This window comes from Buchnera aphidicola (Tetraneura ulmi) (assembly GCF_964058925.1).
GTDB classification, from domain to species: domain Bacteria; phylum Pseudomonadota; class Gammaproteobacteria; order Enterobacterales; family Enterobacteriaceae; genus Buchnera_D; species Buchnera_D aphidicola_B.
This window is the reverse complement of the sequence record NZ_OZ060366.1, coordinates 100,308-157,978: the sequence shown is the minus strand read 5'-3', so window position 1 is coordinate 157,978 and position 57,671 is coordinate 100,308. Positions and strand designations below refer to the sequence as shown.

The window sequence follows — 57,671 nt, the reverse complement described above, 5'->3', positions numbered from 1 at the left end:
AAAATAATCCACGGAGATAAAGATATAGTTTGAAAACGACCAGGTACAACAATTGAATCAATCATTTCTTTAACTAAAGAATTTACTATTTTAAAACCAGAAAACTGTAAACTAACTAATGCCAAAGCAAAATTTTCTACTGGAAAAGAAACGTATTTTAATTTTTTTATTTTAATTTTTCTACTTAAAAAATTCCAATAACGTTCTTTTTTTTCTATTTTCCAATCTTTTCCAAATCGTTTTAAATAAACATTTTTTCTCAAAGATTCTTTATAAACACTAATAGGAAGATCTAAATCTCCAAAAATTGCAATTTTATTTTTTCGAAATATCCCAGATTTTTCAAATCCTATAGAATCTTTATTTGAACCTAAACAATCCTTATGATCTAATCCAATATTAGTAATAATTGATATATCAGAATCAATTATATTAGTTGCATCTAATCTACCTCCTATTCCTACTTCTAAAATTATTACATCTAATTTTTCTTGTTTAAATAATAAAAGAGAGGATAAAGTAATGATTTCAAAATAAGTTAATAAAATATTTTCTTTAGCTAATAAAACTTTTGATAAAGAAAAAAAATGTTTTTGTTCATTTAAACATTTTCCATTTATTCTAACTCTTTCTTTGTATTCAATTAAATGTGGAGAAGTGTACAAACCAACTCTTAAACCTAACATTAATAAATACTTTTCTAATGTAAAACAAGTTGAACCTTTTCCGTTAGTTCCAGTAACAGTAAAAATAAAAGAAGAAAAATTCAATAAATTTAATTTTTTAGCTACTTTTCTTATATTAAATAAATTATTAACTACTACATACTTAGAAAGTAATTCTATTTTTGATAGCAATTTAGATAATTTTCGATTATCTAAACTATTTTTTTTTTTTAAATAAATTTCATTCATATATTTTTTATAAAAAATAACCTTTTTAAAATTAAAAAACAATTTTAATACATAAAATTAATATTTTTTAAAAATAAATATTTTAAAATAAATTATCTTTTCTTAATTGATATACAAAATTACTACTAAAAAATAATATTAATTATATTATTGAACTACTGAATCAGTTTTTATATTAAATAAAACCAAAACTTTTTTAAAAATTTTTTAAAAAAAATCTTCAAATATTATAAAAAAACTATTACATCATTTAATAAAACAATTAAATTAGAAGGAAAAAAACCAAAAAAAACTAAAAATAAATCTAATAAAAAAATAATAAATCCTGGAATAGTTTTAATATGAGTAAAAAAACTAACTTTTTCACATTCTGAAGAAAAATAATATAAATTCACAATAATTTTAAAGTAATAATAAAAAGATAATAAAGTAGAAAAAAATACAACAAAACTTAAAAAAAACAAATGAGAACTAAAAATACTAAAAAATAACAAAAATTTACTAATAAAACCTAAATTTATAGGAATTCCTGATAAAGAAAATAACATAATTGTTAATGAAACAGCAAGAAATGGATCTTTCCAAAATAAACCTTTATAACTAGCAATTATATTTTCTTTAAACTTTTTTTTATTATTAATACTAACTAAATTCATTATAAAAAATATTCCAATATTACTAGCTAGATAACTACAGATATAGATAGCAATAACATCTAAAAAAAAGGGATAACTATTAAAAGACAATAAAACAGCTAATAAATATCCAAAATTAGACATCGAAGAATAACTCATTAACTTCTTAAAATTAGATTCAAATAAAGCCATTATATTTCCAAATAATATAGAAAAAAACGCCATTATTTCTAATAAATAATATAATATTCTTCCTTTTCTATAAGGTATATATAAAATTAATCGAACAAAAGAAACAAAAATAGATAACTTAGACAATGTTGAAAAATAACTTAATACAATTGAATGCATACCATTATAAATATCAGGTATCCACAATCCAAATGGAAAAATTGATAGTTTAAACGCAAAAGAAATAAAAATAAAACCAATACCAAATAATAATATATACAAATTATCATTTGAAAGATAATTTAATGATCTTTGCAATTCAAAAAAAGACAAACCACTAGAAACCAAATATGTCAAAGCAATTCCAAATAACAAAAACGAAAAAGATATACTAGATAAAACCATATATTTAATTGTTGATGACAACGATTGTTTATAATTTCCCAAACAACAAATTAAACCTAATAAAGGTATATTAACTAATTCAATACCAATACATAAACTAATCAAATTATTAACTGTGGTTAAAAAAATACAACCAAGAGTAGACAATAAAATTAATAAATAAAATTGAGAATGATCATTTTTTTTATCTTTCAAAGAAGAATATGACATAATACAAATTATAAAACTAAAAACTAAAAAAACTTTAGAATAAAAGATTGAATATTTATCAATTCTCAATAAATAATTAATATCAATAGGATCTTTATTAATGATAAAAAATAAAGATAAAAAACTAAAAAAAATAGAAAAAGCAGTAAAAATTAAATTTTTAACATTTGTAACTGAATAAGAAATTAATAAAGTTAACGTAATTATATTTAAAAAAAACAAAAAAAACGGAAATAATGCAGTTAATTCTTTATTGATAATAATCATTAGTTTCTGCAACCTTAAATTAATCAAAATAATGAAAATTGAATTGTTTTTTTACTTTTAAATTGTATTAATATATAAAATGTCCAAAATTAATTTTGGAAAAATTCCTATCAACAAAATTAAAAAAACAAAGGAAAAAAATATCAAAAATTCACTTTTCGTAATAAATTTTTCTTCAATAAAATGAATTTTTTTTTCTCTTCCATAATAAATTCTATGCATTAAATTAAAGGAATATAAAGAAGAAAAAATAGATAAAAATAAAAACATAAATGATAAAAAATTAGAAAATTTAAACATTCCCAACAAAGTCATAAACTCACCAACAAAATTCCCTGAACCAGGAATAGAAATGTTAGAAATTAAAAAAAATAAAGATAAACCAGGTAACCAATTCAAATTAAACCATAATCCTCCCATGTCTTTAATATTCATGGAATTGATTTTTTTATATAATTTTCCAAAAATTATTATTAAAGCAGAAGTAGTTAAACTTTGTACAATTATTTGTATTACTATACCTTGATATATTAATAAACTTTTTCCACTATAAATAGCTGCTAACATCATCCCCATATGAGAAATAGAAATATAAGCAATTAATCGTTTTATGTTCGTTTGAGAATAGGCCACCCAAGATGCATAAAAAGCAGTAAAAATACCAAGAAAAATTGCAAATGGAACAATTTTAGAAAAAGAATGAGGAAATAACGGAACACAAAATCGTAATAATCCATATAAAGAAGTTTTTATAATAATTCCAACTATATCTACAGATCCAGATTTTGGTGAATTCATTAACAAATCAGGAAGCCAAGAGTGAAAAGGAACAATTGGCATTTTTATAATAAATGATAAGAAAAAACAAATCATTAAAAATAATTCTAAGTTTGGATCTAAAGAAACTTTTAGTAAAGTCTGATAATCAAAAGAAAAATTTGAGCTAATATTATAGTAATTAATCACTAATCCAAAGATAGACAATAACATTAATAAACCAGAAATTAAACTATATGTAACAAATTTATTTGCAACTTTAACTAAGTATTTATTTTTATCTTTAATACATTTATCCGGTTCCCCCCAAAAAATAATTAAAAAATAAATTGGAATAATTGTTAATTCCCAAAAACAAAAAAACAAAAATAAATCAACTGATAAAAATGTTCCAATTACACTACCAATAATAAAAAGAAGATGAAAATAAAAAACATGCATGGATTTATTTTTTTCGAACCATGAACATAAAACCGAAACAACTCCTAAAAAAGAAACTAATAAAATCATTAACAATGATAATCCGTCTATTGCTAAATGAAAATCAATACCCAACTGAGGTATCCAAGGAAAAATAAATTCAGATATCCATTGATTAGAATTGTTTTTTATACATTTTAAATACAAATAATTTTTATATAAAAAAATAATAACAAGAAAAAATGTACTTGTCGTAAAAAATAAAGCATTCCAACGAGGTGAAAAACGACTACAAAACCTATTTAAAAAGAAAGAAAAAAAACCTCCGATATACGGAATAATAACTAAAAAAAGAAGTGACATTGAAATTATAATCCTGTTGTAAAATATTACTTAGAAGTTTTAATTATTTAAAATTCAATAATTCGTCAATTTTTTAAAAAAATAATTTTAAATTAATATTAGTAAAATTAATGAAATAAAAAAAATAAAAAACTAAAAAATAAACAAAAAAAAGAAACTCCAAATATAAAAAATAAAATATGCCAAGATAAAGTATTTTTTACTAAACATAAAAATATTTTATAAAAAAAAACTACAAAAAAATAAAAAAAGGAAAACAAATATCTAAATGGATCGAAAGAAACTTTTTTTACAATAAAAAAATAAGATTTTACAAAAACAAAATCATAAAAAAAATCAAATCCAAAATTTTGATTAAGATAACAAAAATTATTTATAAAATTTTTATTTTTTAAAAATTTATAAAAAAAATTTTTCTTATTGACATACAAATCATAAGAAATTAACAAACCTATAATAGAAAGAAGACTTGATACAAATTCTAAAAAACTCCTTCTTGTAAAAATATTATTTTTATTATAAAAATCAAAAAATAAACTAGAAAATGGTGGAAATAACATAATGAAAAAAGTTGAAAAAACTAATAAAATAAAAAGCGGAAAAGTATGAAAAAAACCTTTATTTAAATAAAAAAATTTTTGTTTTTCATTTTTTACATAAAAAATCAAAAAAATCATTCTAAATGTATATATCGAAGTTAATAAAACTCCTAAAAGAGATGAAAAAAGAAAAAACCATTTTTTATTTTCTAATAAAAGATATAAAATTTCACCTTTAGTATAAAAACCTGAAGTTATCAATGGCAAGGAACTTAATGAGGAACCTCCAACTAAAAAACAAAAATAAAGAAATGGTTGTTTTTTTATTAAACCACCCATTTTAAAAATATTTTCTTCTCCATTAAAAAAAGAAATTATAGAAGCAGAACTTAAAAATAATAAAGACTTAAAAAAAGAATGAGTAACTAAATGCATAATAGCAGCATTCCAACATTTTACAGAAATCGCTATAAACATATATCCAATCTGACTCATCGTAGAATAAGCTAAAATTTTTTTTATATTATTTTCAAATAAAGCTGAAAAACAAGAAAAAAGAACAGTTAAAGTTCCAATAACACCTGTAAAACATAAAACAATCGGAGAAGTTGAAAACAAAAAATTAGTTCGAACAATTAAATATACACCTGCAGTAATCATAGTTGATGCATGTATTAAAGCTGAAACAGGAGTTGGACCAACCATAGCATCAGGCAACCATGTTTGTAACGGAATCTGAGCTGACTTAGTAATTGCTGCAATCAAAAGACAAAAAATAGAAAAATGAAATTTCCAATCATTAATTAATAATCCATTATTTATCAAATTTTTTAAATCATTTAAATTTACAGTCTCAAAACGAGAATACAAAATAAAAATGGATAGACAAAAAAATACATCTCCTATTCGAGTCATTATAAAAGCTTTCATAGCAGATTTATAACTTTCTTTTTTCTTATGATAAAAACCAATAAGTAAATAAGAACATAAACCTACTAATTCCCAAGCAAAATACATCAATAGTAAATTATCAGATAATACTAATAAAAACATACTGGCCATAAAAAGATTCATATAAGAAAAAAAAGTAGAAAATTCTTCTTCAGATTTCATGTACCAATAAGAAAAAACATGTATTAAAAAACCAATTGAACCAACCATTAATAACATAAAAACTGAAAATTTATCCATTAATAAATTAAAATTAAGATTTAAAGATTGAATATTATTCCATAGTTCAATATGTTGAGAAAAAAAACAAAAAGTAGAACTATTAAAAAAATAAAAAACAACGTAAAAAATTATTGTTAATGAAGAAAAAATCGAACCTATTCCAATTAAAGCAGAGAAAAAATTTGATAATTTTCTTTGAAAAATAGATAAAATAAAAAACCCTAACAAAGGAAAAAAAATAATGCTACTTATATTATTCATTCACAAGTCTCACTTAAAACATCAATATTTAATGTCTTATAACAACGATGCATCTGAATTAAAAGAGCTAATCCAATTCCAGCTTCAATAGCTGATAATGTAATTGTTAATAAATATAATATTTGACCGTCTAATTGATGAACATAATTACCTGTAATAACTAAAATCAAAGAACAAGCATTATTTATTATTTCTAACCCAATTAATATAAATAAAAAATTACGACGAGTTAATACTAAAAACAATCCTAAAAAATACAATAATGTAGACAATAATAAACCATGTTGTATAGGAATCATATAATATGTCCTTAATCAAAAATATAATTGACTAAATTTATTTATTTTTTTTTCCGATATGAAATGCAATTACTATTCCAGATAATAAAATCATAGAAATAAACTCAACTAATATGGCATACGAACTCAATAATTTATTTCCAAATCTTCTAATGTTATCCGATTCAGATATAAAAATTATTTCTCTATTATTTAATAACAATAAACCGTATATAATACTAGAAAATAATATGATTAATACTAATGAAAAAATTTTCCAATTTATTAAAAATATACATTTACTTTTTCCGTTTTCAGATTTTTTTTTTAAATTTAATGTCATAAAAGAAAAAACAAATAACACCATTATGGCACCAATATAAATTACTATTTCTATTACTCCAGGAAAATAAGCGCCTAACGAAAAAAAAATTCCTGAAGTAGATAATATTGATATCAAAAAATACAACAAAGAATACATAACATCAAAACTAAATATTATCAAAAATGTAGATAATATTGAAATCGCTCCAAAAATATAAAAAGTTAATTCCATTCAATATTTTCCTCATGGTAATAAATTTTTAACACTAATTGGCTTAAATTCATTTTTCGAATCTCCAATAGATTTATCTTCTATAGAAACCCCAGAAACATTATAAAAATTATAATTATCTTTTTTCCCAGTTCCAGAAATTAACAAATCCTCTTTTTCATAAATTAAATGTTCTCTTTTAAATTCAGATAATTCACAATCTTTCGTTAATTGAATTGCTAATGTAGGACAGGATTCTTCACAAAGACCACAAAAAATACAACGAGAAAGATTGATCCTAAAAAATTTAGGATAAGATCTACCTGACTTATTTTCTGATTTCTGCAACGTAATACAATCAACCGGACAAACAACTGAACACAAATTACAAGCTACACATCGTTCACTACCATCAGAATTACGAGTTAGTACTATTCTTCCTCTATTTCGATTTGATAATTTAACTGGTGTTTCAGGATACATCATTGTTTCTCTTCTAGAAAAAATATTCATAAAAACCATATACATACTTCGCAATTGACTAAAAAAAATCAAAATTACTTTTTTAAATATCATTGATTTATCCACCATTATACAAAAATTCTAAAAAAAACCGTAAAAAATAGATTTAATAATGTTAAAGGAAAACAAAACTGCCATCCAAAACGCATAATTTGATCATATCTAGGTCTTGGCAAAGATGCTCTTACTAAAATAAATAAACATATAAATAAAAAAGTTTTTATAAAATAACAAAAAAAAGAAGACGTAAATGGCCCTAAATATCCTCCAAAAAAAATTGTTGTTATTAAAGATGAAGTTGTAATTATAGAAATATATTCTGCAATAAAAAATAAACCAAATTTTACTCCTGAATATTCTATATGATATCCATTTGATAACTCTTGTTCAGATTCTGGTTGATCAAAAGGATGTCTATGACATAGTGCTAAACTAGATATAAAAAAGGATAAAAAACCAATAAATTGAGGAAAAAAATTCCATATTTCTCTTTGACTTTCAATAATGTCCACTAAATCGAATGAACCTGCTCTAACTACAACACCCATTACTGATAAACCTAAAAAAATTTCATAACTTAATGTTTGTGCTACTGCTCTTAAAGAACCAAGTAATGCATACTTATTACCACTAGACCAACCAGCAAATAAAATCCCATATACAGATAAAGAAGCCATCATAAAAAAAAACAAAATTCCAATATTTAAATGAACCACCATCCAATTTTCGTTTATCGGAATAATACACATAACAACTAATAAACAAACAAAAGAAATTACTGGGGCCATAACAAAAAATAAAAGGTTTGAAAAAGTAGGAATCCAATCTTCTTTAAAAAATATTTTAATCATATCAGCTATAACTTGTAATAAACCATATTTTCCAACTCTATTAGGTCCATATCGATTTTGAAACAACGCTAATAATCTTCTTTCAAAAAAACTTAAAAAAGCTGAAAAAAAAATAATTGAAAAAAAAAATATGACTGTAGCCATTGGAGAAAATATGTCTTTTGTGTTATTAATAATCTTCATGTTTGATCCTTTTTCCGAAGATTCGTTATTTTTCTACCCAATAAAAATAATGGAATATTAGAATTTCCTACAGATAATCCTATGTGACCAGATTTTAAAAATTTAGAAATTTCCACATATAATACAAACTTCGTATCTAAACAATAAAATTGAATTATATCACCTTCAAACAAATCAAGTTTTCTAGCGTCAAAAATTGAAATTCTCGCAAAATTTTCTTTATTAAAATTTTTTCTTATCAATTCGGAACGACTAGATAATTCTTCGCTATTAAATAAAGTATAAAAAGGAACTACTAAAAAATTATTTTCATTAAAGATAGTTTTTTGAAAATTAGAAATAGAATTTATATTCTTAATATTACAATTTTTTACATTATCTAATATCCTAATTCCAGGATTTCCATTTTTTAAATTTCCTGCTATTTCATCTTGAAACTTATTCCAAGATTGTAGTGAATTCCAACCAGGAAACCAAGAAAAAGGTATTTGAGAAGAAGTTTCAGACAATTGATTATTTCCTTCCATAGAAAAAGAGAACATCGAATTAATGTCAATTGGTTGACTTTTTTCATGTATATTTTTATCAGAAAATTGTGCAGTTCTTCCACTATAACGATGTGGGGAACGAGCAATTTTTTGACCTTTAATTCTAAAATTAGAATTATAAGAAGCTTCTTTTATCTTCGTTAAAGATGGAAAAGATTTTATTAAAGAACTAATAACATCTTCTGTACTAATCCATGAAAATGATCTTTTTTTAATTTTAGATTCTAAAATATGAATCCATTTCCAACTATCTAATACTACATTATTTTTTAAATAAAATTGAGGATCATATACTTGAAAAAATCTCTGTGCTCTAACTTCATGGTTCATAACAGTCCCTGTACTTTCAAAAAAATTAGAACATGGAAAACTTACACTTCCATTTTTAAAAGTATTTGTATTTTGATGATCAATAACAATAGAATCAAAATTTGAAAGTACGTAATCAATTTTTTCTTTTGAAATAAACCGATACAAATCATTTTCTAAAATTATTAATGTAGTTGTTTTTTTTTCATCTAAAATTTTTTTAATTCCTGTTTCAATTGATTTAGTTCCAATCATTCCTAATCCAATACTATTAACATTTGAAGTTAATAAAGTTATTCCTGTTTCAATACCTCTTTTTATTAAAGATTTAGATAAATTAAATGCAGATTCAATGAATCTAATATCTCCTGCATGAGATCCTGATATAATTAATACTTTTTTAGATTTTAAAAAAGCATCAACAATCACTTCAATTTTTGACTGTAAAGAAACATCAAAAATTTCTGATTCAAATACATTTGAATTAAGTTTTCTTTCAATAAAACTTATTAAGTTAATTTGTTCTTCAATAGAAGATATAAAACTCCATTTTGAAATTTTATCAAGAGAAGTAGCATCTGTACTAGTAATAAACAAAGGGTTTTTTATATTATTTTTAGCATACAATTTAGCCATGCTATGCCAAGTAGGAATAATTTCCTTTCTATCATCACTGCTAAAACCAAAAGAACAATTATTTACTGCTTGACGAACTGACAAAGCAATACGAGGAGATGTATTTGTAACATCTTCACCTAATATAAAAATACAGTCGTAACTCTCTATTTCACGCAATGTTGGAGTATATATTCCGCTCTCTTTTAAAATTTTAATAATTAATTGAATACAAGAATTTTCAATTTCAGTACTGTCAACAAAAAAATTCTCTTCACCTACAAAATTAAATAAAGCATAATTGCTTTCTATACTAGCTCTTGATGAACCAATCCCAATAACTCTAGAAGAGTTTTTTAAAAATTTTCTACACTTATTAATTGCCGATTTTACATCTATTTGCAATCTACTTAAATCATTTTTAAAATTTATATTTTTAGTAGTTACTATCTTAGGATTATCCATCCTATTAGCATAACCATAACCAAACCTACCTCGATCACAAATAAAATAATGATTAATGTCTCCATGATATCTATTTTCTATTTTAACCAATTTTCCATATCTTTCTCCTGCTAAAATATTACAACCAACACTACAATGTGAACAAATGCTAGGTGCGTACTGCATATCCCATTTTCTACTATAATTTTCAGAACTAGTTTTGTCTGTAAACACCCCAGTAGGACATACTTCAATCAAATTCCCAGAATGTTCATTTTTTAAAAAACCGTCTTTTAATCTACCAAAATAAAGATTATCTTTTGAGCCAAATACACCAAAATCTTCTCCTCCAGAATAATCTTTATAATATCTAACACAACGGTGACAACTAATACAACGGTTCATATTATGTGAAATAAATGGACCAATAAACTGATTTTTATGTGTTTTTTTTTTATATATATATCTACGAGAATAATATTTATTCATAACAGTCATATCTTGAAGATGACAATTGCCACCTTCTTCACAAACAGGACAATCATGAGGATGATTTATCATTAATAATTCAATGATTGATTTTCTAAAATTCAAAACATCACTAGTTTCAGTAAATACAATCATATTATCTGTTATAGGAGTCATACAGGACATAACTATTTGTCCAATTTTATCGCTTTTATCAAAATGAACCTTTACAGCACATTGTCTACAGGAACCTATACTACCTAATTCTGGATGCCAACAAAAATATGGAACATCAACTCCTACAGACAAACAAGAAGACAATAAATTATTTTTTTTCTTTGCATTATACCGATTATTGTTTATAACAATTATAGTCATTAAAAAAAAATTCCAAAATGTTAGATGAAGGTTTGTATTTATACTATAAAAATTAGTTTTAATTAAAATTAATTTAATTTAATTTTAGTCTTAAAAAATAAATAAAAAACTACTTATTTATTTTTACACCTGCTTCAAATTCATTACGAAAATAAAATAACGCACTTTTTAAAGGTAATATTGCTCCTGGAGCATGTGCACAAAACGTTTTTCCAGGTCCTAAATATAAACATAATTCTTCTATCAAAAGAATATCTTCTAATTTTCCTTTTTTTTTCTCTAAAGAACTTAAAATTTTTACGATCCATGGCAATCCATCTCGACAGGGAGTGCACCAACCACACGATTCTCTAGAAAAAAATATTTCCAAATTTTTTAATAAAGATACTATATTAATTTCTTGATGTACTGCCATTGCCATCCCAGTACCTAATCTACTACCAATTTTCATAAAGCTAGAAAAGTCCATTTTCATATCTAAATGTTTTTGAATCAAAAAATTAGTACTTGCTCCTCCTGGCAACCAAGTTTTTAAAATGTATCCATATTGCATTCCACCTGCATATTCTTCTAATATTTCTCTAGCAGTGATTCCTAATGGAACTTCCCAAATTCCAGGGTTTTTTACTTTCCCTGAAAAACCCATCATCTTTGTACCAGAATCTTCGCTATTAGATAAATTTTTATACCAATCTATTCCATGAAGAAAAATTGACGGAACATTTGACAATGTTTCAACATTATTAATACAAGTAGGTTTTCCCCAAAGTCCACTAACAGCAGGAAATGGAGGTTTTGATCTTGGAGTTGCTCTTCTACCTTCTAAAGAATTAATTAAAGCAGTTTCTTCACCACAAATATATCGTCCAGCACCACTATGCAAAAATAAATTAAAATTGAAATCAGTTCCTAGTATATTTTTACCTAAAAAACCAAAATTCTTTGCTTCTTCTATTGCTCTTTTTAGTATTCGTTCAGCATCTACATATTCCCCTCTCAAAAAAATATAACCACAAGAAGATCCAATAGCGTAAGCAGAAATTAAAATCCCTTCAATCAATTGATGAGGTATTTTTTCCATTAAAAAGCGGTCTTTATAAGTACCAGGTTCCATTTCATCAGCATTACACAATAAATAATGAGGAAATACTTTTTCTTGATTAGAAACTAATTTCCATTTAATCCCTGTAGGAAAACCAGCCCCACCTCTTCCCTTTAATCCAGACAAAATAATTAGTTTAATTACTTCTTTAGGAGAATAGGATTTTAAAACTTTTTTAAATGACAAGTATCCAATCGTACTTACATATTCTTTAATCCAAATTGTATTATTCTTATTATTTTTTATCCACCAAGTAAGAGGATGTGTTTCTTTTTTTATTACATCTTTCATTGATGTTTCTCTAATAAAATTGGTATTAATCCTACAGTTAATTTAGTATAAGTTTTATCATTTATCATCATTGCTGGAGATTTGTCACAACAACCTAAACAACAAGTTGGCAGTAAAGTAAATCTATTATCTATAGTCGTTTCCCCTATATTAATCTTTAATATTCTTTTTAATTCATTTTTTATTTCAATATATCCAGTAATATAACAAACCATACTATCACAATAGCGAATAACATTTCTTCCAACTGGTTGTCTATATATATGATTATAAAAAGTAGCAATTTCTTCTATTTCTACAGGCGGTAAACTCAATAATTTAGCAATTGCATAAATAGAATTTAAAGATACCCAACCTCTTTTTTTTTGAACAATTTTTAATGCTTCTATAGAAGCTGCTCTAGAATTAAGATAACATTTTTTTTTCTCTTTAATTTCTTTTTTTTCATTTTCACTTAAATCAAAATTTGTAGGTATTATTTTATTTTTCATAATTTTTAGACTTCTTATCGGTCAACATCAGACATTACAAAATCAATACTTCCTAAATAAGCAATTAAATCAGAAATTAAACTACCTCGAATAACTGAAGGAATTTGCTGTAAGTGTGCAAAACTAGGAGTACGTATTCTAGTTCGATAACTACAGGTGTTTCCATCACTAATTAAGTAATAACTATTAATTCCTTTAGTAGCTTCAATCATCTGAAAACTTTCTTCAGGATCAAAAATAGGTCCCCAAGAAACTTGTAAAAAATGAGTTATCATAGTTTCAATATTATGAAGGGATAACTCTTTAACAGGTGGAGTCGTCAAAGGATGATCTGCTTTGTATGAACCTTCAGGCATATTTTCCAAGCATTGTTCTAAAATATTCAAACTTTGATAAATTTCTTCTACTTTTAACATTATTCTAGAATAACAATCACTTACACCATTTCCTATCGGTATATCAAACAAAAAATTTTCATATCCAGAATATGGTCTAGATTTTCTAATATCAAAATCTACTCCAGTAGCACGAAGTCCAGAACCAGTAATTCCCCATGACAACGCTTCTTCTTTAGAATAAGAAGCAACTCCTTTCGAACGAGAAATTAAAATTGTATTTTGTAATGCTGATTTTAAATAAAAATCAATACGTTTAGGAATCCAAGATAAAAATTTTTTTAAAAGATTATTCCATCCTTTTGGTAAATCATCAGCTACTCCACCAATTCTAAACCATGCAGGATGCATTCTTGCTCCAGTTATTGATTCAATAACATCATAAATTTTCTGTCTATCCGTAAATGCTAAAAAAACCGGAGTCATTAAACCTACATCTTGAATAAAAGTAGAAATACATAATAAATGACTGTTTATTCGAAATAGTTCCGATAACATTATTCTAATAACTTTTGCTCTTTCTGGAACTTGTATATTAGCCAATTTTTCAATAGCTAAAACATATGGCATTTCATTCACACAACCACCTAAATATTCTATTCGATCAGTGTAAGGAATATATGTATGCCATGTTTGACGTTCAGCCATTTTTTCAGCTCCACGATGGTGGTAACCAATATCAGGAACACAATCAATAATTTCTTCTCCATCTAACTGTAAAACAATTCTAAATACACCATGTACAGAAGGGTGATTGGGTCCTAAATTTAAAAACATAAAATTATTATTCTTATGCTTTTTTTTCATACCCCATATTTCTGGTTTAAATTTTAAAGATTCAATTTCATTATCTTCTTTCTCTTTAGTTAAAAAAAAAGGATCTAACTCTGTTGCTCTAGCTGGATAATCCTTTCTTAAAGGATGTCCTTCCCAAGTATTTGGCATAATAATTCTAGTTAAATTTGGATGCCCTAAAAAAGTAATACCAAACATATCCCAAACTTCTCTTTCGTACCAATTAGAATTCAAATAAATTTTTGTTAAAGTAGGAATATTTAGATCATTTTCAGATAAAGAAACTTTTAACATTAAATCATTATTTCTTGAAATAGAAATAAAATGATAAAATACTGTAAAATCAGATATAGGTAATACATTTTTAAAAACACGAACACGTTCATCAATTGCATGTAAATCAAAAAGTATATTGTAAGGATTATAAAGAATGATTTTTAAAAAATTAACTACTTCTAACAACATTTCTCTTGGAATCCAAACAATAGGAAATCCAGTTTTAGAAAATTGAAAAAAAAACTTATTTCCTTTAAAATAAGAATTAATTTCCTTTATTACTTCATCTCTAAAATCAACTTTTTCTTGAATATTTCTTTTTTTATCTTGTCTTTTCATAGAATGCTTTTCTTGAATAATATTCGTTATTTTATTCGATTTAAATAAATTATTTTTTAAAATCACTCCAATAATTTACTATTGGTATTTCTTTATTTTTAGAAAAAACTTTATCATTTGTTTTTTTCTTATAAACATTCTGATCCCCTAATACCCAGGATAAAGGTCTTCTTTCTTTAGAAATAGTTTCTTGCAATAATTTCAAAGCTTGTATGTAAGATTCAGGTCTAGGTGGACAACCAGGTACATATACGTCTACTGGTAATATTTTATCTATTCCTTGTACCACAGAATAAATATCGTACATTCCACCAGAATTAGCACAAGCACCCATTGAAATAACCCACTTAGGTTCTAACATTTGATCATATATTCTCTTAATTACTGGAACCATTTTTATAAATGGAGTTCCCGATATTACCATAAAATCTGATTGTCTAGGAGATGCTCTCAACACTTCAGAACCAAAACGACTGACATCATGAACGGAAGTAAACGCTGTTACCATTTCAACATAACAACAAGATAATCCAAAATTGTAGGGCCATAAAGAATTTTTCCTTCCCCAGTTAACTAAAACACGTAACCAAGTTGATAACTTACCAAAAATAATATTTTTTTGACCCATATCTTTCATCTTACTATTTTTATCTAAAACATTTTTACTACTTATATTTTTTGTATTAGTTAATGTATATTTCATTTTATTTTCCACAAAAAAAATAATATAAAAAACTATCAATAAATGATTTATTAAATATCAAAATTTTTTTAAAATTAAGACCAATCTAAAATTCCAAGTTTAACCACATACACCAAACCAACCAACAATTCAAAAACAAAAAACATCATTTCTACAAAACCAATCCATCCAGTATCATTTATAGTTGTCACCCAAGAATATATATAAATAACTTCAACATCAAAAATAACAAAAATCATAGCTACTAGATAGAATTTAACAGAATAACAAAAATCAATATTAGAAATACCATCTATCCCAGATTCAAAAGGGATGTTTTTTTTATCTCTAGATTTTTCTCCTAATAACCATCCAAATAAAAGCATTGCAAATACTATTAAAAAAGATAGAAATATAAAGTACAAAAAAGAAAAATGTGAAAAAAAAGAAGTATAAAAGGTAGACATACTCGTTCCAGACATACATTAAATAAAAAATTATTATATCATAATTAATTATTCGATTTTAAAAATTGAAGTATGCCTTTAATAAAAAATTTATTTTTTTTAAAATTAGTTTTTTTTAATCCCCTTGATGGAATGCAAATAGCCCCCATCTAATGGTTATTAGATGTAATTAATTTTAGAATAGACTTTACCCAAAAATTAGGAGGAATAAATGGGAAAAATTATTGGGATAGATTTGGGAACCACTAATTCTTGTATAGCTATAATGGATGGGAAAAAAGCAAAAGTACTTGAGAACTCAGAAGGAGAAAGAACTACTCCTTCTGTTATAGCATATACAAAAGAAGGAGAAATACTTGTAGGACAACCTGCAAAAAGACAAGCAATTACAAATCCTAAAAATACACTTTTTGCAATAAAAAGACTTATTGGAAGACGTTTTAAAGATGAAGAGGTTCAACGTGATATTAAAATAATGCCTTATGAAATTGTCAAATCAAAAAACGGAGATGCCTGGATAAATATAAAAAACAAAAAAGTTGCACCACCTCAAATTTCTGCTGAAGTTTTAAAAAAAATGAAAAAAACAGCAGAAGACTATCTAGGGGAAAAAGTTACAGAAGCAGTTATTACAGTTCCCGCTTATTTTAATGATGCACAAAGACAAGCTACAAAAGACGCTGGAAAAATTGCTGGAATGGAAATAAAAAGAATAATTAATGAACCAACTGCTGCAGCTTTAGCATATGGTCTAGATAAAGGAAAGGGAAATAGAACTATTGCAGTTTACGACCTTGGAGGAGGTACTTTCGATATTTCTATAATTGAAATTGATGATGTTGATGAGGAAAAAACATTTGAGGTACTAGCAACAAATGGTGACACCCATCTAGGTGGAGAAGATTTCGATAGTAGAATTATAAATTATTTAGTACAAGAATTTAAAAAAGAACAAGGAATGGATTTAAGAAGTGATCCCCTAGCTATGCAACGTTTAAAAGAAGCAGCAGAAAAATCAAAAATTGAGCTTTCTTCAGCTCAACAAACCGACTTGAATTTACCATATATTACAGCTGATGCTTCCGGTCCAAAACATTTAAATATTAAAGTAACTAGATCTAAATTAGAATCTTTAGTAGAAGATTTAGTAACTCGTTCCATTGAACCAGTAAAAATAGCATTAAAAGATGCAAAATTATCTGTTTCAGACATTAATGATGTAATCTTGGTAGGTGGACAAACAAGAATGCCTATGGTTCAAAAAATAGTTTCAGATTTTTTTGGAAAAACTCCTAGAAAAGATGTTAATCCAGACGAAGCTGTAGCTGTAGGAGCTGCTGTACAAGGAGGAGTATTATCTGGAAGCGTAAAAGATGTACTATTACTAGATGTAACTCCGTTATCTTTAGGAATTGAAACTATGGGTGGTGTTATGACAACTGTTATAAATAAAAATACTACCATACCTACAAAACACAGTCAAATATTCTCTACTGCAGAAGATAATCAATCAGCTGTAACCATACATGTTTTACAAGGAGAAAGAAAACGATCGATTGATAATAAATCTCTAGGTCAATTCAATTTAGATGGAATCCAAGCTGCTCCAAGAGGAGTACCTCAAATAGAGGTTACATTCGATATAGATGCTGATGGAATATTACACGTATTTGCAAAAGATAAAAATACTGGAAAAGAACAAAAAATTACCATTAAAGCATCTTCAGGACTAAACGAATCTGAAATTAAAAAAATGGTTTCTGATGCAGAATCTAATTCAGAATCAGATCGTCAATTTGAAGAATTAGTCAAAATAAGAAATCAAGGTGATCAACTATCTCACAGTACTAAAAAACAATTGAAAGAAACAGAATCAAAAATAACAGAAGAAACAAAAAATAAAATACAAAAATCAATTAATGATTTAGATTTCTCTTTAAAAGGAGAAAACAAAGAAGAAATTGAAAAAAATATTCAAAATTTATTAAAAATTTCATCCGAGATGCTAAAAGAAAAAAAAGAAGACGAAAACTCTGACAATTTCAATTATAAAAAAAATGACTCTACAAAGAAAGAAGATAATGTAGTAGATGCTGAATTTGAAGAAGTTAAAGATACAAAAAAATAAAAACAATTTTTTTCTATAAAAAAAATTAAAAAAAAATAAAATAAAAAAAATCTGCTATTCCATAACACAGGAGTGGGAAAACCCCGCTCCCGTGAAAAGAATATATTATATTAGTACAGGAAAAATGTTAAAAAATGACAAAACAAGATTATTATTATACTTTAGGAATAACAAAAGCATCTAGTGAAAGAGAAATAAAAAAAGCATATAAACGATTAGCTATGAAATACCACCCTGATAGAAATCAAGGAGATAAAAATGCAGAAACTAAATTTAAAGAAATTAAAGAAGCATACGAAATTCTTATAGATCCAAAAAAAAGAGAATCATACGACCAATACGGCCATAATGCATTTCAACAAAATTCAGGATTTAATAGTAGTGGGTTTAGCAGTAGTTTTGAAACTACTTCAGATTTTAGCGACATTTTTGGAGACGTTTTTGGAGATATTTTTGGAAATGGACAACAACAATCTAAAAGAGGATCCGATTTAAGATATAACATAGAAATAACCCTTGAAGAAGCTGTACAAGGTGTTAAAAAAATAATTCGAATTCCAATACTACAAAAATGTAATATTTGCCATGGAACTGGTGCTACTCCAGGAACTCAAAAAAAAAACTGTCCTACTTGTAATGGATCTGGAAAAATACAAATGAGAAAAGGATTCTTTACTGTTCAACAAACATGTTCGACTTGTCAAGGTCAAAAAATAATAATAAAAAATCCTTGTTTTACTTGCCATGGACATGGAAGAATAGAAAAAATTAAATCTATATCCATAAAAATTCCAGCAGGAATTAATACAAATGATCAAATAAAGTTACAAAAAGAAGGAGAGGCTGGAAAAAACAATTCTTCATCTGGAGATTTATACATACATGTTACTGTAAAAAAACATCCCATTTTTAAAAGAAAAGAAAACGACTTATACTGTGAAGTACCTATTGACTTTTGTATGGCTGCATTAGGAGGAAATTTAGAAGTTCCTACATTAAATGGAAAAGTAAAATTTAAAATACCTGCAGAAACTCAATCTGGAAAGATTTTTAGAATACCAAAAAAAGGAGTTACTTCTATAAAAAATAGAAGAAAAGGTGATCTTTTTTGTAAAATATTTGTAGAAACTCCTATTCGATTAAACAGTGAACAAAAACATCTATTATATAAATTAGGAGAAAGTTTAGGAGGATTCAAAGGAGAAAAAAATAACCCTCGTTCTAAAAGATTTTTTGATGGAGTTAAAAGATTTTTTGACGATTTAACAACAAGGAAACGTTAATTGAAAAAGTATTGCTTCAATAATCAAGAAGCAATACCTATTGTTTTCTACATATTTAATTATGTATGAATTTTATTCAGTTTAATAAAAAATTATTATGCTAACTTTTTAAGTTTTAAGGAAAAATTTTTTTTATGTCTAGCAGCTTTGTTTTTATGTATTATTCCCCTTGTTGCAAATCGATCTAAAACAGATTGCATTTTTCGAAACACAATTTCAGCTTCTTTCTTTTTTCCGTTAATTATTTCTAAATGTACTTTTTTCATAATATTTTTAATCATAGATCTTTTTTTTATATTTTCTGTTCTTTTCTTTCTAGACTTTATTGCATCTCTTTTTGAGGATTTTATATTAGCCATATTAAAACCTTTGTATGAATAAATAATTTGTAAAATTTATAATAAAAAGTATTATTAATAAAAACATCAATTTTATAATTTTTAAAAATTTTATAAAAAATTTTGTAAAAGAAAAAAATGATTTTTTATAAAAAAATACATGCAATCATTTTATTTCATAAATTTATATTCATTGATTATTATTTTTAGAATACACTATTATTTTTAGAATACACTTAATTAATAAATTAACACTCAATTAATTTATACATTTATGAAATTATTCATTATATTTTTATAAAATTTTTTTATATTAATATATTAAAAATTCTAAAAAAAATAAAAATATTTATACAGAGAAAAAAAATGAAAAATTATAAATTTACTTTAAACCTTCCAAAAACTAAATTTCCTATGAAAGGAAATTTACCAAAAAAAGAAAAAGAAACAATAAAAAAATGGAAAGATACTAATTTATACGAAAAAATTAGGAAAAATAAAAAAAATAAACCAATCTTTTTTCTACAAGATGGTCCTCCATATGCAAATGGAAACATTCATATAGGACATGCCGTTAATAAAATTTTAAAAGATATAATAATAAAATCTAAAAATATGAGTGGATATAACGCTCCATATATTCCTACTTGGGATTGTCACGGACTTCCTATTGAACAACAAATCGAAAAAAAAGTAGGGAAACCTGGAATAAACGTATCTAAAAAAAAATTTAGAGAACTCTGTAGAAAATATGCATCTACTCAAGTTAAAATTCAAAAAAAAGAATTCATTAGATTAGGAGTATTAGCAGATTGGAAAAATCCATATTTAACTATGAATAAAGCATCAGAATCAAAAATTATAGAATCAATAGGAAAAATTATACAAAAAGGTCATGTATATCAAGAATTAAAACCTGTACCTTGGTGTACTAAGTGTGAATCTTCACTTTCTGATGCTGAAACAGAATATTTAAAAAAGAAAACATACTCAATATTTTTTCGAGTCCAAGCAAAGAACGATCATGAACTTAAAAAAAAATTCAATATTAAAAGCAAGAAAAAGATATATGCAATAATATGGACTACAACTCCTTGGACTCTACCTGCTAGTAGAGCAATATCAATAAATTCTAAAAATTGTTATCAATTGATAGAAACTAAACATTTTCTTTATATTATTTCAAAAAATACAACCAATAAAACAATACAAAAAATAAATATTCAAAATTACAAAATAATAAGCGAAATAGTAGGGAAAAAACTTGAATTAATAAAATTTAAACATCCTTTTCTAAATTATACAATACCTATTATTTTATCTAATCATGTAACCGAAGAAATTGGTACCGGTCTAGTACACACAGCACCGGATCATGGAATAGAAGACTATATTGCAAGTAAAAAATATTCTATTACTACAATCCATTTAGTTAATTCTAATGGACAATATAAAAAAAACATACATCCTAAAATTGATGGAATTAAAATAAACAAAGTAGAAAAAATAATATTTTCTTTACTTGATAAAAATTTATTAAAAATAGATCTCATAGAACATAATTATCAGCATTGTTGGAGACATAAAAAACCAATTATTTATAGAGCAACCCCTCAATTATTTATTAGTATGAAAAAAAAAGAACTACTATCAACGTCAATTAAATCTATTAAAAATGTTTCTTGGATACCAAAAAAAGCACAATCAAGATTTAATTCAATGTTAAATAACAGACCAGATTGGTGTATATCTAGACAAAGAACATGGGGGGTTCCTATTCCACTATTTATACATAAAGAAACCAAAAATATTCATCCAAATACTTTTGAATTAATAAAAAAAATAGCACTATTAGTAGAAGAAAAAGGAATTGAAGCTTGGTGGGAACTAGATCCTAAAGAATTACTAGGAAAAAAATATCATGATTATGTTAAAAATAATGATATTTTAGACGTTTGGTTTGAATCTGGATGCAGCCAATTTTCTATTTTAAATAGAAAAGAGTTTTTAAATAGAAAACATGCGGATATTTATTTAGAAGGTTCTGATCAACATAGAGGTTGGTTCATGTCATCATTGATGATTTTTTGTGCTATAGAAAATACGGCACCTTACTATTCTGTTTTAACACATGGTTTTGTTGTGGATCAAGCAGGAAAAAAAATGTCAAAATCAGAAGGAAACACAATAAGTCCAAAAAAAATTATAAAAAATCTAGGTGCTGACGTATTACGTTTATGGGTAGCTTCTATTGATTATACCAATGATATTTCGATCTCAGAAAAAATTATTCAACAACTTTCTGAAATATATAAAAAAATTAGAAATACATCAAGATTTCTTTTGTCTAATTTAAATAATTTTAATCCCAAAAAAGATCTAATTTGTCCATCTAAAATGATATTTATAGACAAATGGATAATTGACAAAACAAAAAAAACACAAAAAAAAATAATATTTTTATATTCAAAATATAAATTTCACGAAATCGTACAAAAAATAACTAAATTTTGTTCAATTACACTTAGTTCTTTTTATTTTGAAATAACAAAAGATAGACAATATACAACTAAAAAAACTAGTAATTCATACAAAAGTTGTCAAACGAGTTTTTATCATATTTTACAATCCCTAGTCCGATGGATAGCACCAATATTATCCTTTACAGCAGATGAAATTTGGAATTATTTATCTAGAATCGATAATATTAATGATGATGGTTGTATTTTTATTCAAGAATGGTATACAAATTTATTCTTTTTATCTGATAAAGAAAAGATAAAAACACAAGAATGGAATTCTTTAATAAAAATTCGACATGAAATAAATAAAATTCTAGATTCTTATAAAAAGAAAAAAATAATAAAAAATTCTTTAGAATTGAATTTAACATTATACGTTGAAAAAAAACTTTTTAAAATTCTTTCAATAACAAAAAAAGAACTAAAATTTATATTTTTAACTTCTTCTGTAAAAATTAAAGAATATAATGAAGCACCTGTAGAAATAATTGAAAATAAAAAAATAAATGGACTAAAAATTAAAATCAAAAAAATAAAAGGAGAAAAATGTCCACGATGTTGGCATTACTATTCAAATCAAATTTCTAATTTATTTAAAAATACAATAAAACAAGAAATCTGTCCTAGATGCATTTTAAATACAAAAGGAAACGGAGAAAACAGATTCTTTTTCTAAAAAAATAAAAAAATGAAAAAAATAAAAATCTTTTTAGTTTATTATATAATAATTCTATTTGATTATTTAACAAAAAAATGGATAAACGAAAACATTGAATTAAACCAAAATAAACATATTATATCAATTCTAAATATTTCAAATGTTCATAATTATGGAATTGTATTTGGAACGTTATCACAACAAAAAAAATATTTATTTGCTTTAAACTTTATTATATGTGCAATATATATTCTTTATTTAAATAAAAAAAATACTATAAAAATCTATGACTTATTGATAATAAGTGGAGCAATTGGAAATCTAATAGATAGAATCCATTATGGATATATAACAGATTTTATTGATTTTAAAATATATAAATTTCATTTTCCAAATTTTAATATTTCAGATATTAGTATTTTTTTTGGAATGTTATGCATCTTATTTGAAAAGAATATAAAAAAATAAAAAAGAAACAATCACCTACTATTTAAATTAAATAAAAAAATATTGTACAATTAAAATTGTACTATAACTAATCCAAAAAAAATCAAAATAATTAAATAAACCAACTTGTAAAAAAACAAAAAAACTTCTTATAAATAAGAAAACATTTTTTTTAATATTTTTATAAAAATATTAATTATTATCTACTAATAAACAACCTATAAATTGTGAAATTATAATATTATGAATAATAAAATAATAAAAATTGCTATATCAGGCGCATTGGGTAGAATGGGAAGAATATTAATTAAACAACTAATAAATAACTATAATTCAAAAGCTATTTTAACAACAGTCATATCATCTAGAAACAAAAAATACATAGGAAAAGATATTAGAAATATTCTTAAATTAGATTCAACTAATATTAATATTTGTTCTGATTTTGAACTATCTAAAAAAAATTTTGATGTATTAATAGATTTTACTCATCCAAAAAAAACTATGGAATACATTGATTTTTGTAAAAAAAATAAAAAAAAAATTGTTATTGGCACCACTGGTTTTAATAAAAAAGAAGAACTAAAAATAAAAAACGTTTCTAAAGAAATAGGTGTCGTATTATCTTCTAATTTTAGTACAGGAATTAACATATTAATTAAAATCATTAAAGATATCACAAAAATTATTGGAAAAAAATCTGAAGTAAAAATAATTGAATATCATCACAATAAGAAAATAGATTCTCCTTCGGGAACAGCTCTTACTTTAAAAAAAGTAATAAATGAAACATTTTATAAAAAATATCAAGAAATAAAAAATATCGATATTTCATCTATTAGAATGGGAGATATTAGTGGTGAACACAGCATTTTTTTTTCATTTTTAGGGGAATATTTAGAAATTACTCATAAATCTATAAACAGAAAAATTTTCGCAAATGGAGCAATAGATGCAGCTATTTGGTTACAATCAAAAAAAACTGGGTTATTTAATATGCAAGAAGTGTTAGATATAAAATAAAATATTAAATTTTATAAAATTATAAATTTGTTTTAAATAAATAGATCAAATTAAAAAATCTAAAAATATTTAAACTATTCTATTCAAATTATATAATACTTTATATACATTGGAGAAAACTTTGAACAAATCTGGAATGTTAGTTTTAGAAGATGGATCCGTGTTTTATGGTATATCAATAGGTTCAACAGGAAAATCTGTAGGAGAAGTAGTTTTTAATACTTCTATGACAGGATATCAAGAAATTCTTACAGATCCATCATATGCTGAACAAATAATAACTTTTACTTACCCCAATATTGGAAATGTTGGAATTAATAATGATGATTATGAATCTGAAAAAATACATGTTAAAGGAATTATTTTAAGGAATCTTTCTCTTTGTTCTAGCAATTATAAATCTCAAGAAAATTTAGATCAATATTTAAAAAAAAATAAAATTATTGCAATTTCTGATATTGATACTAGAAAACTAACTCATATTCTTAGAAATTCAGGATCTAAAAATGGATGTATTTTTGCAACTAAAAAAAATAATATTTATAATTATTACAATTTCTGTCTTACAAAAGCAAAAAATTTTTCAACAATAAAAAAAACAGATCTAACTAAAAAAGTTACTACAAAGAAAATATATCATTGGAATACAAATTCTTGTAAAAAAATAAAAGAAAAATTCAACGTTGTTGTTTATGATTATGGAATTAAAAAAAATATATTAAAAATGTTACAGTTAAAAAATTGCAATCTAACAGTTGTTCCAGCAGAAACAAATGCTAATTATGTATTAAAACTAAAACCTGACGGAATCTTTTTTTCAAATGGTCCAGGAGATCCAAGATTATGCAAAGATTCAATAAATTCCATTCAGTTATTTCTAAAAACTAATATACCTATGTTTGGAATTTGTTTTGGGCATCAATTACTTGCGTTATCTAGTGGAGCAAAAATCAAAAAAATGAAATTTGGTCATCATGGAAGTAATCATCCAGTACAAGATATAAAAACAAAAAAAGTAATAATAACATCACAAAATCACGGATTTACTGTAGATTACAAAAATATTCCAGAGCAACTATTAATCACACACAAATCATTATTTGATAATAGTATTCAAGGACTGTCTAGATCTGATAAACCAGTTTTAAGTTTTCAAGGTCATCCCGAATCTAGTCCTGGACCTCATGATGCATCATCTTTATTTAATTCTTTTATTAAATTGATGAAAAAATATAAAAAAAATACTCTTAAAAAAAATGAGAAAAAAATAAATGCCTAAACGAAACGACATAAAATCAATTTTAATTTTAGGAGCAGGACCAATAGTTATTGGACAAGCTTGCGAATTCGATTATTCAGGGACACAAGCTTGCAAAGCAATTAAAGAAGAAGGGTATGAAACAATTTTAGTCAATTCAAATCCAGCCACAATAATGACAGATCCAGATATTTCTAATAAAACATATATTGAACCTATTCATTGGAAAATTATTGAAAAAATAATTGAAAAAGAAAAACCAAATGCTTTACTACCTACTATGGGAGGGCAAACTGCTTTAAATTGTGCATTACAATTATACAAAAAAAATATTTTACTAAAAAACAACGTCGAAATTATAGGTACAAACATTAAATCTATCGAAAAAGCAGAAAATCGAAGATTATTTGAGAAATCAATTAAAAAAATTGGTTTAAATACCGCTCGTTGTGGAATTGCAAAAAATATGGATTCTGCTTATTTAATTTTAGAAAAAATAGGATTACCTTGTATTATTAGACCATCATTTACAATGGGAGGTTCTGGTGGTGGAATTGCATACAACAAAAAAGAATTTGAAAAAATTTGTAAATTAGGATTACATATTTCTCCAAATCAAGAACTGTTAATCGATGAGTCTCTAATTGGATGGAAAGAATACGAAATGGAAGCTATTAGAGATAAAAACAGCAATTGTATTATAGTTTGTTCGATTGAAAATTTTGATCCAATGGGAATACATACAGGTGATTCTATTACAATTGCTCCTGCACAAACTTTAACAGACAAAGAATATCAAACAATGAGAAATGCTTCGATCGATATTCTAAAAGAAATTGGAGTTGAATCAGGAGGGGCTAACGTACAATTTGCAATTAATCCTAAAAATGGAAAAATGATTGTTATAGAAATGAACCCAAGAGTATCTCGATCTTCTGCTTTAGCATCCAAAGCCACTGGTTTTCCAATTGCAAAAATTTCAGCAAAATTATCTATTGGATATACTTTAGACGAAATAAAAAATGATATAACTGGGGTTAATATGCCCGCAGCCTTTGAACCTTCTATAGATTACGTAGCAATAAAAATTCCAAGATTTAATTTTGAAAAATTTCCTGGGTGTAACGATCGACTAACAACTCAAATGAAATCTGTTGGAGAAGTAATGGCTATAGGTAGATCATTTCAAGAATCTATTCAAAAAGCAATTAGAGGTCTAGAAATAAATAAAAATGGATTTGATTCGATACTAAATTCGTCTATTCCAGATTTTTTTAAAACTATTAAATACGAATTAAAGAATCCAGGATCAAACAGAATATGGTATATAGCTGATGCATTTAGATATGGAATGTCTATACAAGAAATTGCAAGTCTTACTAATATTGACAAATGGTTTTTAACTCAAATTCATGAATTAATAAATATAGAAAAAAAAATAAAAGTTATGAAACTAAAAAATATTACTTTTAATTTCTTAAAAAATATTAAAAAAAGAGGTTTTTCAGATAAAAGAATATCTGTATTGATGAATACAACAGAATCTAAAATTAGAAAAAAAAGATATAAACTGAATTTACATCCAGTCTATAAAAGAATAGATTCTTGTTCAGCTGAATTTATTAGTCAAACAGCATACATGTATTCTACTTGGGAAGAAGAATGTGAATCTAATCCAGAAGAAAATAACCAAAAAAAAATTATAATACTTGGAGGAGGACCAAACAGAATTGGACAAGGAATTGAATTTGATTATTGTTGCGTACATGCAGCTCAATCCTTACAAGAAGAAGGATACCAAGCAATAATGATAAATTGTAATCCTGAAACAGTATCTACTGACTATGATATATCTAATAGATTATATTTTGAACCAATAACTTTAGAAGATATATTAGAGATAATAAGGATAGAAAAACCAAAAGGTATAATTATTCAATGTGGTGGACAAACACCATTACAATTAGCTAAATATTTTAAAAAAGAAGGAATAAATATAATTGGGACTAAGACACAATCAATTGATAAAGCAGAAGATAGAAACAAATTTCAATCAATAGTAACTAAATTAAATTTAAAACAACCAAAAAATAAAACAGTAAAAACAATAGAAGAAGCATTTTTACAACTTAAATTTATTAAATTCCCAATTATGGCAAGACCCTCGTATGTTCTAGGAGGAAAAAACATGAAAATTCTTTATAATAAAAAAGAACTAAAAAAATATTTTTTAAATATACAAAAAATTTACAAAAAAAATATTCCTGTATTATTAGATCAATATTTAAAAAATGCAATAGAAGTTGATGTAGATGCTATATGTGATGGAAATAATGTTCTTATTGGAGGAATTATGGAACATATAGAACAAGCAGGTGTTCATTCAGGTGATTCGGCATGTTCTTTACCAACATATACATTAGATAATGAAATAAAGCAAGAAATAAGATTACAAGTAAAAAAAATAGCTTTAGAATTAGATATTAAAGGTTTAATAAACATACAATTTGCAGTTAAAAATAAAATTATATATATAATAGAAGTTAATCCAAGAGCATCTAGAACAATTCCATTTCTTTCTAAAGCTACTGGATTGCCACTAGCTAAAATTGCTGTTAAAGTAATGTGTGGAATATCGTTAAAAAAACAAAAACATATAAAAGAAATAAATCCTCCATTTTATTCAGTAAAAGAAGTAACATTACCATTTAATAAATTTCCTGGAGCAAATCCATTTTTAGGTCCTGAGATGCGTTCTACTGGAGAAGTAATGGGAATTGGAAAAAATTTCTCAGAAGCATTTTCTAAAGCTATATTAGCAGCAGAATTTAATATACAAAAAGTAGGAAGAGCATTACTATCAGTACAAGATTCAGATAAAAAAAATATAATAAGTATTGCTATTAAATTGAAAAATTATGGATTCAAACTAGACGCTACCGAAGGAACATCAATTGCTTTAAAAAAGCATGGAATATCATCTAGACAAGTTAATAAAATTCAAGAACCTAGTCCTAATGTAAAAAATTATTTAAAAAATGGTGAATACTCTTATATAATAAACACCACTTCTATAAAAAAAGATAAAAATGATTCAAAAATAATTTTTTATGAAGCTATAAAACAAAAAATACACTATGATTCTACTATAAATGCAGCTTTAGCGACGATAACAGCACTAAATTATAATCCAACAAAATCAGTTATTTCAATACAAGAATTACATAAAAAAATTAAAAATACCAATAGTTAATACAATAATAAAAACTATAAATTTTTTAAATATTTAATACATTTTTTATAAATTCTTAAAGGATTAACAAATGTTTATTAGTATAATTGCAGCAATGTCTAGAAATTATGTAATTGGAAAAAATAAAAAACTTCCATGGAATACTATTCCTAATGACCTAAAATGGTTTAAAAAAAATACAATAAATAAAAGTATAATCATGGGAAGAAAAACCTGGGATTCCTTGAAAAACCCTCTTCCCATGAGACAAAATATAATTATTTCTAGAAATATAACCACAAAGAAGAATACAAAAAATATTTTTTGGGTTAACTCTTTTATTAAAGCTATTCAAGCTGCAAAAAATAAAAAAGAAATAATGATTATTGGAGGAGGAAATGTATATAAACAGAGTTTAAAATATGCTAATCGATTATACTTAACACATATCAATAAAAAAATTGAAGGAGATACATATTTTCCAAAATATAATAATTTACTTTGGAAAAGAATATATTATAAAAAATACAAAAATTTAATCAATTTAAAACTATTTAAGTATAATTTTGAGATTTTAGAAAAAATAAAAAAATAAAAAAATAATTCCTAATTTATTTTAATTTATTTTTTTTTAAAGAAAAACATGGAGTTTTAAAATATGATTTATCTTCTAGTCTATACATAGTCAATTCTCCTCCCCAACAACATCCTGTATCCAAAGGAATCACATTTTTTGGTATATCTGTACTTTTCTTATTTAAAGAAGACCAATGTCCAAAAATAATTTTATATTTTTTATCAATTTTATTTAAATCTTTAAACCATGGATATAAATGAACATTATTTTTTTTATCTAAATCAGATTTACAAAAAAAATCTAATTTTGAATCATTTTCATAACAAAATCTCATTCTAGTAAAAACATTCATGATAAAAAAAATTCTATCTGGAAATTTTAAATTATTATTCCAAATATAATGATCATTATTAGGAAATAATTTTAAAAAATTTAAATCATGACAATCAGTAGAAAAAACATCTTCTATTTCTTTAGAACATTTTAAAGCTGTAGAAATATTCCATTTAGGATGTATTCCAGCATGAGATAAAATCATTTTTTTTTCTTTATCAACATACAAGAATGGATTACCTTTTAACCAATTCATTAATTTATCAATTCTTGGAAATTTTAATAAATTATCAAAATTATCCAACTTATTGTATTTTTTTTTGCAAAAATATACAGATAACAAATATAAATCATGATTCCCTAATACTATTTTAGCTGATTTTCCAAGAGAATATACATATTGTAGTACTTGCAAAGAAAGGGAGCCTCTTGCAACTAAATCTCCTGTAAAGTAAATAGTGTCTTTTTCCCGATTAAAATTAGAAATATTTATTAAAACTTGTAGTTCTTCAAAACAACCATGAACATCTCCCACAATATACGTAGCCATATTTATTTTTTTTCTCACAGGTTATGTATTAATAAAAAAAATTTAAAACCATAAAAATTTTTTGCACTAATATTCATTTTTTTGTTCATTTGTATGTAAACAAGATCTTTTCGAAGACAAATATTTAGATAATCTACAATAATCTAATAAATTTAAATTTTCTGCTCTTAAAAATGGAGAAATATTCATTTTTAAAAATTCATTTTCTGAAAATAAACCACTTAAACTATTTTTAATAATTTTTCTCCTTTGAGAAAAAGCTAATTTTGTAATTGAATTTAAATAATAAGTTTCTCTTAAAAGAATTGGTGGAAATTTATTAGGAATTAACCTAACAAACGAAGAATGTACTTTTGGAAGAGGAAAAAACGATGTAGGAGGTATATCAAATAATGATGTAACGTTAAAATGATATTGTATTAAAACACTTAACCGACCATATTCTTTTGTATCCGGAATAGCACATAAGCGTTGCACTACTTCTTTTTGTAATAAAAAATGTAAATCAAAAAAAATATCTTTAAAAATCATTAAATAAAAAATTATTTTATTAGAAATGTTAAAAGGTAAATTTCCAAATATTCTTATTTTTTTATTTTCAGAAAAAAAAGTTCTGAAATTAAACTTCAATACATCCTGTAAAAAAATGTTGAATCTTTTATTAACTATATTTTTTTTTAAAAAATTAACTAAATTTTTATCTATTTCTATTACTGATAAATTATCATTTAATAATAATATAGGCTTAGTTAAAGCACCCATTCCAGGACCAATTTCAAACATAATTTCTTTTGGTTTAGGATTAATAAAATTGATAATATTTTTAATAAAAAAATCATCTTCTAGAAAATGTTGTCCTAAACTCTTAGATATTCTATGACCAAAATAATTTTTTTTATCTTTCATTTTTATTTTTTTTTATAGTTTTAATAAGATTTTTATAACAAAAATGAACTACAAATTCAATTTCTTCTATTTTTTAAAATAAAAATTTTTTTTTTAAATACACAATTTATAAAAATATTTATAATTTAAACAACCAATGATGTAGTTTTTTAAAAAATATATAAAAAAAATAAAAATATTTTTTATAAAAAGATAAAAAAAATAAATAAATAATTTAAATTTAAAATTTAAGTACTTAGATTTTAATTTCTATATTTTAATTTATTATTAAAAATAAAAAAATATATCATTAAAAATATTAATTTATATATATAAAAAATATTTTTTTATAAAAGTAATAAAAAGAAAATTATTGTATAATAAAATTATTTATAATTTCAAAAAAAAATTTTTTTAATTTTAACATAGATAATGTTAAAACTATTATGGCTATATAAAAAAAATTTTATAAATAAAATTTTAAATATCAAAAACTATTTTTTACAAAACCTAATTTTTATGAAAAATAAAAAAATATATTATTATTAATAATAAAGAGAAAATATGGAATTTTTATCAAATTACATACTTACAATAAATCCAAAATATTTATTACTAACTATAACAATAGTTTCATTCTTAGAATCTCTAGCTATTATTGGTTTAATCCTACCTGGACTAATATTAATGTCATTATTTGGAACGTTCATAGGAAACGGAAAAATAAACTTTTATTCTGCCTGGATATGCGGATTTATAGGATGTATACTTGGAGATTGGATCTCTTATTATATTGGATATAAATGTAAATGTCAGATTTATAATTTAAAAATATTTAAAAAAAACATTTCTTTAATAGAAAAAATAAAAAAATCACTTTTAAAATATTGTTTTATAACAATATTTATTGGGAAACTTATTGGACCAATTAGACCATTTGTTCCAATTATAGCGGGAACACTAAATTTACCATTAAAAAAAATTATATTCCCCAATTTGATAGGATGTTTAGTTTGGCCTCCACTATATCTAATCCCAGGAATATTTACAGAAATTACTATTAACAACATAAACAAAATAATTAAAAAAAATTCAATAAATATTCAATTAATAAATAAATTTTTTTTATTTATAGTAGTTTTTTTTTCTATATTAACTATAATAAAATATATAAAAAATAAAAATTTTTTTTAAAAAATTTTTATATATTCAAAAAAAATATTACTAATTTTATGAATATGTTACTAATAAAAATTAAAAATTCTTTGTTGTTAAAATAAAAAAAATAAATATTTTTTAAAATTTAAAAAAATATCTAAGTTTAAAAATTTATATTTTTAATTAAGATTGTTACTGAATCTATTATTTTAGAATCTACAGTAACAATTTTATCCTTAAAAGAAATTCATAAATATAATTTTTATAAAAAATTAATAATTAAAAAAAATTAATCTTTTAAATGAAAATCTACATGTAAAATTTTTGTTTTAAAAGCATGCCAATCTAAATTCTTTATTTTAACTAAATATTTTTTATTTTCTACAATTAATATTATATCTTGAATATAAAAATTTTTACTTCTAAAACAATTTATAAACTTATCATGTTCTACTTCAACTCCAAACGTTTTGTTATTCTTACCATAAACTATAGCAGGTAACTTGTTATTTTTTCTAATTCTTCGACTTATTTTACTACCAAATTTTTTTCTAATTTCTGCTATTATCTCAATCATAAACTACAATCCTGTATCAAAGTAAAAAAAATATACATTCATTATATGAAATGATGATTATGTATAAAAATTATTCTTAGAACGTAACCAAAATATTTCTTTTTCCCAATGATCATGATTAGGAGTTTCTAATATCAATGGGATACTACAAAATCTATAATCTTTTATAATCCATGAAAAACATTCATAACCTATTTTACCTTTTCCTAAATTTTCGTGTCTATCAACACGAGAATTCAATTCTTTTTTAGAATCATTTAAATGCATTGCAAATAAAAACTGAAATCCTATAATTTTTTCAAATTTTTTAAAAGTAGAATCGAATGATTCTTTTATTCTCAATTCATATCCTGAAGCAAATAAATGACAAGTATCCAAACAAACTCCAATTCTTGATTTATCTTCTACTTTATCTATAATTTTTGCTAAATGTTCAAAACGATAACCAATACTACTTCCCTGACCTGCGGTATTCTCAATTACTAAAATGATTTTTTCTGTAGATTGAATAGCTATATTAATAGAATCTGAAACGTTTTGTAAACATAAATCTTCACTAATTCTATACAAATGATTTCCTGGATGAAAATTTATAAAACGTAAATTTAATAACTGACATCTTTTAATTTCGTCGATAAAAGACTCTCTTGATTTTTTTAATAAATCCTTATTAGGATGTCCAAGATTAATTAAATAACTAGCATGAGGCAAAATATAATCATACGAAAAGTTATGTTCTTTACATAAATTTTTAAAATTATTAATCTCATCAACTTTCATTGATAAAGATTTCCAACGTCTTTGATTTTTCGTAAAAAAAGAAAATGCATTTGCTTTAATATTAGAAGCGCGAATAACAGATTGACCTACACCACCTAAAGCACTTACATGAGCACCTATATATCGCATCTAAAAATTCCTGTATTATGGAAATAAATAATTATATAACTTTAAAAAATAAATTTTTATGAAAATAATTTTTAAAATATATGAATATAAATTACTTTTTATAAAATACTAAGTATAATCTATATTTTAAAGAAAAAAATATACTTCTAAAATATAAATAATTAATTTTTTTAAATATTTTTTTTATTTATTTTCTAAAAATATTATTTTAATGATCTTTAAATTAAACATATAAAAAAACAAAATATTGATTCAAAAAAAAATGAAAAATACAGAAAAAAGTTTTCAAGAAGTCATTTTTACATTACAAAAATATTGGTCAAAAATAGGTTGCGCAATTATTCAACCAACAGATTTACCCGTTGGAGCTGCTACATTTCACCCAAATAGCTTTTTTGGAACAATAGATTCAAAACCTATATCTATTGCTTTTCTACAAGCTTCTAGAAGACCTAATGATGGTAGATTTGGAAAATCATCGAATAGATTACAACACTATTATCAATTTCAAGTACTTATCAAACCAGTTCCTAAAAATATATTAGATATATATTTAAATTCACTTAAAAAATTAAATATTGATAATTCAATACACGATATACAATTTATAGAAGACGATTGGAAAAATCCAACTTTAGGAGCTTGGGGTATGGGATGGGAAATTTGGTTGAATGGATTAGAAATTACACAAATAACCTATTTTCAACAAATGGGAAGTTTAGATTGTTATCCAATAACTATAGAAATAACATACGGTCTAGAACGTATAGTAGCACACATACAAAATAAAAAAAATGTTTATGAATTAATTTGGTCAAAAAATTATTTACAAACAATTACATACGGAAAACTTTTTTTAAGAAATGAAGTAGAACATTCTAAATATAACTTTGAATTTGCAACTATCGAATTTCTCATTGAAATATTTAAAAAAAATTTAATAGAAGCAGAATTAATGATTGAAAAAAAATTACTATTTCCAGCATATGAATTAATATTACATGCTAATCATATATTTAACTTATTAGAATCGAGACAAGCAATTTCAATTACTGAAAGACAAAACTATATATTAAAAATTAAAGAAATAACAAAAAAAATAGCTAAATCATATTTAAAAAATAAACAACATTATTAAAATTATATAACTTTATATATCATAAAATTATGAAAAAAAAAACATTACTTATAGAATTAGGAACCGAAGATTTACCTGCAAAAAAATTACATAAAATATCTAAATTATTTTTTGAATACTTTAAAAAAGAACTTAATTTAAAAAATATCGATTTCAAAAAAATTTATTCATTTGCTACATCTAGAAGGCTGTCTATAAAAGTAGAAAAATTATTTTTGAAAAATAAAAAAATGGAAATCATAGAAAAAGGACCTTCTATTTCTAATTCTTTTGATAATAAAAAAATACCAACCCTATCTGCTTTATCTTGGACTAAAAAAATTGGAATAAAAATAGAACAAACATTTCGTTTAAAAAACAATTTTGGAGAGTGGATAGCATATAGAAAAATTAAAAAAAGAAAAAAAATTCAAATACTATTAATTCCGATCATAAAAAAAATTATTGAAAAAATTTCGTTTGGAAAACTAATGAGATGGAATGAAACTAATCAAAAATTTTTTAGACCAATAAGAAACATTGCTATAATTCTAGATAAGACAATAATTCCATGTAATATTTTTTCAATTCGTTCTTCAAGAGTTATAATGGGTCATAGATCTTTAGGAAAACAAAAAATATCAATTAAACAAGCATCTGAATATCCAGAAAAATTAATAAAAATAGGAAAAGTAATCCCATGTTTAAAAGAAAGAAAAGAAATTATTCTAAATAAAATAAAAATTATCAACAAAAAAATAAATGGAAAATTAAAAATTAACGAAAAACTGCTTGAAGAAATAACATCATTAGTGGAATATCCAATTGTAAAAATGGCTAATTTTAAAAAAAAATTTTTAATTTTACCAAAAGAAATAATCATATACACTATAGAAAAAGAACAAAAATACTTTCCAATATTTAAAAAAAATAACAAAATTACAAAATTTTTTATTTTTGTAAGTAATATTAAATCTTTAGAAGAAAATAAAATTATTAAAGATCATGAAAAAGTTCTAAATTCACGATTATCAGATGCATATTTTTTCTTTAAAAAAGACCAAAAATATAAATTAAAAGATAGATTACCTTTATTAAAAAAAGTTAATTTTGAAAAAAAACTAGGAAATATGTTCGATAAAACAAATAGAATAAAAAAGATATCTGAATATATTTCTAACAAAATAGAACCAGTTTTAACAAAAAAAACTACTTTTGCAGCTATTATTTCTAAATGTGATTTAATTAGTAATATGGTAAAAACTTATCCAGAACTACAAGGAATAATTGGAATGAGTTATGCATTAAATGAAGGGATAGAACAAGAAATTGCTATTTCTATTAAAGAACAATATAGTCCATCATTTTTGAAAGATAATTTACCAACTAGTAAAATAGGATCTATCTTATCTATATCAGATAAAATTGATTTATTAACAGGTATGTTTTATTTAAAAAAATACCCTTCTGCTGAAAAAGATCCGTTTGCTTTAAGAAGAGCAGCAATAGGAATAATCCGAATCATGATAAAAAAAAAAATGAAAATAAATTTAGAAGAAATAATTAAAACATCATTTAAATTATATTCTAAAAAAAATGATAGTAACGAATCTAAAAAAAAATTAATTTGTTTTTTTTCTAATAGATATTTAGATTGGTATAAAAAAAAAGGCTATGAAACAAATATTATAAAATCCGTACTAAACACAAAACCAAAAAATCCAATAACCGTTGATACTTGTATAAAAATTATCACAAATTTAAAAACAAAAAAAAAATACAATAAATTAATTTCTTTATACAAAAGAATATTTAATATCTTAAAAAAATCAAAATTTAAAATTGAAGAAAAAATTAATAAAAATTTATTTAAAAATAAAGAAGAAAAAAAATTATTTTCTTTAACTAATGATTTAGAAAAAAAAACTAATTTTTTATGTAAAACACAACAACACGATAAGATACTTATTAATCTAATTAATTTAAATAATCCAATAGAGGATTTTTTCAAAATTACAATTATTAATGATAAAAACAAAAAAATAAAAAATAATAGATTAAACTTACTAAACAAAATTAAAAAACTATTTTTTTATATTGCTGATTTTTCTCTTCTTTAAAAAAAATCTAATATAAAAAAAATCGTTTTGAACATTATTTTAAAAATAATTTAAAATAAAAAAATATTTTTGCCACTAGAACTAATCTAAAGTGGTAAAAATATAAAAAATAAAACGTTTTTTAAAATATCCTCCTTTTAGAATTAAAAAATATATTTCACTTTAGTCTTTTCCAAAAAAATTTTTGTAGAAATTTAAAGCAAAATTATCTAATTGACTTTTTTTAATTGCATCTCGAATATTTGACATCAATGTATGGTAATAAAATAAATTATGAATAGTATTTAAACGTATTCCCAAAGTTTCGTTGCATTTATCTAAATGATGCAAATACGAACGAGTAAAATTTTTACATGTGTAACATTTACAAAACTTATCTAAATTTCTAGTATCAAATTTATATTTTGAATTTCTAATTCTAATAATTCCATTAAATACAAATAAATATCCATTTCTAGCATTTCTAGTAGGTAATACACAATCAAACATATCTATTCCAAAACGGACAGATTGTATTAAATCCCACGGTGTACCTACTCCCATTAAATATCTTGGTTTTAAATTTGGCATTTTAGGAACAATCTGTTCAAGTAGTTCAAATAAAACATTTTTTGATTCTCCAACAGCTAAACCTCCTAAAGCATATCCATCAAAATCCAATTTTTTTAATTCTTTTAATGAAAATTCTCGTAAATCTGAATATATTCCACCATGTATGATTCCAAATAAAGAATTTTTATTTTTTAATAAAAAAAATGATTCTTTACTACGTTTAGACCATCTTAAAGATCTTTCCATAGACTTTTTCGATTTCTTCCAACTCAAAGAAGAATAAGGTAAACATTCATCAAAACACATCACAATATTAGACCCAAGATCATATTGAATTTTCATTGATTTTTCAGGAGTAAGTAATGTCTTTTTTCCGCTTTTAGGGTTAATGAACAAAACACCTTCTTCAGTAATTTTAGAAGTCTTTCTTAAACTAAACACTTGATATCCACCAGAATCAGTCAAAATAGGTCCATTCCAATTTATAAATTTATGTAATCCAGAAAACAACTTTATAATTTCTTCTCCAGGTCTAAAATGTAGATGAAGAGTATTTCCTAAAATAATTTTTGATCCTACATTTTTTAAATCATCAACAGACATTGATTTAACTGTTCCATAAGTCCCAACAGGCATAAATACTGGAGTTTTAACAATTAAATTATTTGAAAACTCTAATTCACCACATCTAGCAAATCCATCTTTAAAAGATATTTTAAATTTCAATTTTTTTCCTAAAAAATTTTGTTAATTTTAAAAAAAATAAAAAATAAATAAAAAATAATTTTAATTCTTATCTAAATATCTAATTATTAATTAAATAATTTTTAAAATAAATAACCTAAAATTAATAAAAAAAATAGTTAACAAATTTTTTTTTAATAATAAATAATTATTTTTAAAACACTTTTTCAATTCTATTTTTTAATTTCTGTCCTGCTCTGAAAACTACAACTCTACGAGCTTGTATAGAAACTAATTCTCCTGTTTTAGGATTTCTTCCAGGCCTAGATTTTTTATCTCTTAAAAAAAAATTTCCAAATCCAGATAACTTGACAAATTCTCCTTTTTCTAAAGAAAAAATAACTTCTTTAAAAAATAATCCTACTAATTCTTTTGCATCTCTTTTATTCAATTCAGAATTTTCAAATAAAAATTCTGATATTTTAGATTTAGTTACCACCCTCATAAATTCTATCTCTCAAAACAGCTTGAAATTCTATTTTTAATTTTAAAATACAAGAATTCATAATATTATTTATATCTTTTTCTTTTAGAGTTTTTTCTTCACTATGTAAAAAAAAACTTAAAGATAAACTTTTTTTATCAATTGAAATATTTTTTCCTGTATAAACATCAAATAACTCTACAGAAAAAATATAACTAGAGACATTTTTTTTACAAAATCTAACAATATCAAAAACTGGTATAGCTTTATCAACAACAATAGAAATATCTCTACGAGATGACGGAAAAATTGATATATTTTTTATTTTTTTGTCTCTTTTTTTAATAAATTTTAAACAAAAAATTTCAAAAAGAATAACTGAATTTTTTAAATTTAATTTACTTTGTATTTTAGGATGTAATACTCCAATACTACCAATTCTATTATTTAATTCGTAAATCCCAGCACTCATTCCTGGATGTAAACAAGATATTTTTTCCTTTCTAAAAATAATATTTTCTAAAGAACCATTTATTTCAAAAATAGATTCAATATCCCCTTTCAAATCATAGAAATCATTTCTTTTTTTAATCTTATTCCAATGTATTGAACTACAAAATTCATTTAATAATCCAGATATAAAAATTTTTTGTTTAATTTTACATTTTTCATTTAATTTATCAAAACACATTCCAATTTCAAACAAACGAGACGTTTTAACTTGTCTACTTTCATTATATAAAAAAGTATTCAATAAACCAACCCATAAAGTTGATCTCATAACAGACATTTCAAACGATATTGGGTTTTCTATATATATATTTTTTTTGTCTGGAAATAATATCTTTTGAATTTTTGGATTGATAAAACTATAAGTAATTACTTCGTGATATCCTTTATCTACTAATAGTAATCTTATTCGTTCTAAAAAAGAATCTAAATATTGAAAACTTGAATTAAACAAAAAACTTTTTTCTAATATTATAGAAGGTATTCTTTCATAATTATAAATTCTTATAATATCTCCTATAACATCCTCTTCAATTTTTATATCAAATCTCCAAGTAGGAACTTCTATAAACCAAGTTTCTTGTTTATATTCAATTATTTTATATCCTAATCTAGATAAAATATTAGTAATATTATCTTTTTCAATAAAAAAACCTAAAATTTTATTAATTTTACTAAATTTTAAAGAAATATAATTTGAATTAAAATGATTTTTTAATCTCTTAACAACTATTGTTTCAACAACTTCACCTCCTAATAAATCAATTAAAAATTTAGTAGTATATTCAAAAACAAATTCTTGAATTTTATAATCTAATCCTTTTTTTAAACGAATAAATAAATCATTTTTAATATCGATTTTTGGATTAAAAGAAAAAACAAAACTATTTAACTTATAAAAATTCATAGAACCTAAAAATATACTTCTTGTATTTAAAGAGACTTTAGCAAAATCAGAAGTTAATATACCATATAAAGATAAAATTTCATTATTTTCGTTAGATATAACAACACTATTATTATCAGTGATATTAATTTTTTTATTTTTAAAAAAAAAGACATCATTAGAATTAGACATTCTAACACATATTTTTTTACAAGAAATTTTATCTGCATCAAAAATATGTATAATTTGATTAAATTCTAATATAATATAATTAATTATATTTTCTATAACATCTTCTTCTACAAAAGAAAAAGATTGACGCAATCTTTCCCTTATTAAAAAAGGAATATTCTGATTTTGAATTTTAACATTCTTAATAATTCTACCAATATATTTTATTGAAAAAAAATTATTAGTGGAAAGTTCTATTTTTAAATTTTTGTTTACTATTTTTTTTTTTATAATTTTAATATTATAATTAGAAAATTTTAAACTATCGTTTAATAAATATAATTCTCTAGCAATTCCAAAAATAGACAACAAATCAGATCTATTTGGCGGTATAGAAATAGAAATTATTTTATCAAATTTAGAAAATAATCTTCTAACATCAGTACCTACTGAAATATCATTAGAAAACCTTATTTTTTCTTCTTTATTATTATTTTCTATTTCTAAATCTAAAAAAGAACAAATAATTCCTTCTGATCGAACTCCTTTTAAAAAAATTGTATCAATACGAATACCATTTTTAGGTAATATTGATCCTCGTAATGCTATTGCTATTCTCGTATTTTTTGTAATATTAGAAAAACTACTTACTACTTGATAAGTAATACTTAATCCTACATTAACTTCATATACAAATAATTTTTCTGATTTACAATGTGGAATAACATTAACTATTTTTCCTACTACTACCCCAAAAAAACTACCAGAAATTGGTTTAATAAAATCAATTTCTATACCACAATTAGACAATTTGTTACAAAGTTCTGTAGTTGTTATTTTTGGATAATTAATCCATTCTCTAAGCCATTCTTCACTAAATTTCATTTAAAAAAACCTTTTATTAAAATTGCTTAAGAAATCTAATATCATTTTCAAAAAAAGATCTAATATCTTTTATTCCATATTTTATCATAGCAATTCTTTCTATTCCAATTCCAAAAGCAAACCCTAAATACATTTTAAAATCAATATTTAATGTTTTTAAAACATTTGGATGAACCATTCCGCAACCCAATACTTCTATCCATGCACTATTTTGCATTTGAATATCTACTTCCATAGAAGGAGTTGTAAACGGAAAATAAGAACTTCTAAATCTCATTTTTATATTCTCCCCAAAAAAAAACTGTATAAATCTTTGAATAATCCATTTCAAATTAGATAAATTAATATTACTATCAATAACTAATCCTTCCATTTGATGAAACATCGGAGTATGTGTACAATCATTATCATTTCTATATACTTTTCCAGGCATAATCATTCTAATGGGAGGAGTTTTATTTTTCATAGAACGAACTTGCATGCTAGAAGTTTGTGTTCTTAATAAGAATTGTGAATTAATCCAAAAAGTATCTTGTTTACTACGAGATGGATGATCATTAGGAACATTTAAAGCATCAAAATTATGATATATATCTTCTATTTCCGGACCGTTTTTAAGTTCAAATCCTAATCCAAAAAAAAATTTTTTTAACTTATTTATGGTCTTAATTATAGGATGAATAGATCCAAAATTATTTTTATTTCCTGGTAAAGAAACATCTAAATTTTGTTTTTTTAAAAAATCTTCCAAAAACATTTTTCTCAAAAAAATTTTTTTTTTTTGTATTTTAAATTTAATATTTTCTTTAATTTTATTTACAAAAATTATTTTTTTTAAATTATCATCTTTCTTATCAAAAAAACTTTTGTTGATAGAACATAGTTCTTTTATTTTTTCATTTAAAAATCCTTTTTTACCCAAGTAAAAAACTCTAATTTTTTCTAATTCAATAATATCTTTTGAATTATTAATTTTAGATTCAATTGAATCTCTTAAAAAATACATTTCTTTCATAATTGTTCCAAACAACAAATCTTATTTCTAAAAAAATAATTTTTTAAAATAAAAAAATGAGGAAGTATATATCCTCCCTCCCCCACGACAAATTTAAATAAAATCTTTTTGATCTAAAGACGATTTAACTTCTTCTACTATTTTTTTAAAAGAAACAAAATCAAAAAAAGCAATATTTGATAATATTTTTCGATCTATAATAATTGAAGATTTTTTCAAACCAAAAATAAATTTACTATAAGACAATCCAAAATTTCGTACAGCTGCATTAATTCTAGAAATCCACAATTTACGAAATTGTCTTTTTTTTTGTCTTCTATCACGATATGCATATTGACCTGATTTAATAACAGCCTGATAAGCTACTCTATAAACACGAGATCTAGCTCCATAATATCCTTTTGCTTTATTCAAAATTTTTTTATGACGAGCTTTTGCTGTTACCCCTCGCTTTACTCTGGTCATAAATTTATTCTCCTATCTTATTTTTTACTATTTATTTAAAATATATTTCTTATCTATAAGGGAAAAATGAAACTACTGTTTTTTGATCCCCTTTAGATACAATAGTTTTTAGCCTGAGATGTCTTTTATATTTTTTATTTTTTTTAGTTAACAAATGTCTTAAATTAGATTTTTTTCTAATAAATTTTCCAGATGAAATCTTTTTAAAACGTTTTGCTGCACTACGCAACGTTTTCATTTTTAACATAATAAAAAAACCCTTTTTAAAAAAATATAAAAATAAAAAAATATTTTATTAAATATATTTTTTAATACTCAAAATTTATCTTTTTTTAGGAGATAATATCATTATCATTTGTCTTCCTTCTATCTTTAAAGGAAAACTTTCAACCACAGAAACAGTAAATAAATCTTTTTTTAATCTATATAAAATATTCATACCTATTCTTTGATGAGCCATTTCCCTACCACGAAATCTTAAAGTAATTTTAACTTTATTACCATCATTTAAAAATCGAATTAAATTTCTTAATTTTACTTGATAGTCACTTTCTTCTGTACTAGGACGAAATTTAACTTCTTTAACATGAATAATTTTTTGTTTTTTCTTTTGCTCTTTAGAATATTTACTTTTTTTATAAAGAAATTTACCGTAATCCATAATACGACAAACAGGAGGTTCTGCATTTGGACTAATTTCAACTAAATCTAAACCTTGTTCAAAAGCTATTTTCAAAGCCTCTTTTAAAGAAACAATTCCAATTTGTTCTCCATCTAATCCAGTTAATCTTATTTCTACCGATTTAATTTCTTTATTAATTCGATTAGGACGTATTGTATGAATTCTTCTTCTAACTTTAATTCTTTATTCCTCCAAATAATGATTACTATAAGTAAATATTTCTAATTGTATTTTTTTAATAATTCTACCAAAATCTACAAGATTGAAACTTTTACCTAATCTAGTCCGTACAGTCACTTTAGATTTTTTTATTTCTTCATCACCACATATAAAAATATAAGGCACTCGAGAAATCGTATGATCTCTAATTTTTACATTTATTTTAACATTTCTGATGTCTGATTTTACACGAATTCCTAATTTAAATATTTTATTTGTTAATTTTTCTACATAACTCGAATGAACTGGATTAATACTAATAACTACAACTTGTAATGGAGACAACCAAATTGGTAAAAAACCTGCGTATTCTTCAATTAAAATACCAATAAAACGTTCTATTGAACCTAAAATTGCTCTATGAATAATAACTGGGTTTTTTTTTTCATTGTATTTATTTATATAAAAAGAATTTAATCTACTAGACAAATGAAAATCTAACTGAATAGTTCCACATTGCCACATTCGATTTAAAGAATCTTCTAAAATTAATTCGATTTTAGGTCCATAAAAAGCTCCTTCTCCTATTTGATATTCAAATTTCAAATTATTCCTTTTCAATACTTGTAATAAATCTGATTCTGCACGATCCCATGTTTGGTTTAAACCAATTCTATTTTTTGGTCGAGTAGATAGCTTTAAATGAATTTTTTTAAATCCAAATATCTTGTAAATATCAAAAATCATTGAAATACAAATTTCTATTTCATTTTGTACTTGTTCTTCACTACAAAATATATGAGCATCATCTTGAGTAAAATATCTTACTCTCATTAAACCATGCATAGACCCTGATGGTTCTTTTCTATGACAACTACCAAATTCAGATAACCTAAAAGGAAGATCTTTGTACGACTTTAAACCTTGATTAAATATTTCTACATGACCAGGACAATTCATTGGTTTAATACAATAACTTCTATTTTCTGAAGAAGTTGTAAATATTGAATTTTTATAATTTTCCCAATGACCACTTTTTTTCCAAACCATTTCATCTAATAATATAGGTGTTTGTACTTCTTTATAATTGTATTCCAGTAATTTTTTTCTAATAAAATCTTTTAATAATCTAAAAACAATCAATCCATCGGAATGCCAAAAAACCATTCCTGGAGAGTTTTCATTTATATGATAAAAATTTAACTTTTTCCCAATAATACGATGGTCTCTTTTTTTGTCCAATCGTATATTTCTATTTTCATTTTTCAACATTATTTCCGTTAATATTTTTAAAAAAAATTAAAAATTTTTTAATTTTTATAACTTTTACTATTATTAAAAAAATATATTTTTTTAAAATCTAACTAAAATAAAAAATAAATTTTATATTTTTATTTAAAAAAATTTTTTTTTAAACAGACTTTTTTTATTGAATAAAAAAATTAAAAGTAATTCATATTATAAAAAAACAATGTTTTTATTTTTTACATACAATACTTCAAATAAAAAAAATATACAATAAAAGATAAAAAAACAAAAATTATAAATAAAATATTTATGCATTCATTTTTTTCGCAAAAAAAATGAAAAATTTATAAAAAATTTTATTATTAAAATACTTAAACATTAATTTTTAATTATAAATTAAATTATTATTAATAAAATAAAAAAATTTAATTGTTAAGTTTTTTTAATTGAATTATTAAAAGAATAATAATTTTAAAAAACTAAAAACGACTATCTACTGAACAAGCTAATTCTTCTAAAATAATTTTACTATCTTTCCAATTTAAACATGAATCAGTAATAGATTGTCCATAAACTAAATTTTTTCTATCAGAATTAACTTTTTGAGAACCCTCTGTTAAAAAACTTTCTATCATTACTCCTGAAATACAATCAATACCATTTTTTATCTGTTTAGATACGGAAGAAGAAACCTTTTTCTGTAATTTATGTTGTTTTAAAGAATTCCCATGACTAAAATCAATCATCAAATATTCATTTAAAGAAAAATTCTTCAATTTTTTAACAGTTTTAGAAATATCAGAGAAATGATAATTAGGTTTTCTACCTCCTCTCATAATTATATGACTATAAGGATTTCCACTTGTATGATTTATAGTCATTTGTCCATTCTTATTCGGTGCTAAAAATAAATGTCTTTCCTTAATTGCTCTAATAGCATCAATAGCAATATCAATATTTCCATCAGTACCATTTTTAAACCCAACTGGACAAGATAATGCTGAAGCCATTTCTCTATGAATTTGACTTTCAGTTGTTCTTGCTCCTATTGCTCCCCAGCTGATTAAATCAGCAATAAACTGCCCTATAACCATATCTAAAAATTCAGTAGCTGCAGGCATTCCTATAGAATTAATATCTAATAATAACTTTCTAGCAACCGATAAACCATGATTAACTCTAAAACTACCATTTAAATCTGGATCAGCAATTAATCCTTTCCATCCAACAACAGTTCTAGGTTTTTCAAAATAAGTTCTCATAACAATCTCTAAACGATCCTTATACTGATCTCTCAAAATATTTAAACGATGAGCATAATCCATAGCTGCTATAGGATCATGAACCGAACAAGGTCCAATAACTACCAATAATCGTTTGTCTTCACCTGTAATAATCTTTGCTATATTGTTTCTAGTCAAAATTACATTATCTATAACTTTTGAAGTTACTGGATATTTTTTTGATAACTCTAATGGAGTAACTAATGGATCTATTCTAACTGTTCTCAATTCGTCTGTTTTTTTCATATTTTTCTCCATGCTACAATTTATATTTCTATAATTTATATTTTCTTTATTTATATTAAAAAAATTTTTTAAACTAATTTTAACAAAACTATTCTTAATTAATCTTAATAAAAATTAAATCCATACCCCTATTTTTATTAAAAATTAAAAAATTTTTTATCTTTCATATTTTTTTGTTAATAACATTGTATTATAGATTTTTAATCTAAATTAAAGAACAAACAATCTCTTTTATAAAAAAATAATCTATTTAAAAAAAAATAATTCTGAAAACATATTTAAATTTAAAAAAAAATATAAAAATAAAATTAAAAAAATAGAATAACTTATTAAAAAAAAAAAAAACAATCAATATTAAAATAAAAAAATATATTTAATTCTAAAAAATATTTAAATTATATATGTAAATATCTAAAAAAATTAAAAAAAATTATTCTTAATTGAACTAAATAAATTGTTTTTTTTTAAAAAAATATCTCTAAATCGAAATTCTTATAAAAATAAAAAAAATTAATAATACTTAGACATGCTTTTTCTATTAAAAATCCAGAAATCCTTTTTTCATTACAATATAACAAAATTCTAAAGAAAACTATTCAAATAAAATGTGAATTAATAAAAAACTAACATTTTAGATTAAATTTCTAAAAAAAATATTAATAAAGAAATTTAAAGAAAAATACATATAATAATCATTATTATGATATTAAGATTTTAAAAAATCTATTTTTATAAAATAAATATTATTATTATAACTAATAATACAAACATCTTAAAAAAAATAACAGGAATATCTAGAAAAAAACCTTTTATATTTTAACATCTAAAAAATTGATTCAATCAATTTAAGAAATTTTGTTTATTTAATAAATAATTTATAAAAAAAATATAAAAAAACCGTTTATATTTTAATTCTAAAAAATAATTTCTAAAAAATGTTTAAATTTTCAACGTTAATAACTGAATTTAAAAAAATATTCTTTTCAGAAAAAAAGGAAAAAATTTTAAAAATAAAAAAAATTAATAAAAAAATTAATTTTAAAAATCTATACATTTTTTAATGTAATACATGTATAATTATTTATAAAAACTTTTTATAATTTTAAAAAAAATTGTTTTAAAAAAATTTTTTGTAAAAAAAATCAATAAATTAAATTAATTAATCTAAAAAAATATTTAAAAATTTAACAAAAATTCCTCTGTATAGTTTTATAAAAAAATTTTAATTTAGTTTAAAATACTTCTTTACAATCAGTTTATATTGTTCATTTAATAAATAAAAAAATAAAAATAAAAAACATATCTATAAAATTCTATGAAAGATAAAAATAATACATCCTCTTTAACAATTTTAAACAAAACTAATAATCAATACATAAAAATTACTAAAAACGCTGAAAAACAAATTAAAAAACTAATCTTTAAAAAAAAAAATATAGGAATTAGAATTAATATTAAAAAATCTGGTTGTGCTGGATTTAAATATTATTTAGAAAAAATAAAAAAAACAAAAAAAAAAGATTTAATCTTTAACTATTCAAATTTTATTATTTGTATACCTATAGAAAATATTTCAATAATAAATGGACTAAAAATAGATTATAAAAAGGAAGGAATTAATAAAATATTCAAATTTAAACATCCAAAAATAGAAAATTTTTGTGGTTGTGGTAAGAGTTTTAATTTAAAATTAAAATAATTTTATTAATATAAAAATCTATTCCCAACACAACAAAGAAAAATTTTTTTTACCTTTTTGTAATAGAGTAAATCGATTAAATAATTTTTCATTATTAGATATAATATGATTTTCATTCAATTCTTTTTTCATATTTATAGAAATTGCATTGGAAAGAATCATTTTTTTTGATTGTGTATTAGAAGATGATAAAAAAGAAATTACTAATGCTTCTTTTAGAGATATATTTCCTTTAATTTTAACAGAAGATAAACCATCTTTTTCTAATTGTTGAAAATCAGAAAATTTTAACTTTTCTAGTTTACCAGAAAACAAAGATTCAGTAATTCGAACTGCTGACTTCATTGCTGATTCTCCATGCACTAATTTTGTTATTACTTTAGCTAATTTAATTCTATCACAACAAAAAGATTTGTTTTTTAAATTGTTTTCAAATTCCATTTGATCAATATTTTTACAACTATAAAACGTGAACCACTTGAAAAAAGAATATACATCTTTATCTTCTATATTTATCCAAAATTGATAAAACATATATGGACTAGTTTTAGATGGATCTAACCAAATTGGTTTACCTTCACTTTTTCCTATTTTTTCTCCAGAACTATTAACAAGTAAGGGAACAGTCAATCCAAAAACTTTATTTCCAGATAATCTTTTTACTAAATGGATACCTGATGCAATATTACCCCATTGATCTGAACCTCCTATTTGCAAACTAACTTTATATTTTTTATATAAAAAATAAAAATCGTACGATTGCAATAAACTATAAGAAAATTCTGTAAAAGAAATCCCATTTCCTATACGATCAACTCTACTTTTTACCGAATCTCTAGAAATCATTCTATTAATTGAAAAATGTTTACCAATATCACGTAAAAAATAAATGATTTCTAATTTTTTAAACCAATTATAATTATTTAAAATAATTACATTATTTAATTGATTATCGCAACTTAAAAAAGAAGAAATCTGAAACGATATTTTTTTATTCCAATTTTTTATATCATTAACAGTATTTAATACTCTTTCTTTTTTTTTAAAACTAGGATCTCCAATTAAACTAGTAGCTCCTCCTATTACAACTACAGGAACAAAACCAAAATTTTGGAAACGTTTTAAAACTAGTAAAGGTATCAAATGTCCTAAATGGAGACTTTCAGCAGTAGAATCAAAACCACAGTAAACAGAACGCAATTTAAACAATTTAATTTTTTCAACTATTTTTTGTTCATTACTCATTTGAAAAATTAAATTTCTTGATCTTAAATCATCAATTATATTTTCAAACATAATAATTTATTCCTAAGTTTTAATTTCTTTTAATTACTGATTTATAACTAAAATTTTTATAAAAAAATAAAACCATAAAAAATTTATATCTTTAACAAAATTTTAAAAATTAATATCAATAAATTTAAATTAAATAAATTTTGTTCATTTTCAAAAATAATAGTTTTTTTTCAATTAAAAATCAACTGGGTCTAAATCTATTTTCCACTTAATTTTTTTAAAATATCTATTTTTTTTAATAATAATAATTAATTTCTTTAAAAATTTATATGTACTACGTCTAGTAGACGTCTGTAAAACAAGAATATGAGAATTATATTTAAAAATAAAATTTTTAAAATTAAATATTGGACCATAAATCCATAAAGATTCTGAACTAATTATGCATTTTTCAAAAATTATAGTTTTTAAAAAAGAAAAAAAATCAATACAATAATTTAAATCTTCGTTAACAACACTTATTATGGCATGGTTTGTAAAAGGAGGAAGTTTCATTTTTTTACGAAAAAAAAACAAATATTTAGAAAAACTATAATAAGTATTATGTTTCATTAAATTTATAAGATAATTATCTTTAGTAAAGATAGTTTGAAAGAAAAATTCAATAATCTTAGTGCATTTTGAAAACAAATTAATCATTTGAAAATAAAACTGAGAAAAATATTCAAAAATACGATAACTATAAAAATAAAAAATATCATCTATAGAAGAAAAAATAATAATCCTTTTTTGAATATTAGAAAAAATAGATAAATTTTCTTTTTTATTAGATATAAAAATATAGGAATAATTATAATTAAAATTTAATTTTTTAAATTCTAAATAAAAATCTTTGTTTAAAATTTTAAAAAAATATTTTTTATTATTTTTTAAAAAAATTTCCTTTACTAACTTAATTAAATCGTTAAAACCATATCTTTTGATTTTAAAAAAAACCGAACTACAACTCAAACATACAGATGGTTTAGAAATACTAAACAAACAACTTCTACAAAATAAAATATTTTTTTGAAAATCAAAAACATAAAGACAACAACATATTAAACATCTTGCTTCCCAATTACATTTTTTACAAACTAATTTAAAAAAAAACTGTATTGATTCATTAAAAATTAAGATTATAGAGTTATTCTTTTCTAAAGAATATTTAATATATTCTATTAATTCATAAGAAAATATTTCATAAAAACAGCCTCTATTTAAATTTATCGAATTTTTCTTTACTATTTTAAGTTTTTTGTCTTCAGAAAAAAAATTGATATTCAATTTTTTATATTTTCCAATTTTTAAATTATATAAACTTTCTAAAGAAGGAGTATTTGATTGAAGAATTATTGAAATATTTTCAATTTTAGCTCTTAAAATAGCTAAATTTCTTATATTAAAAGATATCGAACCCGATCTTTTATAAGAAAGATCATGTTCTTCAACAACTAGAATTAAACCAAGACAGGAAAAAGGCATAAACAAAGATCTAGAAGTTCCAACTAATATTGCAATTTCTGAATTATTTATTTTATTCCAAAGTAAAACATGTTTTCTATTAGAAGATTTTGAATGTATATAATCAATAGGAAAATCAAAAAAAGATTTGATGTAAGAAAAATAAATATATACATAAACTTTGTTAGGAACTAAAATTAATATCTGAGATCCTTTATTTAAAATTAAATTAAATAATCTAATAAAAAAAATATCCTTTAAAAAAACTATTTGGATAGAATTTAATAAATATACAGAAAAAAATTTTCTATATATTCCAAAATTCAAAAAAATTTTTTTTTCTTTAATTTTTTTTGTCAAAAATTTAAATTTATTCATATTTAACCAAGTAGATTCCTTTCTAGAAATCAAAGAAAAGGTGCATAATCCATCATTTTTTAATTTTTTTAAAGAAGAAGAAGAAATTTTAAATTTTATTAATTCACAAGAAAATATATTTTTTTTTTTTAAAACTACTAAAAAATTTAATAATTTTTTATTATATGAAAAAATATTTAAATCAATTTTTTTACCTTTTTTTGTTATTTTCCACTGAAAAAATAAATCTCTTTGCAAAAATCCATTTTTTTTTAATAGTTTAGGCAAAAAATAAAACAAAGTATAACCAAATGGTTGAAAATAATATTTTGAAATCCAATTTAAAAAACTTAAAAAATTAGTAGTATAAATAGAATTTTTATCAATTAAAGAATAAATTCTTCTTAACTTTCTACAATTATCTTTTCTTTCCAAGCTAAAAGAAACAATAATACCTACTAATCTTAATTTTTTAAATGGAGCTAAAACACGACACCCTATTATAGAAACATCTATAATTTCATTTTTTAAAAACAAATATTCAAATTTTTTTTCCGAAAATATAGGAAAAACTACACTTATTGCATTCAAATTGTATCCAATTTTATAGTGTTTTCTTATAAGAAATAAAAATATCAAAATAATCTTTGAAAATCAAATCTTAAATTTAAATTTTATTAATAAATGAATATTATATATATTCAAAGATGTCGTAAAAAATTTCAAAAAATATTTATAAAAAATTAAATATTTTTATTTTTAAATTCACATAGTTTATTAATCAAACAAAAATTACATTTCATTTTTCTAGCAGTACAAATGTATCTTCCATGCAAAACAAACCAATTATGAAAATTCAATTTAAATCTATTAGGAATAAGTTTTATTAGTTTTTTTTCTAACAAAAGATAATTGTTGTCTACAGCAAAATTAGTTCTATTACAAACACGATAGACATGAGTATCTATTCCAATTGTTCTTTTTTTTAAAAAAATATTTAAAAATACATTAACAGTTTTTCTTCCTACACCAGGTAATTGTAATAGACTAGATCTAGTTCCTGGAACCTTTCCAGAGTATTTTTTATTTAAAATTTTAGATATTTTAATAATATAATCAGCTTTTTTGTTATAAAAATTAATATTTTTTATATATTTTTTTAATCTATTTAATCCTAATCGAATAATTTTTTCTGGATTATTTGCTATTAAAAATAATTTTTTTGTAGATTTATTAACTATGGAATCCCTAGTTCTAGAAGATAATAAAATTGCTGTTAACAACTCAAATGAATTTTTATATTCTAATTCTGTTTTTGGAAATGGATCATTTTTTTCGAATATTCTTAAAATTTCTAATCTTTTTAATTTGTTCACTTTTTAATCATTATTTAAATAAATAAAAATAAAAAAATTTTAAATAACTAAAATTCAAAAAAAAAATAATTTAAAAACTTAATCATTAAAAAAATAAATAAATTAAATCCATATGAATTAATTAAAACCTAAATAGATATTTTAAAAAAAAAATATATTTTTTAATCATCTAAAAAAAATAAATATTTTAATTAAAAAATTAAACAAAAAAATTTTTGTTCTTCAAAACTGTGTCTACAATTACTTTTGTAATATAATCAACCTCAATATTAACAATGTCTCCAATTATTCTATTACCTATATTTGTTCTGACTAAAGTATCAGGAATTAAATGAATAAAAAAAGATTTTTGTTTAACTTTTCCTACTGTTAAACTAATTCCATCTACACAAATAGAACCTTTTTCAATTAAATATTTAATAAATTTTCTATTTTTTATGACTAATTTAATAGATTTGTTTTTATTACAATTTTCTATTTTTAAAATAGAAGCTGTTGTTGAAACATGTCCATATATAATATGACCACCAATTTCTTCAGAAAACTTCTTAGACTTTTCTAAATTTAAATAATCATTAATTTTTAAAGAATAAAAATTAGTAGAATTAAAAGTTTCTTCAATTATCTGAAAATCAATTAAATTACCATTAATCTTAACTATACTTAAACAACATCCATTATTAGATATCGAAGAACCTAATTTTAAATTATTAAAAAAATTTAAATCTTCCACCAAAACGGTTAATGATAAAATACCATTTTTCTTTTCAAAAAAAACAACTTTTGCTATCGTATCAATAATTCCTGTAAACAAAATTAATTAACTCCTATTAAATAAATTTAAATTTTTAAATCTAAAAAAATAAACTATAAAATTTTTAAAATACTAAAATATTGCAATGTGAAAAATAGTTATGTTAAAATAAAAGATTAATAAAAAAACTTTAAATTTATTTAATTTAATTTAAACGTCCGTAACTCAGTTAGGTAGAGTGTCACCATGACATGGTGAAAGTCAGTGGTTCAAATCCACTCGGACGTATATAAAATTTTTATCTCTATGAAAAAATTTATTAAAAAAAAAAAAATAGAAAAATTCACTTTAATTAAAAAAATTATTGAAAAATATAAAAAAAATAAATTTTTAATTGCATATAGCGGTGGAATTGATTCAACAGTTTTATTGTATAAATTCATATTTCTAAAAAGAAAAGATAGAAAAATTAAATTTAGAGTAATACACATTAATCATTCCGTACAGAAAGAATCGTATAATTGGAGTCAATTCTGTGAAAATATATGCAAAAAAGAAAAAATAAACATTATAATAAAAAAGATAAAAAATAATTATATTAAAAAATATGGACTTGAAGCTGATTTAAGAAAACAAAGATACAAAGAAATTAAAAAAGAAATAAAAAAAAATGAAATTTTATTAACAGCTCATAATTTAGATGATCAATGTGAAACATTTTTTTTAGCTTTAAAACGAGGAAGTGGTCCAACTGGACTTTCATCTATGCCTTATAAAAAAAATATTGGCAAAAATCTACATATTAGACCTTTTTTGAACGTAACAAAAAAAAAAATAACCCAATGGGCTGTTGAAAAAAAATTAACTTGGATAGAAGACCCGTCTAACAAAAATATAAAAAATGACAGAAATTTTATAAGAAAAAAAATTATTCCACTATTTGAATCTAGATGGAATTTTTTTAAAAATACTTGTTATAGAAGTATTAAAATTTGTTCTAAAGAAAAAAAAATATTAGAAGATTTAACTAAAAAAACTATAAATAAAAAAATTCAAAAAAATAAATCATTAAACATAGATGGATTTGAAAATCTAAAAAAAACTTTTATATATTTAATTTTAAGAAATTGGATTTCTTTACATAAAAAAAAAAATCCATCATATAAAATGATAACACAAATATATAAAAAAGTAATTTTAATGCCACAAAATACTAATCCTGTTTTGTTGTTCAAAACATATAAAATATGTCGATACAAAAAATCTATCTACATAATAGACAAAAAAAAAGAAAATAAAAATATAATTTTATTCTGGAAAAATACAAGCAAACCACTTGTATTACCAAACGAATTAGGATTACTTAAAACAAAAAAAATAAATAATAAAGAAACTAAAACATCAATAAATAAAAATAAAAAATTACTGATTAATATACGATTTTTAATAAAAAATCAAACAGTTTTTTGTATAAAAAACAATAAAAAAACAACAATTAAAAATTTTTGGAATGAAAATAATATACCAATTTGGAATAGAACTAAAATCCCATTTTTATACTTTAACAATAAGTTTATCATAGCATTCAACCATTTTTCATCTTTTAAAAAGAAAACAACATTAAAGAAATATTTTAATATTTATTGGGAAAAAAATAAAAATTGAAAAAAATTATACTTCTAAAAATTAACTTTAAAAAAATAAAGTATTTATTTTTTCAATAAAAAATCAACCTTATTTTTATCCAATCTTAAATAAAGAGGTGAAAAATAAGAGATTTTATGATTTAATAATGGAATATTTATATCTTTCCAAGATAATTTCGTATTCAAAAAAAGTTCTGTTTTTTTAGCTAATACAGTAGTAATAGGTTTTAAATAAATCATCAAAATACGAAAAATATTTATTACTGTTGTACAAATTAATTGTGCTTCTTTTATGAGAGAATCATTCCTATTATAAATTTTAACTATATTCCAAGGCTTCCTTAAATTAATATACCTATTTCCTAAATCAGCTAAAGAAATAATCAAAATAATCGCTTTCTTATATTCTCGATTAAGTATTAAATGTAAAACATCTTCACTAGCATTAATTACTTTATTGTATAAATTGCTGTTATCAATAACATCAGATAAAATATTATTAAAATAAGAATTTATTATTTTACCAGATCTAATTGCTAAATTTACTACTTTATTTACTAAATCAGAATTTACTTTCTGTATTATTTCTACTAAATCAACTTCAATATCTTCAATTTTAGAAGATAATTTAGAAGCATAATAATAACGAATACTATCTGAATCAAAATGTTTAATCCAATCTTTTGCTAATATAGCTAAACCTTTAGATTTAGAAATTTTTTTTCCTTTAATAGTAACATAACCATGAACAAAAATTTTAGTTGGTTTTCTAAAACCACTACCTTCTAGTATAGATGGCCAAAATAAACTATGAAAATAAATTATATCCTTTCCAATAAAATGATATAAATCACTATTTTTATTACTATTCCAATACTCACTAAAAGAAATATTTGATTTTTTTTTACAAAGTTTTTTGAAACAACTCATATAACCAATAGGCGCATCAAACCAAACATAAAAATATTTCTTTGAAAAATTTGGAATTTTAAATCCAAAATAAGGGTGATCTCTTGAAATATTCCATTCTTTCAAACCAGTAATGAACCATTCTTTAGTTTTATTTAAAACAAATTTAGATAACACTCCAGAATTAATCCATTTAATTAACATATCTTTAAAAAACGGCAAATCAAAAAACAAATGTTTTGAACGACGCAGAATAGGTCTCTTTTTAGATAAACAAGAAACAGGATCGATTAATTCATGTGGTTCATAAATAGAACCACAGACTTCACAATTATCCCCAAACTGATTAGGAGAAAAACAAATCGGGCATCCTCCTAAAATCAATCTATCGGGAAGAAAAATATTCTCTTGTAAATCATACATTTGTAAAACATATCTTTTTTTTATTAAACCTTTTTTCATAAGAGATAAAAAAATCTTCTTCACAAAATAATAATTTTCTTTTGTATGTGTAGAAGAATAATAATTGTGTGAAATATCAAAAGAAATGAAATCTTTTTTATGTTCTTCTAATATTAAAGAAATGAAATCTTCTGGAACTATTTTTTTTTTTTTAGATTGCAACATAATAGCTGTACCATGACTATCATCCGAACAAATAAACCATACTGTATTTCCTTGCATTCGTTGAAAACGAACCCAAATATCTGCTTGAATTTGTTCTAATAAATGACCCAAATGAATAGAACCGTTTGCATATGGAAAAGCACAAGTTACTAAAATTTTCTTTTTAATCTTTAACATATATATTTAAATCTCCTAATAAAAAATATAAAAAAATAATATAAAAATATTTTTGTTAAAATACAAAAAATGATAATTCTTAAATTTTTATTTATTTAAATAAATAAAAAATATCTAAATTTAATTTTTAATTAATTATTTTTTTTAATCTATTTGACTTGAAATAATATTCAACTGATTAAAATATTTAGCACTAGAACGAACATCATACGGTCTAACTGAAATACTAGACAAAATTTCAAAACTAATAGCACCTATCAACATTCCAGGTTTTAAAGCTAAAGTTACTTTTCCACAATTAAAAAATTCTAATACAATTTTTCCCTTCCAACCAGGATCTATTCTATGTGCAGTAGCATGTATCATTAAACCTAATCTAGCTAAAGAAGAACGACCATCCAACCATCCTATTAAATTATTTGGTATAATTATTTCTTCTTTAGTAATACCAAGCGAAAGAGATCCAGGCTGTAAATAAAAAAAATCTTTATTCGACAAAATAATTTCCGAACTCATAATTCTATTTTTGTAATTATTAATTTTATTACTAGAACCACTTAAGTCAATAAAAGGTAAAGAATAATCTTTAAAAACTCTAAATTGATTTCCTAATCTCAAATCTATTGTTGCTCCATTTATAAATTTCTTTTTAGGAGTTGGAATTACTTGTAATAATCCTTTATTTAACCATATTTCAATATCTTTATCTGACAATCTCATAAGCATTCCTATAAAAATTCTATGAATTAAATTAAAATTAACTAAAAAAATTCTTAATTTTTAATTAATATTCTTATTAAAACTAATAGAGATGCTAATAAACATCCCAATTTCTAAGATATAGAAATAAAAATACAGAAGAAGAAGAAGAAAAAGAAGAAGAAGAAGAAAAAAAAAA

Annotated in this window: 46 protein-coding genes, 1 tRNA gene and 1 pseudogene (1 of these 48 only partly in view); 14 read left to right on the top strand and 34 right to left on the bottom strand. The window is 22.6% G+C overall.

The features are described 5' to 3' along the window. The 14 genes from folC to ndhC all read right to left on the bottom strand — a co-directional run. Nucleotides 1–914, bottom strand: partial view of a bifunctional tetrahydrofolate synthase/dihydrofolate synthase gene (gene folC / locus AB4W66_RS00730; RefSeq protein WP_367674989.1) — the 5' portion only. Its footprint begins 364 nt before the window's first position; only the first 914 of its 1,278 coding nucleotides appear in the window; its start codon is at nucleotides 912–914; its stop codon lies beyond the left edge, outside the window. Nucleotides 915–1,141: 227 nt separating this feature from the next. Continuing rightward, nucleotides 1,142–2,602 carry an NADH-quinone oxidoreductase subunit N gene (locus AB4W66_RS00725; RefSeq protein WP_367674988.1) on the bottom strand — a complete coding sequence of 487 codons (1,461 nt, stop codon included), beginning with the start codon at nucleotides 2,600–2,602 and terminating at the stop codon, nucleotides 1,142–1,144. Nucleotides 2,603–2,659: 57 nt separating this feature from the next. Beyond that, complete coding sequence (locus AB4W66_RS00720; protein WP_367674987.1) at nucleotides 2,660–4,162, bottom strand: NuoM family protein; 1,503 nt, start codon at nucleotides 4,160–4,162, stop codon at nucleotides 2,660–2,662. Nucleotides 4,163–4,269: 107 nt separating this feature from the next. After that, entirely contained in the window at nucleotides 4,270–6,135 is a 1,866-nt protein-coding gene (locus AB4W66_RS00715; protein WP_367674986.1) for an NADH-quinone oxidoreductase subunit L, read from the bottom strand. Then, nucleotides 6,132–6,434, bottom strand: coding sequence for an NADH-quinone oxidoreductase subunit NuoK (nuoK, locus tag AB4W66_RS00710; protein WP_367674985.1), 303 nt, complete (start codon nucleotides 6,432–6,434; stop codon nucleotides 6,132–6,134). The genes AB4W66_RS00715 and nuoK overlap by 4 nt, the downstream gene beginning before the upstream one ends. A 37-nt stretch (nucleotides 6,435–6,471) precedes the next feature. After that, a complete protein-coding gene (locus AB4W66_RS00705) occupies nucleotides 6,472–6,969 on the bottom strand; it encodes an NADH-quinone oxidoreductase subunit J (RefSeq protein WP_367674984.1) in 498 nt (165 codons plus the stop codon). Nucleotides 6,970–6,981: 12 nt separating this feature from the next. Then, complete coding sequence (gene nuoI, locus AB4W66_RS00700) at nucleotides 6,982–7,524, bottom strand: NADH-quinone oxidoreductase subunit NuoI (RefSeq protein WP_367674983.1); 543 nt, start codon at nucleotides 7,522–7,524, stop codon at nucleotides 6,982–6,984. Nucleotides 7,525–7,538: 14 nt separating this feature from the next. Further along, nucleotides 7,539–8,504: an NADH-quinone oxidoreductase subunit NuoH gene (nuoH, locus tag AB4W66_RS00695; RefSeq protein ID WP_367674982.1), complete on the bottom strand. Its 966-nt coding sequence runs from the start codon at nucleotides 8,502–8,504 to the stop codon at nucleotides 7,539–7,541. Then, entirely contained in the window at nucleotides 8,501–11,266 is a 2,766-nt protein-coding gene (nuoG, locus tag AB4W66_RS00690; RefSeq protein WP_367674981.1) for an NADH-quinone oxidoreductase subunit NuoG, read from the bottom strand. The genes nuoH and nuoG overlap by 4 nt, the downstream gene beginning before the upstream one ends. A 109-nt stretch (nucleotides 11,267–11,375) precedes the next feature. Then, nucleotides 11,376–12,659, bottom strand: a complete 1,284-nt coding sequence (gene nuoF / locus AB4W66_RS00685) for an NADH-quinone oxidoreductase subunit NuoF (protein WP_367674980.1) — start codon at nucleotides 12,657–12,659, stop codon at nucleotides 11,376–11,378. Then, nucleotides 12,656–13,150, bottom strand: coding sequence for an NADH-quinone oxidoreductase subunit NuoE (gene nuoE, locus AB4W66_RS00680; RefSeq protein ID WP_367674979.1), 495 nt, complete (start codon nucleotides 13,148–13,150; stop codon nucleotides 12,656–12,658). The genes nuoF and nuoE overlap by 4 nt, the downstream gene beginning before the upstream one ends. A 14-nt stretch (nucleotides 13,151–13,164) precedes the next feature. Next, entirely contained in the window at nucleotides 13,165–14,955 is a 1,791-nt protein-coding gene (gene nuoC / locus AB4W66_RS00675; RefSeq protein WP_367675074.1) for an NADH-quinone oxidoreductase subunit C/D, read from the bottom strand. Between the two features lie 49 nt (nucleotides 14,956–15,004). Continuing rightward, nucleotides 15,005–15,658, bottom strand: coding sequence for an NADH-quinone oxidoreductase subunit B (locus AB4W66_RS00670; protein ID WP_367674978.1), 654 nt, complete (start codon nucleotides 15,656–15,658; stop codon nucleotides 15,005–15,007). Nucleotides 15,659–15,732: 74 nt separating this feature from the next. After that, nucleotides 15,733–16,104 carry an NADH-quinone oxidoreductase subunit A gene (ndhC, locus tag AB4W66_RS00665; protein ID WP_367674977.1) on the bottom strand — a complete coding sequence of 124 codons (372 nt, stop codon included), beginning with the start codon at nucleotides 16,102–16,104 and terminating at the stop codon, nucleotides 15,733–15,735. Nucleotides 16,105–16,315: 211 nt separating this feature from the next. Here ndhC and dnaK point away from each other — a divergent pair, with 211 nt between their 5' ends. Both dnaK and dnaJ read left to right on the top strand, forming a co-directional pair. Further along, nucleotides 16,316–18,232 (top strand): molecular chaperone DnaK, encoded by a 1,917-nt coding sequence (dnaK, locus tag AB4W66_RS00660; protein ID WP_367674976.1) that lies wholly within the window; start codon nucleotides 16,316–16,318, stop codon nucleotides 18,230–18,232. A gap of 134 nt (nucleotides 18,233–18,366) precedes the next feature. Continuing rightward, entirely contained in the window at nucleotides 18,367–19,515 is a 1,149-nt protein-coding gene (dnaJ, locus tag AB4W66_RS00655; protein WP_367674975.1) for a molecular chaperone DnaJ, read from the top strand. Between the two features lie 95 nt (nucleotides 19,516–19,610). On the opposite strand, the gene rpsT is transcribed toward dnaJ, so the two are convergent. Continuing rightward, the gene (rpsT, locus tag AB4W66_RS00650; protein ID WP_367674974.1) at nucleotides 19,611–19,874 is read right to left on the bottom strand and encodes a 30S ribosomal protein S20; all 264 of its coding nucleotides are present in this window, start codon (nucleotides 19,872–19,874) and stop codon (nucleotides 19,611–19,613) included. A gap of 345 nt (nucleotides 19,875–20,219) precedes the next feature. Between rpsT and ileS the strand changes: the two genes are divergently transcribed. The 6 genes from ileS (at nucleotide 20,220) to folA (ending at nucleotide 29,588) form a co-directional block, all read left to right on the top strand. Beyond that, nucleotides 20,220–23,051 carry an isoleucine--tRNA ligase gene (ileS, locus tag AB4W66_RS00645; RefSeq protein ID WP_367674973.1) on the top strand — a complete coding sequence of 944 codons (2,832 nt, stop codon included), beginning with the start codon at nucleotides 20,220–20,222 and terminating at the stop codon, nucleotides 23,049–23,051. Nucleotides 23,052–23,063: 12 nt separating this feature from the next. Beyond that, the gene (gene lspA, locus AB4W66_RS00640; RefSeq protein WP_367674972.1) at nucleotides 23,064–23,501 is read left to right on the top strand and encodes a signal peptidase II; all 438 of its coding nucleotides are present in this window, start codon (nucleotides 23,064–23,066) and stop codon (nucleotides 23,499–23,501) included. 222 nt (nucleotides 23,502–23,723) lie between these two features. Further along, nucleotides 23,724–24,503 (top strand): 4-hydroxy-tetrahydrodipicolinate reductase, encoded by a 780-nt coding sequence (gene dapB, locus AB4W66_RS00635; RefSeq protein ID WP_367674971.1) that lies wholly within the window; start codon nucleotides 23,724–23,726, stop codon nucleotides 24,501–24,503. Between the two features lie 109 nt (nucleotides 24,504–24,612). Next, nucleotides 24,613–25,782, top strand: coding sequence for a glutamine-hydrolyzing carbamoyl-phosphate synthase small subunit (gene carA / locus AB4W66_RS00630; protein ID WP_367674970.1), 1,170 nt, complete (start codon nucleotides 24,613–24,615; stop codon nucleotides 25,780–25,782). Then, nucleotides 25,775–29,014: a carbamoyl-phosphate synthase large subunit gene (gene carB / locus AB4W66_RS00625; RefSeq protein ID WP_367674969.1), complete on the top strand. Its 3,240-nt coding sequence runs from the start codon at nucleotides 25,775–25,777 to the stop codon at nucleotides 29,012–29,014. The genes carA and carB overlap by 8 nt, the downstream gene beginning before the upstream one ends. A gap of 70 nt (nucleotides 29,015–29,084) precedes the next feature. Further along, the gene (gene folA, locus AB4W66_RS00620; protein WP_367674968.1) at nucleotides 29,085–29,588 is read left to right on the top strand and encodes a type 3 dihydrofolate reductase; all 504 of its coding nucleotides are present in this window, start codon (nucleotides 29,085–29,087) and stop codon (nucleotides 29,586–29,588) included. A 16-nt stretch (nucleotides 29,589–29,604) separates the two neighbouring features. Here the strand turns inward: folA and AB4W66_RS00615 are convergent, their stop codons facing one another. Together AB4W66_RS00615 and rsmA are read right to left on the bottom strand one after the other, a co-directional pair. Then, nucleotides 29,605–30,453: a symmetrical bis(5'-nucleosyl)-tetraphosphatase gene (locus AB4W66_RS00615; RefSeq protein WP_367674967.1), complete on the bottom strand. Its 849-nt coding sequence runs from the start codon at nucleotides 30,451–30,453 to the stop codon at nucleotides 29,605–29,607. Between the two features lie 66 nt (nucleotides 30,454–30,519). Next, entirely contained in the window at nucleotides 30,520–31,359 is an 840-nt protein-coding gene (gene rsmA / locus AB4W66_RS00610; protein WP_367674966.1) for a 16S rRNA (adenine(1518)-N(6)/adenine(1519)-N(6))-dimethyltransferase RsmA, read from the bottom strand. A gap of 543 nt (nucleotides 31,360–31,902) precedes the next feature. Between rsmA and AB4W66_RS00605 the strand changes: the two genes are divergently transcribed. Continuing rightward, nucleotides 31,903–32,532, top strand: coding sequence for a DedA family protein (locus AB4W66_RS00605; protein WP_367674965.1), 630 nt, complete (start codon nucleotides 31,903–31,905; stop codon nucleotides 32,530–32,532). A gap of 253 nt (nucleotides 32,533–32,785) precedes the next feature. Here the strand turns inward: AB4W66_RS00605 and rplY are convergent, their stop codons facing one another. After that, nucleotides 32,786–33,073 carry a 50S ribosomal protein L25 gene (gene rplY, locus AB4W66_RS00600; RefSeq protein ID WP_367674964.1) on the bottom strand — a complete coding sequence of 96 codons (288 nt, stop codon included), beginning with the start codon at nucleotides 33,071–33,073 and terminating at the stop codon, nucleotides 32,786–32,788. Between the two features lie 57 nt (nucleotides 33,074–33,130). After that, nucleotides 33,131–33,982 carry a deoxyribonuclease IV gene (gene nfo / locus AB4W66_RS00595; protein WP_367674963.1) on the bottom strand — a complete coding sequence of 284 codons (852 nt, stop codon included), beginning with the start codon at nucleotides 33,980–33,982 and terminating at the stop codon, nucleotides 33,131–33,133. Nucleotides 33,983–34,244: 262 nt separating this feature from the next. On the opposite strand from nfo, the gene glyQ reads away from it, so the two are divergent. Beyond that, a complete protein-coding gene (gene glyQ, locus AB4W66_RS00590; protein WP_367674962.1) occupies nucleotides 34,245–35,120 on the top strand; it encodes a glycine--tRNA ligase subunit alpha in 876 nt (291 codons plus the stop codon). 29 nt (nucleotides 35,121–35,149) lie between these two features. Then, on the top strand, nucleotides 35,150–37,219 hold the full coding sequence (gene glyS, locus AB4W66_RS00585) for a glycine--tRNA ligase subunit beta (protein ID WP_367674961.1): 2,070 nt from the start codon (nucleotides 35,150–35,152) through the stop codon (nucleotides 37,217–37,219). A gap of 162 nt (nucleotides 37,220–37,381) precedes the next feature. Here glyS and tgt read toward each other — a convergent pair whose 3' ends face one another. From tgt to AB4W66_RS00540, 9 genes and pseudogenes are all read right to left on the bottom strand, one after another. Continuing rightward, complete coding sequence (gene tgt / locus AB4W66_RS00580) at nucleotides 37,382–38,497, bottom strand: tRNA guanosine(34) transglycosylase Tgt (protein WP_367674960.1); 1,116 nt, start codon at nucleotides 38,495–38,497, stop codon at nucleotides 37,382–37,384. 172 nt (nucleotides 38,498–38,669) lie between these two features. Continuing rightward, complete coding sequence (locus AB4W66_RS00575) at nucleotides 38,670–38,960, bottom strand: integration host factor subunit alpha (protein WP_367674959.1); 291 nt, start codon at nucleotides 38,958–38,960, stop codon at nucleotides 38,670–38,672. Continuing rightward, nucleotides 38,944–41,391 (bottom strand): phenylalanine--tRNA ligase subunit beta, encoded by a 2,448-nt coding sequence (pheT, locus tag AB4W66_RS00570; protein WP_367674958.1) that lies wholly within the window; start codon nucleotides 41,389–41,391, stop codon nucleotides 38,944–38,946. The genes AB4W66_RS00575 and pheT overlap by 17 nt, the downstream gene beginning before the upstream one ends. 16 nt (nucleotides 41,392–41,407) lie before the next feature. Continuing rightward, nucleotides 41,408–42,406: a phenylalanine--tRNA ligase subunit alpha gene (pheS, locus tag AB4W66_RS00565; protein WP_367674957.1), complete on the bottom strand. Its 999-nt coding sequence runs from the start codon at nucleotides 42,404–42,406 to the stop codon at nucleotides 41,408–41,410. Nucleotides 42,407–42,499: 93 nt separating this feature from the next. Next, nucleotides 42,500–42,871, bottom strand: a complete 372-nt coding sequence (rplT, locus tag AB4W66_RS00560; protein ID WP_367674956.1) for a 50S ribosomal protein L20 — start codon at nucleotides 42,869–42,871, stop codon at nucleotides 42,500–42,502. 49 nt (nucleotides 42,872–42,920) lie between these two features. Continuing rightward, nucleotides 42,921–43,118: a 50S ribosomal protein L35 gene (rpmI, locus tag AB4W66_RS00555; RefSeq protein WP_367674955.1), complete on the bottom strand. Its 198-nt coding sequence runs from the start codon at nucleotides 43,116–43,118 to the stop codon at nucleotides 42,921–42,923. Nucleotides 43,119–43,193: 75 nt separating this feature from the next. After that, nucleotides 43,194–43,733 carry a translation initiation factor IF-3 gene (gene infC / locus AB4W66_RS00550; RefSeq protein ID WP_367675073.1) on the bottom strand — a complete coding sequence of 180 codons (540 nt, stop codon included), beginning with the start codon at nucleotides 43,731–43,733 and terminating at the stop codon, nucleotides 43,194–43,196. A 3-nt stretch (nucleotides 43,734–43,736) separates the two neighbouring features. Beyond that, a pseudogene (gene thrS, locus AB4W66_RS00545) lies at nucleotides 43,737–44,945 on the bottom strand (threonine--tRNA ligase); the annotation flags it as partial. Nucleotides 44,946–45,439: 494 nt separating this feature from the next. Further along, complete coding sequence (locus tag AB4W66_RS00540) at nucleotides 45,440–46,489, bottom strand: 3-deoxy-7-phosphoheptulonate synthase (RefSeq protein WP_367674954.1); 1,050 nt, start codon at nucleotides 46,487–46,489, stop codon at nucleotides 45,440–45,442. 1,315 nt (nucleotides 46,490–47,804) lie between these two features. Between AB4W66_RS00540 and AB4W66_RS00535 the strand changes: the two genes are divergently transcribed. Further along, the gene (locus AB4W66_RS00535) at nucleotides 47,805–48,188 is read left to right on the top strand and encodes an iron-sulfur cluster assembly accessory protein (RefSeq protein WP_367674953.1); all 384 of its coding nucleotides are present in this window, start codon (nucleotides 47,805–47,807) and stop codon (nucleotides 48,186–48,188) included. An 18-nt stretch (nucleotides 48,189–48,206) separates the two neighbouring features. Here the strand turns inward: AB4W66_RS00535 and tyrS are convergent, their stop codons facing one another. The 4 genes from tyrS to AB4W66_RS00515 form a co-directional block, all read right to left on the bottom strand. After that, the gene (gene tyrS / locus AB4W66_RS00530) at nucleotides 48,207–49,484 is read right to left on the bottom strand and encodes a tyrosine--tRNA ligase (RefSeq protein WP_367674952.1); all 1,278 of its coding nucleotides are present in this window, start codon (nucleotides 49,482–49,484) and stop codon (nucleotides 48,207–48,209) included. A gap of 174 nt (nucleotides 49,485–49,658) precedes the next feature. Next, nucleotides 49,659–51,875, bottom strand: coding sequence for a hypothetical protein (locus tag AB4W66_RS00525; protein WP_367674951.1), 2,217 nt, complete (start codon nucleotides 51,873–51,875; stop codon nucleotides 49,659–49,661). 152 nt (nucleotides 51,876–52,027) lie between these two features. Then, on the bottom strand, nucleotides 52,028–52,660 hold the full coding sequence (nth, locus tag AB4W66_RS00520; protein ID WP_367674950.1) for an endonuclease III: 633 nt from the start codon (nucleotides 52,658–52,660) through the stop codon (nucleotides 52,028–52,030). A 199-nt stretch (nucleotides 52,661–52,859) separates the two neighbouring features. Next, entirely contained in the window at nucleotides 52,860–53,474 is a 615-nt protein-coding gene (locus AB4W66_RS00515; RefSeq protein WP_367674949.1) for a riboflavin synthase subunit alpha, read from the bottom strand. A gap of 154 nt (nucleotides 53,475–53,628) precedes the next feature. Here AB4W66_RS00515 and AB4W66_RS00510 point away from each other — a divergent pair. Both AB4W66_RS00510 and tilS read left to right on the top strand, forming a co-directional pair. Further along, nucleotides 53,629–53,702: transfer RNA gene (locus AB4W66_RS00510), tRNA-Val, on the top strand. Between the two features lie 18 nt (nucleotides 53,703–53,720). Then, nucleotides 53,721–55,079 (top strand): tRNA lysidine(34) synthetase TilS, encoded by a 1,359-nt coding sequence (gene tilS / locus AB4W66_RS00505; protein ID WP_367674948.1) that lies wholly within the window; start codon nucleotides 53,721–53,723, stop codon nucleotides 55,077–55,079. Between the two features lie 44 nt (nucleotides 55,080–55,123). Here the strand turns inward: tilS and metG are convergent, their stop codons facing one another. Both metG and dcd read right to left on the bottom strand, forming a co-directional pair. Beyond that, nucleotides 55,124–56,773 (bottom strand): methionine--tRNA ligase, encoded by a 1,650-nt coding sequence (gene metG / locus AB4W66_RS00500; RefSeq protein WP_367674947.1) that lies wholly within the window; start codon nucleotides 56,771–56,773, stop codon nucleotides 55,124–55,126. A 144-nt stretch (nucleotides 56,774–56,917) separates the two neighbouring features. Continuing rightward, nucleotides 56,918–57,493: a dCTP deaminase gene (dcd, locus tag AB4W66_RS00495; RefSeq protein WP_367674946.1), complete on the bottom strand. Its 576-nt coding sequence runs from the start codon at nucleotides 57,491–57,493 to the stop codon at nucleotides 56,918–56,920. Nucleotides 57,494–57,671 lie beyond the last annotated feature (178 nt).

What these genes read in the sequence shown, in the direction of transcription:
- AB4W66_RS00535 (WP_367674953.1), top strand. Translation starts at nt 47,805, where the DNA reads ATGAAAGATAAAAATAATACATCCTCTTTAACAATTTTAAACAAAACT.
- AB4W66_RS00615 (WP_367674967.1), bottom strand. Translation starts at nt 30,453, where the DNA reads ATGGCTACGTATATTGTGGGAGATGTTCATGGTTGTTTTGAAGAACTA.
- nuoG (WP_367674981.1), bottom strand. Translation starts at nt 11,266, where the DNA reads ATGACTATAATTGTTATAAACAATAATCGGTATAATGCAAAGAAAAAA.
- AB4W66_RS00575 (WP_367674959.1), bottom strand. Translation starts at nt 38,960, where the DNA reads ATGAGGGTGGTAACTAAATCTAAAATATCAGAATTTTTATTTGAAAAT.
- nuoC (WP_367675074.1), bottom strand. Translation starts at nt 14,955, where the DNA reads ATGAAAAGACAAGATAAAAAAAGAAATATTCAAGAAAAAGTTGATTTT.
- dapB (WP_367674971.1), top strand. Translation starts at nt 23,724, where the DNA reads ATGAATAATAAAATAATAAAAATTGCTATATCAGGCGCATTGGGTAGA.
- dnaK (WP_367674976.1), top strand. Translation starts at nt 16,316, where the DNA reads ATGGGAAAAATTATTGGGATAGATTTGGGAACCACTAATTCTTGTATA.
- AB4W66_RS00720 (WP_367674987.1), bottom strand. Translation starts at nt 4,162, where the DNA reads ATGTCACTTCTTTTTTTAGTTATTATTCCGTATATCGGAGGTTTTTTT.
- folA (WP_367674968.1), top strand. Translation starts at nt 29,085, where the DNA reads ATGTTTATTAGTATAATTGCAGCAATGTCTAGAAATTATGTAATTGGA.
- nuoK (WP_367674985.1), bottom strand. Translation starts at nt 6,434, where the DNA reads ATGATTCCTATACAACATGGTTTATTATTGTCTACATTATTGTATTTT.
- pheT (WP_367674958.1), bottom strand. Translation starts at nt 41,391, where the DNA reads ATGAAATTTAGTGAAGAATGGCTTAGAGAATGGATTAATTATCCAAAA.
- nuoH (WP_367674982.1), bottom strand. Translation starts at nt 8,504, where the DNA reads ATGAAGATTATTAATAACACAAAAGACATATTTTCTCCAATGGCTACA.
- AB4W66_RS00605 (WP_367674965.1), top strand. Translation starts at nt 31,903, where the DNA reads ATGGAATTTTTATCAAATTACATACTTACAATAAATCCAAAATATTTA.
- glyS (WP_367674961.1), top strand. Translation starts at nt 35,150, where the DNA reads ATGAAAAAAAAAACATTACTTATAGAATTAGGAACCGAAGATTTACCT.
- AB4W66_RS00725 (WP_367674988.1), bottom strand. Translation starts at nt 2,602, where the DNA reads ATGATTATTATCAATAAAGAATTAACTGCATTATTTCCGTTTTTTTTG.
- dnaJ (WP_367674975.1), top strand. Translation starts at nt 18,367, where the DNA reads ATGACAAAACAAGATTATTATTATACTTTAGGAATAACAAAAGCATCT.
- rplY (WP_367674964.1), bottom strand. Translation starts at nt 33,073, where the DNA reads ATGATTGAGATAATAGCAGAAATTAGAAAAAAATTTGGTAGTAAAATA.
- rpsT (WP_367674974.1), bottom strand. Translation starts at nt 19,874, where the DNA reads ATGGCTAATATAAAATCCTCAAAAAGAGATGCAATAAAGTCTAGAAAG.
- AB4W66_RS00670 (WP_367674978.1), bottom strand. Translation starts at nt 15,658, where the DNA reads ATGAAATATACATTAACTAATACAAAAAATATAAGTAGTAAAAATGTT.
- glyQ (WP_367674962.1), top strand. Translation starts at nt 34,245, where the DNA reads ATGAAAAATACAGAAAAAAGTTTTCAAGAAGTCATTTTTACATTACAA.
- rpmI (WP_367674955.1), bottom strand. Translation starts at nt 43,118, where the DNA reads ATGTTAAAAATGAAAACGTTGCGTAGTGCAGCAAAACGTTTTAAAAAG.
- AB4W66_RS00705 (WP_367674984.1), bottom strand. Translation starts at nt 6,969, where the DNA reads ATGGAATTAACTTTTTATATTTTTGGAGCGATTTCAATATTATCTACA.
- tilS (WP_367674948.1), top strand. Translation starts at nt 53,721, where the DNA reads ATGAAAAAATTTATTAAAAAAAAAAAAATAGAAAAATTCACTTTAATT.
- AB4W66_RS00715 (WP_367674986.1), bottom strand. Translation starts at nt 6,135, where the DNA reads ATGAATAATATAAGTAGCATTATTTTTTTTCCTTTGTTAGGGTTTTTT.
- metG (WP_367674947.1), bottom strand. Translation starts at nt 56,773, where the DNA reads ATGTTAAAGATTAAAAAGAAAATTTTAGTAACTTGTGCTTTTCCATAT.
- lspA (WP_367674972.1), top strand. Translation starts at nt 23,064, where the DNA reads ATGAAAAAAATAAAAATCTTTTTAGTTTATTATATAATAATTCTATTT.
- pheS (WP_367674957.1), bottom strand. Translation starts at nt 42,406, where the DNA reads ATGAAAGAAATGTATTTTTTAAGAGATTCAATTGAATCTAAAATTAAT.
- nuoF (WP_367674980.1), bottom strand. Translation starts at nt 12,659, where the DNA reads ATGAAAGATGTAATAAAAAAAGAAACACATCCTCTTACTTGGTGGATA.
- AB4W66_RS00540 (WP_367674954.1), bottom strand. Translation starts at nt 46,489, where the DNA reads ATGAAAAAAACAGACGAATTGAGAACAGTTAGAATAGATCCATTAGTT.
- nuoI (WP_367674983.1), bottom strand. Translation starts at nt 7,524, where the DNA reads ATGATATTTAAAAAAGTAATTTTGATTTTTTTTAGTCAATTGCGAAGT.
- ileS (WP_367674973.1), top strand. Translation starts at nt 20,220, where the DNA reads ATGAAAAATTATAAATTTACTTTAAACCTTCCAAAAACTAAATTTCCT.
- nfo (WP_367674963.1), bottom strand. Translation starts at nt 33,982, where the DNA reads ATGCGATATATAGGTGCTCATGTAAGTGCTTTAGGTGGTGTAGGTCAA.
- dcd (WP_367674946.1), bottom strand. Translation starts at nt 57,493, where the DNA reads ATGAGATTGTCAGATAAAGATATTGAAATATGGTTAAATAAAGGATTA.
- rsmA (WP_367674966.1), bottom strand. Translation starts at nt 31,359, where the DNA reads ATGAAAGATAAAAAAAATTATTTTGGTCATAGAATATCTAAGAGTTTA.
- carB (WP_367674969.1), top strand. Translation starts at nt 25,775, where the DNA reads ATGCCTAAACGAAACGACATAAAATCAATTTTAATTTTAGGAGCAGGA.
- ndhC (WP_367674977.1), bottom strand. Translation starts at nt 16,104, where the DNA reads ATGTCTACCTTTTATACTTCTTTTTTTTCACATTTTTCTTTTTTGTAC.
- tyrS (WP_367674952.1), bottom strand. Translation starts at nt 49,484, where the DNA reads ATGTTTGAAAATATAATTGATGATTTAAGATCAAGAAATTTAATTTTT.
- rplT (WP_367674956.1), bottom strand. Translation starts at nt 42,871, where the DNA reads ATGACCAGAGTAAAGCGAGGGGTAACAGCAAAAGCTCGTCATAAAAAA.
- nuoE (WP_367674979.1), bottom strand. Translation starts at nt 13,150, where the DNA reads ATGAAAAATAAAATAATACCTACAAATTTTGATTTAAGTGAAAATGAA.